The sequence below is a fragment of the Mesorhizobium newzealandense genome, from assembly GCF_042682145.1.
Classification (GTDB): Bacteria; Pseudomonadota; Alphaproteobacteria; order Rhizobiales; family Rhizobiaceae; genus Mesorhizobium; species Mesorhizobium newzealandense.
The window spans coordinates 1-54,848 of the sequence record NZ_JBHUGZ010000028.1 but is presented as its reverse complement, the minus strand read 5'-3'; the positions used below and the strand labels follow the sequence as shown (position 1 = coordinate 54,848).

At 63.1% G+C, this 54,848-nt stretch carries 55 protein-coding genes and 3 pseudogenes; 25 read left to right on the top strand and 33 right to left on the bottom strand.

What is annotated here, in order from left to right; translation table 11 throughout:
- Window positions 1-130: 130 nt before the first annotated feature.
- The gene (gene gcvA / locus ACFSOZ_RS32605; protein WP_379104980.1) at window positions 131-1,105 is read right to left on the bottom strand and encodes a transcriptional regulator GcvA; all 975 of its coding nucleotides are present in this window, start codon (window positions 1,103-1,105) and stop codon (window positions 131-133) included.
- Between the two features lie 267 nt (window positions 1,106-1,372).
- On the opposite strand from gcvA (ACFSOZ_RS32605), the gene speB reads away from it, so the two are divergent.
- The 8 genes from speB to ACFSOZ_RS32565 all read left to right on the top strand — a co-directional run bounded on the left by speB (window position 1,373) and on the right by ACFSOZ_RS32565 (window position 8,662).
- On the top strand, window positions 1,373-2,434 hold the full coding sequence (gene speB / locus ACFSOZ_RS32600; protein ID WP_379104979.1) for an agmatinase: 1,062 nt from the start codon (window positions 1,373-1,375) through the stop codon (window positions 2,432-2,434).
- An 81-nt stretch (window positions 2,435-2,515) separates the two neighbouring features.
- Window positions 2,516-3,322: a transporter substrate-binding domain-containing protein gene (locus ACFSOZ_RS32595; protein WP_379104978.1), complete on the top strand. Its 807-nt coding sequence runs from the start codon at window positions 2,516-2,518 to the stop codon at window positions 3,320-3,322.
- A 6-nt stretch (window positions 3,323-3,328) separates the two neighbouring features.
- Window positions 3,329-3,985 carry an amino acid ABC transporter permease gene (locus ACFSOZ_RS32590; protein ID WP_379104977.1) on the top strand — a complete coding sequence of 219 codons (657 nt, stop codon included), beginning with the start codon at window positions 3,329-3,331 and terminating at the stop codon, window positions 3,983-3,985.
- Window positions 3,982-4,629: an amino acid ABC transporter permease gene (locus ACFSOZ_RS32585; RefSeq protein ID WP_379104976.1), complete on the top strand. Its 648-nt coding sequence runs from the start codon at window positions 3,982-3,984 to the stop codon at window positions 4,627-4,629. Before ACFSOZ_RS32590 ends, ACFSOZ_RS32585 begins: the two co-directional genes overlap by 4 nt.
- A gap of 72 nt (window positions 4,630-4,701) precedes the next feature.
- Window positions 4,702-5,790 carry an ABC transporter substrate-binding protein gene (locus ACFSOZ_RS32580; protein ID WP_379104975.1) on the top strand — a complete coding sequence of 363 codons (1,089 nt, stop codon included), beginning with the start codon at window positions 4,702-4,704 and terminating at the stop codon, window positions 5,788-5,790.
- A gap of 183 nt (window positions 5,791-5,973) precedes the next feature.
- Complete coding sequence (locus ACFSOZ_RS32575) at window positions 5,974-7,011, top strand: ABC transporter ATP-binding protein (RefSeq protein ID WP_379104973.1); 1,038 nt, start codon at window positions 5,974-5,976, stop codon at window positions 7,009-7,011.
- Complete coding sequence (locus ACFSOZ_RS32570; protein WP_379104971.1) at window positions 7,008-7,862, top strand: ABC transporter permease; 855 nt, start codon at window positions 7,008-7,010, stop codon at window positions 7,860-7,862. The genes ACFSOZ_RS32575 and ACFSOZ_RS32570 overlap by 4 nt, the downstream gene beginning before the upstream one ends.
- On the top strand, window positions 7,859-8,662 hold the full coding sequence (locus tag ACFSOZ_RS32565; protein WP_379104969.1) for an ABC transporter permease: 804 nt from the start codon (window positions 7,859-7,861) through the stop codon (window positions 8,660-8,662). The genes ACFSOZ_RS32570 and ACFSOZ_RS32565 overlap by 4 nt, the downstream gene beginning before the upstream one ends.
- Before the next feature lie 75 nt (window positions 8,663-8,737).
- On the opposite strand, the gene ACFSOZ_RS32560 is transcribed toward ACFSOZ_RS32565, so the two are convergent.
- The 3 genes from ACFSOZ_RS32560 to ACFSOZ_RS32550 form a co-directional block, all read right to left on the bottom strand.
- Entirely contained in the window at window positions 8,738-9,553 is an 816-nt protein-coding gene (locus tag ACFSOZ_RS32560) for an oxidoreductase (protein WP_379104968.1), read from the bottom strand.
- Window positions 9,554-9,647: 94 nt separating this feature from the next.
- Window positions 9,648-10,925 (bottom strand): beta-ketoacyl-ACP synthase II, encoded by a 1,278-nt coding sequence (gene fabF, locus ACFSOZ_RS32555; RefSeq protein WP_379104966.1) that lies wholly within the window; start codon window positions 10,923-10,925, stop codon window positions 9,648-9,650.
- Window positions 10,926-10,971: 46 nt separating this feature from the next.
- On the bottom strand, window positions 10,972-11,550 hold the full coding sequence (locus tag ACFSOZ_RS32550; protein WP_379104964.1) for a TetR/AcrR family transcriptional regulator: 579 nt from the start codon (window positions 11,548-11,550) through the stop codon (window positions 10,972-10,974).
- Window positions 11,551-11,679: 129 nt separating this feature from the next.
- On the opposite strand from ACFSOZ_RS32550, the gene ACFSOZ_RS32545 reads away from it, so the two are divergent.
- The 3 genes and pseudogenes from ACFSOZ_RS32545 to ACFSOZ_RS32535 all read left to right on the top strand — a co-directional run.
- Window positions 11,680-12,744: an efflux RND transporter periplasmic adaptor subunit gene (locus tag ACFSOZ_RS32545; RefSeq protein WP_379105199.1), complete on the top strand. Its 1,065-nt coding sequence runs from the start codon at window positions 11,680-11,682 to the stop codon at window positions 12,742-12,744.
- Window positions 12,744-15,854, top strand: a complete 3,111-nt coding sequence (locus tag ACFSOZ_RS32540; RefSeq protein ID WP_379104962.1) for an efflux RND transporter permease subunit — start codon at window positions 12,744-12,746, stop codon at window positions 15,852-15,854. The genes ACFSOZ_RS32545 and ACFSOZ_RS32540 overlap by 1 nt, the downstream gene beginning before the upstream one ends.
- 44 nt (window positions 15,855-15,898) lie before the next feature.
- Window positions 15,899-15,976 (top strand): annotated as a pseudogene (locus tag ACFSOZ_RS32535) (amino acid ABC transporter permease); the annotation flags it as partial.
- A gap of 28 nt (window positions 15,977-16,004) precedes the next feature.
- Here ACFSOZ_RS32535 and ACFSOZ_RS32530 read toward each other — a convergent pair.
- Window positions 16,005-17,543: a winged helix-turn-helix domain-containing tetratricopeptide repeat protein gene (locus ACFSOZ_RS32530; protein WP_379104960.1), complete on the bottom strand. Its 1,539-nt coding sequence runs from the start codon at window positions 17,541-17,543 to the stop codon at window positions 16,005-16,007.
- Window positions 17,544-17,860: 317 nt separating this feature from the next.
- On the opposite strand from ACFSOZ_RS32530, the gene ACFSOZ_RS32525 reads away from it, so the two are divergent.
- Window positions 17,861-18,463: a DUF924 family protein gene (locus ACFSOZ_RS32525; RefSeq protein WP_379104958.1), complete on the top strand. Its 603-nt coding sequence runs from the start codon at window positions 17,861-17,863 to the stop codon at window positions 18,461-18,463.
- 347 nt (window positions 18,464-18,810) lie between these two features.
- A complete protein-coding gene (locus ACFSOZ_RS32520) occupies window positions 18,811-19,770 on the top strand; it encodes a DMT family transporter (RefSeq protein WP_379104956.1) in 960 nt (319 codons plus the stop codon).
- 84 nt (window positions 19,771-19,854) lie between these two features.
- Here the strand turns inward: ACFSOZ_RS32520 and ACFSOZ_RS32515 are convergent, their stop codons facing one another.
- Window positions 19,855-21,258 (bottom strand): MATE family efflux transporter, encoded by a 1,404-nt coding sequence (locus tag ACFSOZ_RS32515; RefSeq protein ID WP_379104954.1) that lies wholly within the window; start codon window positions 21,256-21,258, stop codon window positions 19,855-19,857.
- A gap of 273 nt (window positions 21,259-21,531) precedes the next feature.
- Between ACFSOZ_RS32515 and ACFSOZ_RS32510 the strand changes: the two genes are divergently transcribed.
- The 6 genes from ACFSOZ_RS32510 to ACFSOZ_RS32485 all read left to right on the top strand — a co-directional run bounded on the left by ACFSOZ_RS32510 (window position 21,532) and on the right by ACFSOZ_RS32485 (window position 27,966).
- Window positions 21,532-22,449 carry an AraC family transcriptional regulator gene (locus ACFSOZ_RS32510; RefSeq protein ID WP_379104952.1) on the top strand — a complete coding sequence of 306 codons (918 nt, stop codon included), beginning with the start codon at window positions 21,532-21,534 and terminating at the stop codon, window positions 22,447-22,449.
- A 242-nt stretch (window positions 22,450-22,691) separates the two neighbouring features.
- Entirely contained in the window at window positions 22,692-23,963 is a 1,272-nt protein-coding gene (locus ACFSOZ_RS32505; RefSeq protein WP_379104950.1) for an ABC transporter substrate-binding protein, read from the top strand.
- A 144-nt stretch (window positions 23,964-24,107) separates the two neighbouring features.
- On the top strand, window positions 24,108-24,974 hold the full coding sequence (locus ACFSOZ_RS32500) for a carbohydrate ABC transporter permease (RefSeq protein ID WP_379104948.1): 867 nt from the start codon (window positions 24,108-24,110) through the stop codon (window positions 24,972-24,974).
- Window positions 24,971-25,783: a carbohydrate ABC transporter permease gene (locus tag ACFSOZ_RS32495; protein WP_379104946.1), complete on the top strand. Its 813-nt coding sequence runs from the start codon at window positions 24,971-24,973 to the stop codon at window positions 25,781-25,783. The genes ACFSOZ_RS32500 and ACFSOZ_RS32495 overlap by 4 nt, the downstream gene beginning before the upstream one ends.
- Window positions 25,784-25,798: 15 nt before the next feature.
- Complete coding sequence (locus tag ACFSOZ_RS32490; RefSeq protein WP_379104944.1) at window positions 25,799-26,845, top strand: NAD(P)-dependent alcohol dehydrogenase; 1,047 nt, start codon at window positions 25,799-25,801, stop codon at window positions 26,843-26,845.
- 2 nt (window positions 26,846-26,847) lie between these two features.
- A complete protein-coding gene (locus tag ACFSOZ_RS32485) occupies window positions 26,848-27,966 on the top strand; it encodes an ABC transporter ATP-binding protein (RefSeq protein ID WP_379104942.1) in 1,119 nt (372 codons plus the stop codon).
- A gap of 7 nt (window positions 27,967-27,973) precedes the next feature.
- Here ACFSOZ_RS32485 and ACFSOZ_RS32480 read toward each other — a convergent pair whose 3' ends face one another.
- The 9 genes from ACFSOZ_RS32480 to gcvA (ACFSOZ_RS32440) form a co-directional block, all read right to left on the bottom strand.
- The gene (locus tag ACFSOZ_RS32480) at window positions 27,974-29,560 is read right to left on the bottom strand and encodes an FGGY-family carbohydrate kinase (RefSeq protein WP_379104940.1); all 1,587 of its coding nucleotides are present in this window, start codon (window positions 29,558-29,560) and stop codon (window positions 27,974-27,976) included.
- Window positions 29,557-30,240: an HAD family hydrolase gene (locus tag ACFSOZ_RS32475; RefSeq protein ID WP_379104938.1), complete on the bottom strand. Its 684-nt coding sequence runs from the start codon at window positions 30,238-30,240 to the stop codon at window positions 29,557-29,559. The genes ACFSOZ_RS32480 and ACFSOZ_RS32475 overlap by 4 nt, the downstream gene beginning before the upstream one ends.
- Window positions 30,241-30,255: 15 nt before the next feature.
- Window positions 30,256-31,734 carry a mannitol dehydrogenase family protein gene (locus ACFSOZ_RS32470; protein WP_379104936.1) on the bottom strand — a complete coding sequence of 493 codons (1,479 nt, stop codon included), beginning with the start codon at window positions 31,732-31,734 and terminating at the stop codon, window positions 30,256-30,258.
- 155 nt (window positions 31,735-31,889) lie between these two features.
- Window positions 31,890-32,660: an L-iditol 2-dehydrogenase gene (locus ACFSOZ_RS32465; RefSeq protein WP_379105197.1), complete on the bottom strand. Its 771-nt coding sequence runs from the start codon at window positions 32,658-32,660 to the stop codon at window positions 31,890-31,892.
- Window positions 32,661-32,662: 2 nt separating this feature from the next.
- On the bottom strand, window positions 32,663-33,661 hold the full coding sequence (locus ACFSOZ_RS32460; protein ID WP_379104934.1) for an ABC transporter ATP-binding protein: 999 nt from the start codon (window positions 33,659-33,661) through the stop codon (window positions 32,663-32,665).
- Between the two features lie 50 nt (window positions 33,662-33,711).
- A complete protein-coding gene (locus ACFSOZ_RS32455; protein ID WP_379104932.1) occupies window positions 33,712-34,536 on the bottom strand; it encodes a carbohydrate ABC transporter permease in 825 nt (274 codons plus the stop codon).
- Window positions 34,537-34,547: 11 nt separating this feature from the next.
- Window positions 34,548-35,420: a carbohydrate ABC transporter permease gene (locus ACFSOZ_RS32450; RefSeq protein ID WP_379104930.1), complete on the bottom strand. Its 873-nt coding sequence runs from the start codon at window positions 35,418-35,420 to the stop codon at window positions 34,548-34,550.
- Window positions 35,421-35,541: 121 nt separating this feature from the next.
- Entirely contained in the window at window positions 35,542-36,852 is a 1,311-nt protein-coding gene (locus tag ACFSOZ_RS32445; protein ID WP_379104928.1) for an ABC transporter substrate-binding protein, read from the bottom strand.
- A 223-nt stretch (window positions 36,853-37,075) separates the two neighbouring features.
- On the bottom strand, window positions 37,076-37,981 hold the full coding sequence (gcvA, locus tag ACFSOZ_RS32440) for a transcriptional regulator GcvA (RefSeq protein ID WP_379104926.1): 906 nt from the start codon (window positions 37,979-37,981) through the stop codon (window positions 37,076-37,078).
- A gap of 111 nt (window positions 37,982-38,092) precedes the next feature.
- On the opposite strand from gcvA (ACFSOZ_RS32440), the gene ACFSOZ_RS32435 reads away from it, so the two are divergent.
- On the top strand, window positions 38,093-38,278 hold the full coding sequence (locus ACFSOZ_RS32435; RefSeq protein ID WP_379105195.1) for a hypothetical protein: 186 nt from the start codon (window positions 38,093-38,095) through the stop codon (window positions 38,276-38,278).
- Window positions 38,279-38,322: 44 nt separating this feature from the next.
- Here ACFSOZ_RS32435 and ACFSOZ_RS32430 read toward each other — a convergent pair whose 3' ends face one another.
- Window positions 38,323-39,282, bottom strand: coding sequence for a sugar-binding transcriptional regulator (locus tag ACFSOZ_RS32430; RefSeq protein WP_379104924.1), 960 nt, complete (start codon window positions 39,280-39,282; stop codon window positions 38,323-38,325).
- A 254-nt stretch (window positions 39,283-39,536) separates the two neighbouring features.
- Here ACFSOZ_RS32430 and ACFSOZ_RS32425 point away from each other — a divergent pair.
- Window positions 39,537-40,167: pseudogene (locus ACFSOZ_RS32425) on the top strand (HAD family hydrolase).
- A 42-nt stretch (window positions 40,168-40,209) separates the two neighbouring features.
- Here the strand turns inward: ACFSOZ_RS32425 and ACFSOZ_RS32420 are convergent.
- Window positions 40,210-40,341, bottom strand: a pseudogene (locus ACFSOZ_RS32420) (Tn3 family transposase); the annotation flags it as partial.
- A 136-nt stretch (window positions 40,342-40,477) separates the two neighbouring features.
- Between ACFSOZ_RS32420 and ACFSOZ_RS32415 the strand changes: the two are divergent.
- Window positions 40,478-41,104, top strand: a complete 627-nt coding sequence (locus tag ACFSOZ_RS32415; RefSeq protein WP_379104922.1) for a TetR/AcrR family transcriptional regulator — start codon at window positions 40,478-40,480, stop codon at window positions 41,102-41,104.
- Here ACFSOZ_RS32415 and ACFSOZ_RS32410 read toward each other — a convergent pair.
- Window positions 41,098-41,949, bottom strand: coding sequence for an NmrA family NAD(P)-binding protein (locus tag ACFSOZ_RS32410; protein WP_379104920.1), 852 nt, complete (start codon window positions 41,947-41,949; stop codon window positions 41,098-41,100). The two genes, ACFSOZ_RS32415 and ACFSOZ_RS32410, sit on opposite strands and share 7 nt — an antisense overlap.
- Entirely contained in the window at window positions 41,946-42,779 is an 834-nt protein-coding gene (locus tag ACFSOZ_RS32405; protein WP_379104918.1) for an SGNH/GDSL hydrolase family protein, read from the bottom strand. Before ACFSOZ_RS32405 ends, ACFSOZ_RS32410 begins: the two co-directional genes overlap by 4 nt.
- Window positions 42,780-43,214: 435 nt before the next feature.
- Between ACFSOZ_RS32405 and ACFSOZ_RS32400 the strand changes: the two genes are divergently transcribed.
- Entirely contained in the window at window positions 43,215-44,363 is a 1,149-nt protein-coding gene (locus ACFSOZ_RS32400; protein ID WP_379104916.1) for a GyrI-like domain-containing protein, read from the top strand.
- Window positions 44,364-44,435: 72 nt separating this feature from the next.
- Here the strand turns inward: ACFSOZ_RS32400 and ACFSOZ_RS32395 are convergent, their stop codons facing one another.
- From ACFSOZ_RS32395 to ACFSOZ_RS32355, 9 genes are all read right to left on the bottom strand, one after another.
- Window positions 44,436-45,203: a class II aldolase and adducin N-terminal domain-containing protein gene (locus ACFSOZ_RS32395; protein ID WP_379104914.1), complete on the bottom strand. Its 768-nt coding sequence runs from the start codon at window positions 45,201-45,203 to the stop codon at window positions 44,436-44,438.
- Window positions 45,204-45,304: 101 nt separating this feature from the next.
- A complete protein-coding gene (gene ureG, locus ACFSOZ_RS32390; RefSeq protein ID WP_379104912.1) occupies window positions 45,305-45,946 on the bottom strand; it encodes an urease accessory protein UreG in 642 nt (213 codons plus the stop codon).
- On the bottom strand, window positions 45,943-46,383 hold the full coding sequence (locus ACFSOZ_RS32385; RefSeq protein WP_379104910.1) for a DUF3995 domain-containing protein: 441 nt from the start codon (window positions 46,381-46,383) through the stop codon (window positions 45,943-45,945). Before ACFSOZ_RS32385 ends, ureG begins: the two co-directional genes overlap by 4 nt.
- The gene (locus ACFSOZ_RS32380; protein WP_379104908.1) at window positions 46,380-47,051 is read right to left on the bottom strand and encodes an urease accessory protein UreF; all 672 of its coding nucleotides are present in this window, start codon (window positions 47,049-47,051) and stop codon (window positions 46,380-46,382) included. Before ACFSOZ_RS32380 ends, ACFSOZ_RS32385 begins: the two co-directional genes overlap by 4 nt.
- Window positions 47,044-47,646, bottom strand: coding sequence for an urease accessory protein UreE (locus ACFSOZ_RS32375; protein ID WP_379104906.1), 603 nt, complete (start codon window positions 47,644-47,646; stop codon window positions 47,044-47,046). Before ACFSOZ_RS32375 ends, ACFSOZ_RS32380 begins: the two co-directional genes overlap by 8 nt.
- A complete protein-coding gene (locus tag ACFSOZ_RS32370; protein WP_379104904.1) occupies window positions 47,643-48,248 on the bottom strand; it encodes a glutathione S-transferase family protein in 606 nt (201 codons plus the stop codon). Before ACFSOZ_RS32370 ends, ACFSOZ_RS32375 begins: the two co-directional genes overlap by 4 nt.
- A 56-nt stretch (window positions 48,249-48,304) precedes the next feature.
- Window positions 48,305-48,898 carry a hypothetical protein gene (locus ACFSOZ_RS32365; RefSeq protein ID WP_379104902.1) on the bottom strand — a complete coding sequence of 198 codons (594 nt, stop codon included), beginning with the start codon at window positions 48,896-48,898 and terminating at the stop codon, window positions 48,305-48,307.
- A 99-nt stretch (window positions 48,899-48,997) separates the two neighbouring features.
- Window positions 48,998-50,713, bottom strand: coding sequence for an urease subunit alpha (ureC, locus tag ACFSOZ_RS32360; RefSeq protein WP_379104901.1), 1,716 nt, complete (start codon window positions 50,711-50,713; stop codon window positions 48,998-49,000).
- 21 nt (window positions 50,714-50,734) lie between these two features.
- Window positions 50,735-51,151, bottom strand: coding sequence for a DUF6547 family protein (locus ACFSOZ_RS32355; protein ID WP_379104899.1), 417 nt, complete (start codon window positions 51,149-51,151; stop codon window positions 50,735-50,737).
- 167 nt (window positions 51,152-51,318) lie between these two features.
- On the opposite strand from ACFSOZ_RS32355, the gene ACFSOZ_RS32350 reads away from it, so the two are divergent.
- Window positions 51,319-51,684 (top strand): hypothetical protein, encoded by a 366-nt coding sequence (locus ACFSOZ_RS32350; RefSeq protein ID WP_379104898.1) that lies wholly within the window; start codon window positions 51,319-51,321, stop codon window positions 51,682-51,684.
- A 114-nt stretch (window positions 51,685-51,798) separates the two neighbouring features.
- Entirely contained in the window at window positions 51,799-52,293 is a 495-nt protein-coding gene (locus ACFSOZ_RS32345; RefSeq protein ID WP_379104896.1) for a hypothetical protein, read from the top strand.
- A gap of 176 nt (window positions 52,294-52,469) precedes the next feature.
- On the opposite strand, the gene ACFSOZ_RS32340 is transcribed toward ACFSOZ_RS32345, so the two are convergent.
- The 5 genes from ACFSOZ_RS32340 to ACFSOZ_RS32320 are packed head-to-tail and all read right to left on the bottom strand — an operon-like array spanning window position 52,470 to window position 54,838.
- Window positions 52,470-52,775, bottom strand: coding sequence for an urease subunit beta (locus tag ACFSOZ_RS32340; protein WP_379104670.1), 306 nt, complete (start codon window positions 52,773-52,775; stop codon window positions 52,470-52,472).
- A gap of 7 nt (window positions 52,776-52,782) precedes the next feature.
- The gene (locus ACFSOZ_RS32335) at window positions 52,783-53,370 is read right to left on the bottom strand and encodes a HupE/UreJ family protein (RefSeq protein ID WP_379104672.1); all 588 of its coding nucleotides are present in this window, start codon (window positions 53,368-53,370) and stop codon (window positions 52,783-52,785) included.
- A gap of 33 nt (window positions 53,371-53,403) precedes the next feature.
- Complete coding sequence (locus tag ACFSOZ_RS32330; protein ID WP_379104674.1) at window positions 53,404-53,658, bottom strand: DUF1272 domain-containing protein; 255 nt, start codon at window positions 53,656-53,658, stop codon at window positions 53,404-53,406.
- A gap of 15 nt (window positions 53,659-53,673) precedes the next feature.
- Complete coding sequence (locus tag ACFSOZ_RS32325) at window positions 53,674-53,976, bottom strand: urease subunit gamma (RefSeq protein ID WP_379104676.1); 303 nt, start codon at window positions 53,974-53,976, stop codon at window positions 53,674-53,676.
- 28 nt (window positions 53,977-54,004) lie between these two features.
- Window positions 54,005-54,838, bottom strand: a complete 834-nt coding sequence (locus ACFSOZ_RS32320) for an urease accessory protein UreD (protein ID WP_379104678.1) — start codon at window positions 54,836-54,838, stop codon at window positions 54,005-54,007.
- Window positions 54,839-54,848: the final 10 nt, after the last annotated feature.

Sequence of the window (54,848 nt, the reverse complement as noted above, 5' to 3'; positions counted from 1 at the left end):
TCACAACCGCGACAGGCCTCATAGCATCGAATTGGCCAAAACGCTGCCCGGTTTCAGGCTGGCCCGACAAAAAGAAAACCCTGCATGCGGCGGAACACGATCGGCCGTCGCCGCCAATGACAGGCCGATGTCAGTTCCCGGTTCTGCCGCCGATGACCCTGAGCGCCGGACGCTTGCGGCGGGTGACGACGCGGCCCGCCACCGGCGCATCGGCGCGGCCGTCATCCTGCGCCTTCTCGGCAAACAGCCAGTCGATGAACAGCTGCACGATCGGCGTCGACTTCATTTCGTTGCGGCAGACGACATAGAAATCGTCGACCGCCGGCACCGACAGGCTGAACGGCGCCACCAGCATGCCCCTGGCCAGCAGCGAGCTCGCCGTCACCGAATCGCCCAGCGCCACGCCGTGGCCGTGGACCGCGGCTTCAACCGCCATGCGTGCGTCGCCGAGATGATGGCGGCGGCCACGCTCCAGATCGAGCGCATCGGCGGCGGCCAGCCAGGTATGCCATTCGCGGCCGTCGTCGCCATGCAGGAAGACATGGTCGGCGAGGTCCCTGACGCTGCGGATCGGACGGTTGTTGATCAATGTCGGGCTGACGACGGGAAACAGTTCGAGCCCCGACCATTTGCGCATCCAGCAATCGGTCCAGCTGCCGTCGCCGTAATGCACGCAGACATCGATCTGCGGCGCGCGGATATCCTTGGCGTCGTTGGAAGGGATCAGCGTCAGCCTGATGTCAGGATACTGCGCCATGAAACTGCCGAGCCGCGGTGTCATCCACAGCAACAGCAGTGCCGGCACGCAGGAGACAGAGAGTGTGCCGCTGCTCGCTGGCCTTGTCATGCGCTGGGTGGCGGCGGCGATGCCGTCGAAGGCGGTCGATACCGCCGGCAGCAACTCGGCACCGTGCGGCGTCAGTTTCACCCGCTGGCCGGCGCGCTCGAAAAGCTTGACGCCGAGCGACAGCTCGAGCGCCTTGATCTGGTGGCTGATGGCGCCATGTGTGACATTCAGCTCACTCGCCGCCTTGGTCAGCGAGCCATGGCGGGCCGTTGCCTCGAAGGCGCGCAGCGGATTCAGCGGTGGCAGGCGCTTGGCCATGAGCATCCATTGAAGCACGATTCCGAAAAGTGGAGGCCGGTTTTCGGATGAGGTCGTGCTCAGAGTTGATTGTGAGGTTTTCTCACAGCAAACACCCTAACAATATCAATTGATTTTTCAATGCGGCTGCCAGACACTTTGGCCCGGAACAGCATCAAGACGTGAAATCTGCAGGCAGCCAGCGGGACAGCGACCCGGCCGGATGACGGCCGGTTCGCCTGAGGTCACCGACGGCCGCACTGCATCAGCCCGGCAGGAGGAGCGGACATGGGTTACGATCGTGGCAAGCTCGACGCGTTGCGTCGCAAATATGGCGAGAGCCATGGCGGCGAGATGTTCGACCCGAAATTCCGGCGCGTCGCCGACAAGATCTTTTCCAAGACCGGCACGCGGCTGGCGCCCTATTCCGGCATCCCCACCTTCCTTGCCGCGCCCTACCGCGAAATATCAGCCGACAATCCGGATTTCGGTGACCTGCAGGTGGCGATCATCGGCGTGCCGATGGACCTTGGTGTCACCAACCGGCCGGGCTCGCGTTTCGGGCCAAGGGCGCTGCGTGCCATTGAACGCATCGGCCCCTACAACCACGTGCTGGAATGCGCCCCGACGCACGAACTTCGGGTCGCCGACATCGGCGACACGCCGTTCCGCAGCCGCTACCGGCTCGAGATCAGCCATGAGGACATCGAGCGCCGCACCAACCAGATTGTCGATGCCGGCGTCATCCCGCTTTCGGTCGGCGGCGACCATTCGATCAGCCATCCGATCCTGAAGGCCGTCGGCAAGAAAGCTCCTGTCGGCCTGATCCACATCGACGCCCATTGCGACACCAGTGGCCTGTTCGACATGACCAAGTTCCACCACGGCGGACCGTTCCGCAACGCGGTGCTCGACGGCGTGCTCGACCCGACGCGCACCATCCAGATAGGCATTCGCGGCTCGGCCGAATATCTGTGGGAGTTCACCTACGAGTCCGGCATGACCGTGGTCCATGCCGAGGAAGTGACCGGTCTCGGCATTCCCGCCATCATCGAGAAGGCGCGCAAGATCGTTGGCGACGGCCCGACCTATGTCTCCTTCGACATCGACAGCGTCGATCCGGCCTTCGCACCCGGCACCGGCACGCCCGAAGTCGGCGGGCTCACCACGCGCGAAGTGCTCGAACTGCTGCGCGGCCTGAAGGGCCTCAACATCGTCGGCGGCGACGTCGTCGAAGTGGCGCCGCAATACGACGCGACCACCAACACCGCCCATGCCGCGGCACAGGTGCTGTTCGAGATCCTGAGCCTGATGGTGTTCAGCCCGGCGATCACTGGCAAGGGAGCCTGACGTCTAAAAGAGCAAAGGCGGCCGCCGCGCTGGAGCCGGCGGCCGACCCAAACAAACAAAGCTTCCAGAAGGGGAATACCAATGACAATCCGAAAGACACTTGCATCCATCGCCGCCATGCTGATGCTTGGCACCGCCGGTCTCGGCTTCGCCACACAGGCTGCCAACGCCGACGCGCTGGCAGACATCACCAAGGCGGGAACCATCAATGTCGGCGTCTTCGCCGATTTTCCGCCCTTCTCCTCGGCCAGCGCCGACATGAGCCTCAAGGGCTATGACATGGATGTCGCGCAATACATTGCCGACACGCTCAAGGTGAAGCTCAATCCCGTCGCCGTCACCGGCCAGAACCGTATCCCGTACCTGAACGACCATCGCGTCGACCTCCTGATGAGCGTCGGCTATTCGAAGGAACGCGAGCAGGTGATCGACTTCGCCGCTGCCTACGCGCCCTACTACATCGCCGTGATCGGTCCGGCGGCACTGGCGGTCAAGGGCAAGGAAGATCTTGCCGACAAGTCGATCGCCGTCAACCGCGGCACGCTCGAAGACACCTCGCTGACCGAAGCAGCCCCCGCATCGGCCGACATCAAGCGTTTCGACAACTACAATTCGGTGATTCAGGCCTTCATCTCCGGCCAGACGCAGTTGATGGTCGTCGGCAACGATGTCGGCGCGCAGGTGCTGGCCAAGCAGGACGCGCTGAAGCCGGAGCAGAAGTTCCAGCTTTTGACCTCGCCCTCGCATATCGGCCTCAACAAGAACGAAGACAGCCTGAAGAAGGCGGTCAACGACGCCATCGCCAAGATGCTGGCCGACGGCAAGCTGGACGCAAGTTCGCAAGCCTGGCTGAAGACGCCGCTCAATCCCGACAACCTCAAGGATTGAGTTTCCGTGGCCTTTGCCTGGCTTCCAGGTGCTGCGAGCGACATAGCGCGCGGAGCGGTCACGACGATCCTGTTGATCGCCGTGACCACGCTGGCGGGAACGTTCCTCAGCATCCTCGGCGCGGCAGGACGGCGCAACGGTCCCGTGCTGCTCAAGCGGGCCATCGCCGTCTATGTCGAGGTGATCCGCAACACGCCGTTCCTGGTGCAGCTGTTCTTCATCTTCTTCGGGCTGCCCAGTCTCGGCATCAGGCTCGATCCGGTGCTGGCCGCCATCCTGGCGATGACGCTCAACATGGCGGCCTATACGATCGAGATCGTCGGCGCCGGACTTGATGCGGTGCCGGGCGGACAGACGGAAGCAGCCCTGGCGCTGGGCTTGAGGCCACGCCAGGTTTTCATCAAGATCGTGCTGCCGCAGGCGCTCAAGGTGATCTTTCCGGCGCTGACCAGCCAGATCGTCATCATGATGCTGGAGTCCGCCGTCGTGTCGCAGATCGCGGTGCGCGAGCTTACCTACGAGGCCGACATGCTGCAGGCACGCACCTTCCGCTCCTTCGAGACCTATCTTGTCGTGACGATGGTCTATCTCGTCCTGTCGATGGCCTTGCGTAGGCTGCTGGTCACAGGCGGACGCCGCGTCCTGGGGGCTGGCGTGTCATGATCGAATTCACCTTCTGGGACATCGTGCGCAACCTGCTGCTCGCCGCCCGCTGGACGGTGCTCCTGTCGCTGGCCGCCTTTGTCGGCGGCGGCGTGGTCGGCATGGTTGTGCTGTTCTTCAGGATCGCCAAGAACAAATGGAGCCGGCGCATTGCCTCCGGCTATATCGCGCTGTTCCAGGGGACGCCGCTGCTGATGCAGCTGTTCCTGATGTTCTTCGGCCTGCCGATGCTCGGGCTGCGCATCGAGCCGTGGACGGCGGCGGTGCTCGGCCTCACCTTCTTCGCCAGTGCCTATCTCGCCGAAATCTGGCGCAGCGGCGTCGATGCGCTGCCGCGTGGCCAGTGGGATGCCGGCGCCAGTCTCGGCTTGCACTATCTGCAGGAGCTGAGACTGATCATCCTGCCGCAGGCGTTTTCGATCACCCGCGCGCCGACTGTCGGCTTCCTGGTGCAACTCATCAAGTCGACGGCGCTGACCTCGATCATCGGCTTCGAGGAGCTGGTGCGGACCTCCAACGCCATCAACAATGCCACCTTCGAACCCTTCAAGGTCTACGGGCTGGTGGCGCTGATCTTTTTCGTCATGTGTTTTCCGCTGACGCAATACGCGCGCACGCTCGAACGACGCGCGGCCGCTCACTGAGCCGCAAAGAGCGGCGAACAACGGAATCAAGGGAACCAGCCGGGGATCCGGCACAAACAGAGGAGAGACCAGATGAACAGATTGATCGCAACACCCGTCAGCCGGCGTCGCGTGCTTGGCGCCGGCCTGGCGACGGCTGGCGTGCTCGCCATGCCGTCGATCCTGCGGGCGCAGGACAAGTCGCTCAAGGTCGGCGTCTACGGCGGCTACTTCAAGAAATCCTTCGACGAGCACGTCTTCCCCGACTTCACCAAGGCGACCGGCATCGCGGTGGAATCGGTTGCCGAGCCGACAGGCGAGGCGTGGCTGGTGCAGCTCGAACAGGCGGCCAAGGCCGGCCAGGCCCCGGCCGATCTTTCGATGATGTCGCAGACCTCGACGCTGAAGGGCCAGTCGACCGAACTGTGGACGCCGCTCGACACCTCCAGGTTCAAGCATTACGGCGACCTCTTGCCCCGCTTCATCAACAAATATCCGGATGGCCGCGTCGCCGGCATTGGTGCCGTGGCCTGGTGGATCACGCTGGTCTCCAACACCGATGTCTACAAGGAAGCGCCGACCTCCTGGGCGGCATTCTGGGACAAGGCGAACGAGGACAAGCTCGGCCTGCTGGCGCTGGCCTCCAACTCGTTCCTGCTCGAGGTGACGGCCAAGACCTTCATGGGCGGCACCAACGCCCTCGACACCGAGGAAGGGCTGAACAAGGCGTTCGAGAAGCTGGCTGAGGTCAAGCCGAATGTGCGCCTGTGGTATCGCGACGAGGCGCAGTTTGAACAGGCGCTGAAGTCGGGCGAAATCCCGATGGGCCAGTATTATCACGACGTCACCGGCCTCGCGATCGCCGACGGTTTCCATGTCCGCACCACCTTCCCGAAGGAGGGCGGCATCCAGGATTCCGGCAATTGGGTTCTGTCGCGCGCTTCGACCAAGGTCGACGAGGCGCATGCCTTCATCGATTATATGAGCCAGCCGTCGATGCAGGGCGTGATGTCGCGCAAGGTCGGCACCACGCCGACGTTGAAGAAGGAAGTGCTCGACCTGACGCCGGCCGAGTTCGCGTCGGTGTCGTCGGAGATCGAGCCGATCATTCCGCGCTACGACCTCTATACGTCGAAGGCCGACTGGATCAACCAGAAGTGGACCGAACTCATCGTCGGCTGAGCCAAACCCGCATGCAGCCTAAAGCGCGTCGCGTTTGAACGGATTCAGGCGCCGCGCTTCAGGTCTTTGTCTTCATGCATGTCGTTCTCCCGAAACCGGGAGCACGTTTGGGCGACATGCATCAGCCGGCCGCCGGGCAGTATCCGGCGGCCCTTGCAGCGCAATGCCTGAGAGGGGTGACCCATGTCCGGACTTGATATCAACGCCATCACCAAGACCTTCGGCAATTTCCTGGCGGTCGACAATGTGCGGCTCAATGTACCGCATGGCACCTTCGTCTGCCTGCTTGGACCATCCGGCTGCGGCAAGACCACGCTGCTGCGCATGATCGCCGGGCTGGAGGAGCCGACCAGCGGCGCCATCGTGCTCGACGGCGAGGACATCACGCCGCTGCCGACCCACAAGCGTAATCTCGGCATGGTGTTCCAGTCGCTGGCGCTGTTTCCGCATCTTTCGGTCGGCGACAACATCGCCTATGCGCTGCGCATCCGCGGCGCTTCGAAGGAAGAGCAGAAGAAGCGCGTCGACGAGTTGCTGACGCTGATCCATCTGCCCGGTTTTGCCGACCGGCCGGTGGCGAAACTGTCGGGCGGCCAGCGGCAGCGCGTGGCGATCGCCCGTGCGCTGGCGCTGTCGCCGAAGCTGTTCCTGCTCGACGAGCCGCTTTCGGCGCTCGACGCCAAACTGCGCGAGGCCATGCAGGTGGAACTGCGCCAGTTGCAGCAGCGGCTGGGCATCACCACCATCGTCGTCACCCACGACCAGCGCGAGGCGATGACCATGGCCGACCTGGTCGTGGTCATGGGCAACGGCAGGATCCTGCAGGCAGCGCCGCCGATCGAGATCTACCGCAAGCCGGCCGACGCCTTCGTCGCCGATTTCATCGGCATCACCAACCTTCTGCCGGCGGAGGTCGACAGCGCCGGGCGCACCACCATCCTCGGCACCGCCATTCCGGGCCTCGCCATGCCGGCCGGCGTCAGCAAGGCCTCGGTGTCGATCCGTCCCGAGGACGTGCATCTGGGCGAACCCGGCAGCCGCGCCATCACCGGCCAGGTGACCTTCGTGCGCGATCTCGGCGGCACGATCGAAACCTTCGTCGAGGTCGGCGGCACCAGCATCATCGCTGTGGCGACGCCGCGTGAGAGACCAAACGTCTCGGTCGGCGCAAAGGTCGGCGTCACGCTGCCGCCCGAGAGCTGCGTGGTGCTCGGCTCATGAGACGCGAAGCGCCGAAATCACTCGCCGACTATTCGCCGCTGTTGTTCCCCGGGCTGATGCTCGTGGTGTTCTTCGTCGTGCCGTTCTCGACGATGATCGCGGTCAGCTTCTTCAAGCGCAATCCGGCCGGATTCTACACGCCCGATTTCGTCCTCGACAATTATGCCCGGTTCCTCACCACCTTCTTCGCCGGCGTGCTCGGTTTTTCGTTGATGCTGGCGGTTCTGGTCGCCGTCTGCTGCGTCTGCATCGCCTTTCCGTTCACTTATCTGCTGACCAAGCGCTCGCGCAGCGTGCAGACGCTGTGGCTGGTCGGCCTGTTGTCGGTGCTGTCGCTGTCGGAAGTCATCATCGGCTTTGCCTGGTCGACGCTGTTTTCGCAGACCGCCGGCATCACCAATCTTTTCGTCGCGCTCGGGCTGATGGACAAGCCGGTGGCGCTGCTGCCGACCTTCGGCGCGGTGCTGGCCGGCATGGTCTATCAGGCACTGCCCTACACCATCCTGGTGCTCTATCCGGCCCTGGTGCGTCTCGACCCGACGCTGCTCGAGGCCGCCCGCACGCTTGGCGCCTCGCCGGTCAAGGCCTTCTTCAACGTGGTCACCCCGGCGCTGCGCAACACCATCGTCGCGACGCTGATCATGGTCTTCGTCTTCGCGCTCGGCTCCTATCTGTTGCCGCAGATTCTCGGGCGGCCACGCCACTGGACATTGTCGGTGCTGATCACCGACCAGGCGATCTACCAGTCCAACATGCCGTTCGCCGCGGCCATGGCTGTCTTCCTGGTGCTGATCTCGCTGGCGCTGGTCGGGCTGATGCTGCTTGTCGGCCGCAAGGAGAATGCACTATGACCGCTACCTTCCTTCGCCGGCTCTATTTCACGGTCGTAGCTTTGTTCCTGGCCGCGCCGCTGATCGTCGTCGCCGGCGTCTCGGTCAACGCGCGGCAGGAATTGACCTTCCCGCCGAAAGGCTTCTCGCTCGCCTGGTATGGTCAGATCTTCGCCGATCCGGAATGGCGGCTGGCGCTGATCCATTCGGTGACGCTCGCCGTCTGCTCGGCGGCGATCGCGGTCGCCGTCGCACTGCCGCTCGCCTGGTTCCTGTGGCGGCGCATCGCGCCCTGGGCAAACATCTTCCAGGTGCTGGGGCTCGCCCCCTTCATCCTGCCGCCGGTCATCACCGCGCTCGGCTTCCTTACCTTCTGGGCGACGGTCGGGCTGTTCGGCCAGTTCTTCACCGCCATCATTAGCCACGCCATTTTCTTCGTGACGCTGCCGCTGGTGACGCTGTCGCTCGGCTTCGCGTCGATCGACCGCTCGCTGGTCGAGGCGGCCGCGACGATGGGCGCCGACGACCGCACCGTGCTGAAGACGGTGGTGCTGCCGCTGATCCTGCCCTATCTCGTCTCCGGCTACGCCTTCGCCTTCGTGCTGTCGCTCAACGAATACATCGTCGCCTACATGACGATCGGCTTCACCACCGAAACGCTGCCGATCAAGATCTTCAACGCGCTGCGCTACGGCTACACGCCGACCATGGCGTCGGTGTCGGTGTTCTTCGTCGCGGTGGCAGCACTGGTGTTCGGGTCGATCGCCAGGTTCGGCGACATCCGCAGGCTGCTCGGCGCGATGTCGTCCGACGGCAATTGATCGAGAAGGAAAAACGGCCGCCGGGCACCGGCGGCGCGCCAGCAGCAGCGCCGCCAGATGTCGTTGATGCCGACGTCAGGCCGGCAGCCCAAGCTGCTTCCGCAAGCTCTTGTCGAATGTGGACGCGGGGACGAAACGGCGCAGGAGACTGACCTGGCGCGCCATTTTTCCCGCCGCATAGCGTTTCTTCGGAGCGGGATCGATCGCAGCGGCCAAAATGGTCTTGGCTACCACTTCGGGCGCATCGCCTTTTTCCATCGATTTCCGAACGGTCATAGTCATGCCAGCGCGCGCAGAGTCGTAGATATCAAGCAACTGATCGGGGGCGGCGAGATTGTCCTCGAATGACGTACGGGTATAGGCGGGCTCGACTAGCGAAACGCGAATGCCGAACGGGCGCAATTCGTGATCGAGCGATTCGGAATAACCCTCGACGGCGTGTTTGGTCGACGAATAAAGCGCGAAATAGGGGGCCGGGATAAACCCCTGTACCGAACTCAAATTAACGATTCTGCCCTTTCCTTGGCGTCGCATTGTCGGCAACACCGCGTTGGTCACGCGCAAAACGCCGAAGACGTTCACATCGAACAGTGCCTGGGCCTGGGCGGTCGAGGACTCCTCCGCGCCGCCAAACAGACCCATGCCGGCATTGTTGACAAGCAGGTCGATGCGTCCGGCCTTGGCCAGAACGTCATCGACCATTTTCGCAACGGACGCGTCGTCGGTCACGTCGCAGGTCAGCATGGTAACGCCGTCGGATTGCTTGGAGGTCGTGCGACGGCTGGTTCCGAATACGTCAAAGCCCGCGTTCCGTAGGGTGTTGGCGGTTGCGCGCCCGATGCCGGAGGATGCCCCTGTGACGAGGGCGACGCCAGGATTGGTCTTGTTCATGGAAATCATTTCTTTCTTTGCGTTGGATTGGAGTTGGAGAAGCATGAAAGGTCCGAGCGAATGGCGTCAGTCCTGACTGCCTCTAGCGCTCGCGTCAGGCCACCGGGGCGATCCAGCGCCTGAACAAGGCGCTGGCATTCACGCCGCCAAAGCCGAAGCCATTGGAGATCGCGTACTCCATCTCCATTGGCCGGGGCTCGTTTGCGACGAAGTCGATGCCATCGGCGGCCGGATCGGAAGCGCTCAGGTTGAGGGTCGGTGGGGCGACCTGATCCCTGATCGCCAGGATCGCGAAGATGGCACCAAGCCCGCCGGCCGCACCCAGCAGGTGTCCGGTCGCCGATTTCGTTGCACTGACAGCAATCGCGAAATCGTGTCCGAACACGCTCTTGATCGCCTCGATCTCACCCCGGTCGCCTATCGGCGTGGAGGTCGCATGCGCATTGAGATGACGAACCTCGCGTGGCGAAATCTCAGCCTGGGCAATCGCGATCTGCATGGCCCGGCGCGCGCCGTCGCCGTCCTCAGGCCCAGAGGTGACGTGGTGGGCATCCGCCGTCGTGCCGTAGCCGACGAGCTCAGCCAACGGCTTTGCGCCGCGCGCCAACGCGTGGCTCAGCGCCTCGATGACCAGCACGCCGGCTCCTTCGCCCATGACGAAGCCGTCCCGCAATGTGTCGAAAGGGCGCGAGGCTTGAGCGGGTGCCTCATTGAAGCCCGTGGAAAGAGAGCGAGCCGCGGCGAAACCGCCGAGACTGACGGTGTTCATGCACGCTTCCGTTCCGCCGCACACCGCGATGTCGGCTTCGTTCGCGCGGATAAGGCGAGCGGCGTCGCCGATCGCCTGGATGCCCGCCGCGCACGCCGTCACCGGTGCGCCCAATGGACCTTTGAAGCCATGACGGATTGAGATCTGGCCCGCTGCGAGGTTCACCAGGAAGGATGGCACCGTAAAGGGCGACAGGCGGCGGGCGCCACGCAGGTCGACCGTGCGCACCGCCTCGGTGATGGCGGGGAACCCGCCGACCCCTGAAGCGATGATCGTTGCTGTGCGCAGGCGATCCGTTTCCGAGGCAGGCTTCCATTTCGCTTGCGCAAGCGCCTCTTCTGCCGCAGCCAGTGCAAAGAGAATGAACCGATCTACCTTGCGCTGATCCTTCGCAGACAGGACGACATCGGGATCGAGACCAGCGTCCGGATCTTCATCCAAGGAGGGAACCACGCCGCCAATCTTCGCCGGCAGGTCCCCCACCACATCGTCCGGAAGCCTACGGACGCCCGAACGACCGGCCAGCAGGCGCGACCATGACGTTTCGACATTGGCAGCAAGGGGCGTGACCGCCCCCATGCCTGTAACAACAATCCGTCGCATCTATTCTCCTATCATTTGGGTGCGCCGGCAGCGCTGCCCACGCTGTTCAAGCGGCGACTGCATCGCGAACCTGATCGGTCGCCGCATCCAGAAAAGCCTGCGCAAGGTCGGGGTCGTTGACGATCCGCGAGAGCAGCACCGCGCCGACCATTGTCGCCAGAATGGCCTTGGCCTTGCCGCCAGCCTTCTCGCCGTCGGCCTTGCCAACCCAACTGGCGAGCATCTCAAGGTATTCCTTGATCCCGGCTTCGAATGACGCCTTCACCTCGGCGCCCTGCCTGGCAGCATCCGAACCGAGCGCAACGACTGGGCAGCCGTCCATCTTTTCTCCGCGATGGCCCATACTGAGGTAGAACGCGATCACCCCGCCAAGCGGATCCTCAGGGTTCGCCGCGGTCGCGGCCGACCATCGGTGGGTGGCGCTCTCCATCGCCCGCCTGGACGCCTGCGCTGCCAAGTCCTCCTTTGACGCAAATTGCTTGTAAAAGGCGCCCTGGGTCAGCCCCGCACCCTTCATCAGATCCTTGAGGCCGATGCCGTCAAAGCCGCGCTCGCGAAAAAGGCGGCTTGCCACATTGATGACGGTCTCGCGGTTTTCTGCGGCTTGAATTCGGCTCACTCGCATCGTCGGTCTCCTTTTTGATTGCGTTCGTAATCTATAATGGATATAGAAGTCGGATGCAATCTATTTTGAGATGAGGCGACGAGCGTGAAAAAGAGAACCGTTATCGTATTGGGATCGACCCTGACGGCGATGTCATGGGTGGCGGCATTCGCCACGTTTGCTACTCCCGCGCAGGAAGCTCCTTTGGTGACCGACCCAAGGCAGGAGGCACCATTCGTCAGACTTGTGTCGGCAGCGCCGATCACCGAATTAGAACGTGGCTTCACCGGCATCATCGGGGCGAGGGTTCAGAGCAATCTCGGCTTTCGGGTTCCCGGTAAGATCGTGGAACGGTTGGTGGACGTTGGTCAGCAGGTCAAAGCCGGTCAGCCGCTAATGCGGATTGATGATAGCGATCTGCGCCTTGCGCTTTCGGCGAAGCGCAATGCCGTTGCGGCAGCGCGAGCAACAGTCGCTCAGACACAGCCGGATGAACGGCGATACGCCAGTTTGCTTGGCAGTGGGTGGGTTACACCGCAGCGCTACGAACAGGCGAAGGCTGCGATGGATACCGCCCAAGCGCAACTTGCCGCCGCCGAGGCCGACGCGCGGGTTGCCGAGAATGAGGCGGCCTATGCAGTCCTGTTGGCGGACGCGGATGGAACGGTGGTCGAAACGCTTAGCGAGCCGGGGCAGGTCGTCGCAGCCGGCCAGCCAGTGATCCGGACCGCCAAGGCCGGCCCGCGCGAAGCGGTTGTCGCGCTTCCCGAAACGATCCGGCCGGCGATCGGCTCGGCAGCCGAGGCCAGCGTGTATGGTGGCGATGAGCGTCGTTATCCAGCACATCTGCGACAGCTGTCGGACTCTGCCGATGCCCAGACCCGCACGTATGAGGCGCGCTACGTGCTCGACGGCGAGGCTGCCGCAGCACCGCTTGGCGCGACGGTAACCATTCGGCTCGCAAGCCAGGTGAAACAGCTGGAGGTCCAGGTGCCGCTGGGGGCCGTGCTTGATGACGGCCGGAAGACCGGCGTTTGGGTGTTGGACGGCGCGAGCTCAACCGTACACTTTCAGCCCGTCCAGCTTGTTCGTGTAACCAGCGAAACCGCTGTGATCTCAGGATTGAACTCCAACGTTCCCATTGTGTCGCTTGGCGCCCACCTGCTGCAGGAGGGCGCTCGCGTCCGGACTGAGTCCGAAAGCGGGAGCAACTGATGACCTTCAATCTTTCCGCGATCGCCGTTCGCGAACGCGCCGTCACCCTGTTCTTCATCCTATTGCTGGTGGCTGCCGGCGCCTACGCCTTCCTCATGCTCGGGCGGGCCGAGGACCCTAGCTTCACCATCAAGACCATGACAGTCACGACGGCGTGGCCGGGCGCGACGGCGCGCGAGATGCAGGACCTCGTCGCCGAACCGTTGGAGAAGCGGCTTCAGGAGCTGACCTGGTACGACCGGGTCGAGACGACCACACGGCCAGGTTATGCGTATATGACGGTCACGCTCAAGGACAGCACACCGTCATCCGTCGTGCAGGAGGAGTTCTACCAGGCTCGCAAGAAACTCGGGGATGAAGCCCGCAACCTGCCGCCCGGCGTCTTCGGCCCCTTCGTCAACGACGAATATTCGGATGTGAGCTTCGCCCTTTATGCGCTGAAGGCCAAAGGCATGCCGATGCGGGAGCTCGCGAGGCAGGCCGAGGTGATCCGCCAGGACCTCCTGCACGTGCCCGGCGTCAAGAAGATCAACATCCTTGGTGAACGTCCCGAACAGATATTCGTCGAGTTTTCCTACCCCAAACTGGCAAACCTCGGCGTGTCAGCACAGGACATCGTCGCTGCCTTGCAGCGGCAGAACACCGTCACGCCAGCAGGCTCGATCGACACCCTGGGGCCGCGCCTCTTCATTCGGGTCGACGGCGCCTATGACAGCGTTCAGGCGATCGCCGACACCCCGATTGTCGCTGGGGGGCGGACGCTGAAGCTATCCGACATCGCCGAAGTCAGCCGCGGCTATGAGGACCCTCCCACATACCTCATCCGACGCCAGGGCGAGCCCACCATCATGCTTGCAGCGGTTATGCAGGAGGGCTGGGATGGTCGCGCGCTCGGCAAGGCTCTGGAAGACAGGACTGCCGCGATCACACAGACACTGCCGCTTGGCATGACGCTCGACAAGGTGTCCGACCAGGCCGTCAACATCACCTCGGCGGTCGACGAATTCATGTTGAAGTTCGCGATGGCGCTCGGCGTCGTGCTGCTCATCAGCCTGCTCAGCATGGGCTGGCGCGTCGGCATCGTCGTGGCGGCTGCCGTCCCTCTGACGCTCGCCGTGGTCTTCCTCATCATGCTGGAAACCGGCCGGTTCTTCGATCGCATCACGCTCGGCGCCCTCATTCTTGCGCTTGGTCTTCTCGTGGACGACGCCATTATTGCTATCGAGGTGATGGTGGTGAAGATGGAAGAGGGTATGGACCGCATTAAGGCGGCGGCTTATGCATGGAGCCACACTGCGGCGCCGATGCTATCGGGAACTCTGGTGACGATCGCAGGCTTCGTGCCGGTGGGTTTTGCGCGCTCGACGGCTGGCGAATACGCCGGCAACATCTTCTGGGTCGTGGGGTTCGCCCTCATCGTCTCCTGGATCGTCGCGGTGGTCTTTACGCCCTATCTCGGTGTCAAGATGCTGCCCGCGATCAAACCGGTCGAAGGCGGTCACCACGCTATTTACGACACGCGTAACTATCGACGTTTGCGGCGGGTCATCACGTTTGCTGTGCGCCATAAGTTCGTAACCTGCGGTATCGTTGGCATCGCCTTCGCGCTTTCCGTCGTCGGTATGGCCGGCATCAAACAGCAGTTCTTCCCGACATCCGACCGCCCTGAAGTGTTGGTGGAGGTTCGCCTGCCGGAAGGTGGCAGCATCGAGACAACGACCGCCGCGGTCGAGAAGCTCGAAAATTGGCTGGACAGCCAGCCCGAGGCCAAGATCGTCACGAGCTACGTCGGCCAGGGCGCTCCGCGCTTCTTCTTTGCGATGGCTCCGGAACTGCCTGATCCTGCTTTCGCCAAGATCGTCGTGCTGACCCCCGACGCCGAGGCGCGTGAGGCGTTGAAGCACCGGCTCCGAGAGGCAGTGGCGCAAGGGCTTGCGCCGGAGGCGAATGTCCGCGTTACGCAGCTCGTGTTCGGCCCCTACACGCCGTTCCCCGTCGAGTTCCGGGTGATGGGACCCGATGCCACGCAACTCTACAACATTTCCGAAAAGGCCCTCGACATCATGCGGGGCGTCCCGGATGTGCGGCAGGCCAACCGCGACTGGGGCAATCGCACCCCCGTGCTTCGCTTTGTCCCGGATCAGGATCGACTGAACCTCATCGGCCTCTCGCCGGCGGAGGTGGCCCAGCAACTGCAATTCCTTCTCACCGGCATCCCCGTTACGCAGGTTCGCGAGGACATTCGCAATGTCCCCATCGTGGCACGCAGCGCCGGCGGCGAGCGGCTGGATCCGGCGCGTCTGGCGGATTTCTCGCTGACAAGCCGGGACGGCCGCTCGATTCCGCTCGACCAGATCGGGCATTCGGAAATCCGCCAGGAAGAGCCAATCCTGAAGCGCCGCGATCGCACGCCCGTTGTCACAATCCGCGCGGACATCAATGAGGCGACGCAGCCTCCGGAGGTCTCCAAGCAGATCATGAAGGCCCTTCAGCCGTTGATCGCGTCCCTTCCGGCCGGCTATCGCATCGAAATGGGCGGATCGATCGAAGAGGCTGAAAAGGCCAACACCGCGTTGGGCAAGGTCTTCCCGGCTATGATAGCCGCCATGTTGATCGTCATCATGCTGCAGGTGCGATCCTTCTCGACGATGTTCATGGTCGTGCTGACGGCGCCGCTTGGCCTTGTCGGCGTCGTGCCGATGCTGCTCACCTTCCACCAACCCTTCGGGTTTAACGCCATTCTGGGCATGATAGGACTGGCCGGCATCCTGATGCGCAACACGCTTATCCTGACGGAACAGATCAAGGAGAACCGTGCTGCAGGCATTGACGACTATCACGCGGTCATCGAGGCCACGGTGCAACGCACACGGCCCGTCATTTTGACCGCACTAGCTGCTGTGCTCGCCTTCATCCCCCTCACGCACTCCGTCTTCTGGGGTTCAATGGCCTATACGCTGATCGGCGGAACGGCGGCCGGCACGGTGTTGATTCTGCTCTTCCTTCCCGCGCTCTACACTGCGTGGTTCCGGATCAAGCCGACAGCGGATGATATCCAGGAGGTTTCGACGGAGGAACCGGAACAGCGACTAGCAATGGCTGCCGAGTAGAAGGACATAACGGCCGCCGAACCGGCGGCCGTTTTGCTTTCCGTGACGCGCTGCCGCGTGGCCAGTGGGATGCCGGCGCCAGCCTCGGCCTGCACTATCTGCAGGAGCTGAGGCGGATCATATCCAAGGATCCACTACCGGAATGGTGCGCTAGATCGGCAAACCTGCTTTGGCGACACCTTCAACAATTCGCTCCGGATCGGACGGACTGGCGAACCAGAAGTTCGAAAGGCGTTCCCGAAGTGAATAGGCCGGGTTGATGGCAGTTAGATCGTTCCAGACTCGGCGTGCCTCCTCCACTTGACCCAGATGACCAAGCGCCGAGCACAAGTAGCCGCGCGAAATATCGGTTTCTGGGACCAGCAGGATGCGCGCCCGGAGCAGCGATGCTGCCGTTTCGTAACGTGCTCCGAAGAGGTATGCCGTTGCAAGGTGGTGCAGGTTCTGGTGAGTCAGCGCCGGGTCGAGCCGGATGGCCTCCTCAAAATAGGGGATAGCTTCCAGTGGCCGGCCGCCATGCGTGAACGCATTGCCGCGTCCCACTTGAACGAGGGTATGGTTGGGGTTGATTTCGAAGGCCTTGAGGGAGTCGGTCTCGACGCGGGTGCCGTCCTTTTCCATCAAGGCCACAATCGAGGAGATGCCGTAGCCCAGTGCAAAGTCCGGATCGATTTTGACGGCGGCATCGGCGCATCGGCGTGCTTCAGCGACCCCGGCGGTGACGTCCGGCAGCCAACGGTTCACGGCCATGGTCAAGAACGCTATTGAAAGGGCGACGTAGGGCCCGGGCAGGGTGGGATCGACGGCAAGCGCACGGCGCATGAGTTCGATGCCGGCGCGCGCCCGGTCCGGAGATGGACTCTCCGCAAACAGTATCGCTCTGCCTCTAAGGGATAGGTCCAACGCTTCGAGGTTCGCCGACTTCCCTTCGAGCTCGGCGAGAGTGGTGCGCGGAGATATCGAAAGGCGAAGCGCGTCCGCGACCTCGCGAGCAACCTCATCCTGGATCGCGAAGATGTCGGTAAGATCGCGATCGAACCGCGTCGACCAGACCTGCGAGCCATTTGCGGCGTCGGCCAGCTCTACATACATGCGCAGCCTCTGGCCGGAACGCTGCACGCTTCCGGTCAGCACGAACCGGACCTCGAGCTCGGCGCCGACTTTTCTCACGTCAATGTTCCGGTCGCGATAAGCAAAGCTCGAGTTGCGCGCGATGACCGACAGTCCCGGAACCTTGCCCAAGACACCGATGATTTCTTCCGCCAGGCCGTCGGCGAAGTAGGCTTGCTCCTGGTCTTCGCTCAGGTTGAAGAAGGGAAGTACCGCCACCGACGGCCTTTCGCTGAGCGGCGAGGCAGGACGGCCAGAGACGTCGGGTAATGCAAGGCGATATCCGATGCGGGGCACCGTAACGATGATGTCGCCGTGAGATCCCTTGCCGAGGATCTTCCTTAGCGAGGCAACCTGTACCGAAAGGTTGCTCTCCTCTACGGCTCGCCCTTCCCATGCAGCATCCATCAGCTCCGATTTGGTGAGAATGTCGCCGCGGCGCCTCAGCAGGGCTGCAAGGAGACGGGAGCCTCGAGAACCGAGCGACCATGTTTGGCCGTTACGGCGGACCGATTCCGTCGCCGGATCAAATTCCAGATCGCCGATATTCAAGCGCGGGTGCATGTCGCCGGTCGACATTGCTGGCTCACTTTTCGGAAGTATTTCGGACCCTTTTCGATACTCGATCCACGCCCTCAGGCCAATCTCCCATAATCATCGATCAATACGAGAGGAGGCCCTGATGTTTCCCTACGTTTGGCATGACTCCTTCGCCGAGCTTGCACTGCTCCGTGACCAGAGTCCGCTGCAAAGAAGGACAATAGAAGCCCAGCACGAGGCAGCCAGGGGCCCATCGACATGCTTGGTGCTGGCGATCCTCTTCAACTTGGCAACGGTTGCGCTGGTGGTGGCGCACTGGATCTTCCAACCCGCATCAATCGAGAGGAGCTCATCGGATGGACAAAGCGGATCTCAGCCACATCTACCAGTTCTGGTTCGCAGGACAGCCATGCACTGAGGCCATTGCAGGCGAGCGCGTCCGGTTCTGGATGGAACAATCCGACGAGACCGACAAGGTCATACGTCGAAGGTTCGGTCACTTGATCGCTGCAGCCGCCGGACAAACGTGGGCCCCGGAGCAACTAAGCCCTCAGGAAGCGATAGCGCTGGTCGTTCTTTTCGACCAGTTTCCACGCAATATCTACCGCGCCAGTGCCGAGGCATATGCCTACGATCCGCTCGCCCGAGATCTCGCGAGGACAATGGTTGCGGAGGGATGGGAGGCTTATGAGACGCTCGAGCAATTCACGCTGGGCCTTCCTTTCGTGCATCACGAGGACCTGGACGACCAGAACTACATCCTGGGCCTAGCCGAAGGCAGGCTGGTGGCGGCGTCCGCCGAATCTCGGCCCCTCTGGCAGCCGACCGTCGACCAAATCCGGAAGCATCGCGATATCATTGCGCGCTTCGGTCGCTTTCCACATCGCAACGATGTCCTCGGGCGCCAGTCCACGGTCGAGGAAAGGGCGTTCTTGTCGAGGTGCGGGAGAGGCTTCTGACCAGTCCGCTGTCGCCGAGCCAGGATAGCTTCCCCGGCCACTCAGGCTGCATTGGGACCCGAAGCGGGCATTTGATTAGCCGGCACGACACAGCCGCACGGCAGCGTCGACGAGGCGACAGGTTCAAGGAGAGCAAGCAGCAGCATCGAGAAGAAAATCGGCAGCTGGCCACCCTCGAAGTCATGACGCATCTCGACTCAGGGAAAGAATCTCCACCCTCCATCGAGAGTAGGCCGCCGGGCACGGGTTCCCCCTTTCGACCTCATCACTTCAAAACCAGATGCAGGATTCAAGGACGAGGGATATATTGCGTCCTTGGACTGACATTCACTAGGGGAGGTCATGACATGCAGGCAATGCCTATAGCTCATCAAGGGGTGCAACCTGCCGCGGGGTCCTTGTCCTCCTTGACCGGCTATCCGGCCGCCGTCCTGTGCTGGCTGCTTTCGGCCGGTGTCTATATCGCGGCCAAATGGGTGGCGCCTGAAATGCCTCCCTGGGGCCTCTGCTTCTGGCGGCTGGCGCTCGCTTGCGCAATCCTGCTGCCGATCGTGCACCATCATCACGACGCGATGATCGGGCTTTTGCGAACTCGCGCCGTGGAGGTCGTCGCCGTGGGAGCGATCGGCCTCACGCTGTGCCAGGGTATGATCTATCATGGCCTCAACGACACCGACGCCACCACGGCCGGCATCATCATGGCGCTGTCGCCTGTCATGACGATGGTGCTCGCCCGTTTCGTGCTTGGCGAGCCGCTCGGCCTGTGGCAGTCGCTTGGCGCGCTGGTTGCGCTTGCCGGGATGATTTTCATCGTTGCCCATGGGAACCTGACGGCGCTCCTTCAACTCAAGTTCAACGCTGGCGAGCTGTGGATCGTCGGCAGCGCGTTCTGCTGGGGCCTGTACACCGTGCTTTTGCGCCGTGCCAAATTCGGCATCGAACTCTTGCCGATGGTCGTGCTGCTGCTCGGCGCCGGTGCGCTGGTCGCCCTGCCTTTCCATCTATGGGAATTGTTCAACGACGAACGCTCCACCATGGATGTCGACAGCATTCTCGCGCTCGCCTATCTGGCAGGCCCCGGCGGCGCCTTGATGTACTATCTCTACAACAAAAGCGTGGAAACGCTTGGCGCGAGCCGGGCGAGCATGCTGCTCTATCTGCAGACGGTGTTCGTCGCCATACTCGCCTATTTGTTGCTCGGCGAGGGCTTGCACGATTACGATCTGGTCGGTGCTGCCTTCATCGTCGCCGGAATTGTGCTCGCCACCGTGCTCAAACCCAGGACGACTCAACCACGCGTCGCGTAGAAATCGTGGGCCGATCTCAAAGCGTCAATCAGCCACAATGTTAGGGACACAACGACCGCCGGGCACCGGCGGCCGTTTCTGCCTTCAATGACCGAAGGCGAGCTGCGGCGCCAGGCGATCCCGGCGCAGCCAACGCGCCAGCAGCAGCGCCGCCACCACGGCCAGACCCGACGACAGGCCGATCCAGATGCCGACGCCATGGAAGCCGAAATGGAAGGCGAGCAGTACGCCGAGCGGCAGGCCGACGCCCCAATAGCCGATCGCAGCGTAGATCATCGGCACCTTGGTGTCGTGCAGGCCGCGCAGCATGCCGGCGGCAACCGCCTGCGCGCCGTCGAAGATCTGGAACAGGGCAGCAAAGACCAGGAACGACACGGCAAGCGCAATCACCCTGGCATTGGCCGGGTTGCTCAGATCGATGAAGGCGCTGATCAGCAGATGCGGCCACAGGATCATCACCAGCCCCATCAGCGCCATGAACGAGACGCCGATGACGAAGGCGGTCCAGCCTGCGCGGGAAACGCCCTCCGGATTGCCGGCGCCATGCGCCAGGCCGACGCGCACCGTCACCGCCTGGTTGAGGCCAAGCGGCACCATGAAGCTGATCGAGGCGATCTGGATGGCGATTGCATGCGCGGCCAGCGAATCCGCGTCGATCAGGCCCATCAGCAGCGCCGCCGCGTTGAAGATGGTCACCTCGAAGGCAAGGAGGCCGGCAATCGGCAGGCCGAGCCGCAGCAGGCCCCCGAAGCGCGGCCAGTCGGCGCGCCAGAAGCGCCCGAACAGATGGTAGCGCCGGAACTTCTTCTCCAGCATCACAACGACAGCCATGCCGACGAACATCAGCGTGCTCGACAGCGAGGTGGCGAGGCCGGAACCGGCAATGCCCATCGAGTGGACGCCGAGATTGCCGAACATGAACACCCAGTTGAAGAAGACGTTGCAGGCGACGGCGACGAAGACGATGACCAGCGCCCAGCCCGGCCGCTCCAGCGCCGAGATGAACGAGCGCAGCACGATATAGCCATAGAACGGCAGCACCGCCCATTCGAGCCAGCGCAGATAGATGCCGGCCTGATGTGCGAGCACGGGGTCCTGACCCATCGCCAGCAGGATGGCCTCGCCATGCCAAAGCACCAGCCAGATCGGGATTGAGATCAAGATTGCCAGCCACAGGCCCTGGCGCACGGTGCGGCGCAGGTCACGCACCGAATGGCGGCGGCGGCCAAGCTCGGTGGCGATCATCGGCGATGTCGCTAGCATCAGCCCGAGCCCGAAGATCAGCGGCATGAAATAGAGGTTGGCGCCAAGCGCACCGCTGGCCAGCGTATCCGGTCCGAGCCGACCCATCATCATGACGTCGGTGGCCGTCATCGCGGTCTGGCCGAGATTGGTCAGCACCATCGGCCAGGCGAGCGCCAGCGTCGCCCTGATTTCCTGACGCCAAAGATTTTCCGGCGCGTGAGCGCCGGCTTCGATCGCAGACATTGTTCCGCTCTTTCCAAGTGCGGCACGTCGGGATCGAGCCGGAAGCCGCTTTTCAAACGGCAAAACCTTCGGTTTCGCGGCGTTTGCGCCAGCTTTTGGACGAAACGCGACATGAAGGCAAGAGACGAGGGGCGGGAACAGATTGAGCCAGCCGGATCGCCGGGATCAACCTGTGCCTGCCGTCGAGGTCCATTTCACATCAGGGCAATGGGCTGCTACGGATTGTCCGGACGACGAGGCGCACGACAGATCCCGGGTTTTCCAGGAGGCAGGATGCAGTTCAGGCGCAGAAAAAACACGGCTGCAATCCCGCGGACGGCGCCGTCCTTCGAACACATCGTCACCGAGGCGAGCGACAGTTTCCTGTGGCGGCTCGACGACTACCCGTGGGAGCGCAATGTCTGGAACTTTCATCCGGAGTACGAGATCCACCTGCTGCGAAAATCTTCCGGCGTGGTGCTGGTCGGCGATCACATCGGCGAGTTCGGGCCGGGCTACCTCTCCATCGTCGGCGGCGGCCTGCCGCACGATTGGGTCACCGCGGTGCAGCCGGGCGAACTGATCGAAGGCCGCGACATCGTCCTGCAATTCGATGCGCAGAGGCTGCGCGGATCGGCGGGCCTGCTGCCGGAACTGCGCGAACTGGAACCGTTCCTGGAACGGTCGCTGCGCGGAATGGTCTTTCATGGCCAGACGGCGCTGGAAGGCGCAGAACTGATGGAGCGGATGGGTGAGGTTAGCGGGCTAAGCAGGCTCTGTCTTTTCCTGCGCCTCGTCGATCTTCTCGCCAGGACCGACGAATACGAATTGTTGTCGTCACCCGATTTTTCACCGGTTCTCGATGCCGCCTCGCTGGACATCATCCAACGCACGCTGACCTACCTGTTCCAGCATTTCGCCGAAGACCTGAAACTGCCGGAAGTGGCGGAACTCGCCGGAATGACGGAGAGCACATTCTCGCGTTTCTTCCAGAAAAACACCGGCAACAGCTTCAGCGATCACCTTGCCAAGCTCAGGCTCTGGCAGGCCTGCAAGCTCTTGGCGGACACCGACATTCCGATCACCGACATCTGTTTCCAGGTCGGCTACATGAACATCTCGAACTTCAACCGGGCCTTCATGCGCAAGCATCGGATGACACCGTCGTCCTATCGCCGGCTGTCACGGCAGCGGCTGACATTGCGCGCATAAGCGCACCACAAGATCGCGGCTTCAAACCCGATCGATACTCATGTGACAGGCTCCGCAAGCGGATGCCGGTTTTTGCAGCGCACAATGCATAAAAGTACAGGTCTGCTGCAACGGGGCTTCTAGCATGGACCGCTGCAACTCCGCATTTTGGCGATGGGTGGCATGTCACTCGGGCGATGGTGAGGATCGCGCAACCCGAAGACGTCGGCTTCCTGCGAAGTGTCCCTGGAGGAGAAAAGATCATGAAACCAGTTCGGCTTGCTGCCAGCCTTGGCGCAGCTTTTATGCTTTCCACTGCCGTTTCCACCATTGCTCTGGCGCAGGCGCCGGTCTGCTCGGCGCCGGTCAAGGTACTGGCGCAGCCGCAGGACGGCCTGACGCTTCTGGAGGACTCCAAGGACGAGTTCCAGAAGCTTGCCGGCGCCAGCTTCCAGATCGACTATCTGAACGAGAATGACCGCCGGGCGAAATCGCGCGCCGATGCATCCACCGTCGGCAACTACAATGTCTACTATGTCGACGAGGCCAACGTCGCCCTGTTTGCGTCGTCGAAATGGATCGTGCCGCTCACCGATTATTATCCGGCGGACTACGACTACGCCGATTTCGACCCGGGCCGGCAGAAGGTCGCGACCTATGACGGCAAGGTCTGGTTCGCGCCGCTGACTGGCGGCGGTGACCTGATGGTCTACCGCAAGGATGTCCTGGAAGCGGCCGGACTCCAGCCACCCAAGACGCTGGACGAGCTGATCGCCGACGTGCCGAAGCTGACCAATCCGGACAAGGGCATGTACGGCATTGCCTTGCGCGGCGCCCGCGGTTCGGGCGCCAATGTCTGGCGCTGGATGCCCTTCTTCAAGGCCTATGGCGGTCAGTGGTTCGACGGCGACAAGCCGGCCTTCAATTCGGACGCCGCCGTCAAGGCGACCGAGACCTATCTGAAGCTGTTCAAGGATTCGGCACCCGGCACGCAGACCGGCAGCTGGGATGAATCGACCGGCGCCTTCCTGTCGGGCCAGGTCGCCATCCTCGTCGAATCGACGCCGCTGTCGGGCATGGCGGTCGATCCCAAGACCTCGCAGGTGGTCGGCAAGATCGGCTTCCTGCCGCCGCCGGCGCCGCTCACCGGTGGTGGTTACGGCCATGGCCTCGCCATCGCCGCGAAGGCCAATGCCGACGACGCCTCGAAGAAATGCGCCGGCCTGTTCATCGCCTGGGCAACATCGAAGGAAAACGAGAAACGCCGGCTCGATGCCCACCAGTTCGGTGAGCTGAACCGCACCAGCATCCTGTCCAGCAAGGAATTCGCCGATATCTACGGCGCCGATCTTGGCCAGGCACTGGCCGACACAGGCAAGGTCACGGCGGTCAACTTCTGGCAGGACCCGCGCTGGCCGGACCTCGGCGACCGCTGGGGCATCATCCTCGAGGAACTGGTCACTGGCACCCGCACCGACATCAAGGGTGGCCTCAACGAGCTTGAAGCCTATGCCAACGAGTTGGTGAAGAAGTAGCAACCTCCCTCTTGCGGCGCACGGCCCCATGGCATTCGAGCGAATGCCGGGACCTGTGCGTCGCAGGAAGGCCTGCCGCTTGAAGCATCTCCGCGCGAGGGTTCAGCCATGTTCAAACATTCGAGACGCAGCGAGGCCTGACCGATGGCGCGACGCTCATCCCTGCCGGTCACCTTCATCGTGCCGACGCTCGTCATTCTTTTGATCCTGTCGATGGTGCCGACGCTCTACGCGATCGTCATCGCCCTGCAGAACCGCGAACTGAGTTCCACGACCTATTCCTATGTCTGGTTGTCGAATTTCGTCGATCTGTTCTTCGACCGCCGCTTTCTCAATGCCGTCTGGGTGTCGGTGAAATGGGAGATCGTCACTGTCGTCGCGACGATGGCCGTGGCCATCGGCCTGGGCGTGCTGATGTTCGAGGTCGCGTCGCCGCGCCTGCGCAACATCTACTGCCTGCTGTTCATCATCCCGGTCCTGCTGCCGCGTGTCTCGGCGGCCTTCGTCTGGAAGTTCGCCTACCATCCGCTCTACGGCATCGCCACCTACCCCTATCGGCTGCTGACCGGCGGGTTGATCTTCGACCCGCTGTCCAAGCCGGCGACGGCGTTGTTCGCCGTCGCCTCCGTCGATGTCTGGCAGTGGGGTCTGTTCTTCGCCGTCATCGTGCTGAAGCTCCTCGAAACGCTGCCGCCGCAGCCGATCGAGGCGGCGCGGCTCGACCATGCCAAGCGCTGGCAGATCCACGCCTATGTCACCTTGCCGATGCTGAAGGCGCCGCTGGTCAGCCTGATGTTCGTCAAGATGATCGAGTCGCTGCGCTCCTTCGACCTGATCTATGTGATGACCCGCGGCGGACCGGGTGTCGCGACCGAAACGCTCGACATGTATGCGTTTTCGCAAGGCTTCATCGAGTCCGGCAAGGTGTCCTATGCCTCAGCGATGGCCGTGTTGATGATGATCGCCACCGTTATCACCTTCACCATGCTGTGGAAGCGGGTGCAGGCATGAGACCCGGCCGCCTGATCGGCAAGACCGTGCTGGCAGTTGCCGGCTTCATGGCGGTGTTCCCGCTGCTGTGGACGGCGCTCAATTCGCTGAAGAACAATGTCGACATCATCACCCGCGTGCCGCGCCTGGTGTTCACGCCGACACTTGCCAACATCAGCTACATCATCGGCCGCGAAAGCGTCATGACCGGCCTCTACAACTCGGTCATCGCCTGTGGCGTGGCGGTGCTGATCGGCGTGGTGCTCGGCCTGCCCGCCGCCTATTCGGTTGCCCGCTACCCCAACCGCTGGGCCGGCGACATCCAGTTCTTCGTGCTGTCGCTGCGCTTCCTGCCGCCGGTGGCGGTGGCGATTCCGCTGATGGTGATCTGGCTGCAGCTCGGGCTCTACGACACGCTTGCGGCACTGATCGTCACCTATTCGCTGCTCACCATCTCGGTGATCATGTGGCTGGCCATCCCCGCCTTCCAGAGCGTGCCGAAGGAGGTCGAGGAAGCCGCCTTCGTCGACGGCTACGGCGCCTATTCGGTGTTCTGGAGGATCGCATTGCCGGTCGCGGCCCGTTCGCTGATCGGGGCGGTCGCCTTCAGCTTCGTGCTGGTCTGGAACGAGTTCCTGATCGCGCTGATGCTGTCCAGCTCCAACGCCAAGACCTTGCCGATCGTCGCCTCGGAATTGTCCCAGCAAGGCATGAACGTGCCGTGGGGGATCCTGAACGCTTCGGTCGTGCTTTTGTCGCTGCCGCCGTTGCTGTTCCTCGGTGTGCTCAGCGGCTTCCTGAATTCCGTTTTTCGGCAAAAAAAGACTTGAAGCGAGGACGACACGATGCGGGCACTAGTGCTTGAGAAAAAGGGCGAGCTGGCCCTGCGCGAGATTGCGCTGCCGCTCGATGTCGGGCCGGACGATGTCAGGATCGCCATCCACACGGTCGGCGTCTGCGGCAGCGACGTGCACTATTACACCCATGGCGCCATCGGCAGCTACGTCGTGCGCGCGCCGATGGTGCTTGGCCATGAAGCTTCGGGGACGATCGTCGAGGTCGGCGCCAATGTCAGGACACTGAAGGTCGGCGACCGCGTCTGCATGGAGCCGGGCGTGCCGAACCTGTCGTCGCGGGCGACAAAACTCGGCATCTACAATGTCGATCCGGACGTGTCTTTCTGGGCGACGCCGCCGGTGCATGGCATTCTGGCGCCTCAAGCCGTCCATCCGGCCGCGTTCACCTACAGGCTGCCGGACAATGTCTCCTTCGCCGAAGGCGCGATGGTCGAACCCTTTGCCATCGGCATGCAGGCGGCTGCCCGCGCCCGCATCGTTCCGGGCGACGTGGCGGTTGTCGTCGGCTGCGGCCCGATCGGCATCATGATCGCGTTGGCTGCCCTTGCCGGCGGTTGCTCGAAGGTGCTGATTTCCGACTTTTCCGCCCCCAAGCTGGAGATCGCGGCGCGCTATCCGGGCATCGTCCCGGTCAACATCGGCGAGCAGTCACTGATCGATGCGGTTGCCGCAGCGACCGACAATTGGGGAGCCGACCTCGTGTTCGAGGCCAGCGGCAGCCCGAAGGCGTTCGCCAACCTGTTCGATGTCGTGCGCCCCGGCGGCGCGGTCGTCCTTGTCGGGCTGCCGGTGGAGCCAGTGGCACTCAACGTGCCGGCGGCCATCTCGAAGGAAGTGCGCATCGAGACGGTATTCCGCTACGCCAACATCTTCGACCGAGCCTTGCAAATGATCGCATCCGGCAAGGTGGACCTCAATCCGCTGATTACCGGCACATACCCCTTCAGCGACAGCATCGAGGCATTCGAGCGCGCGGCGGCGGCACACCCGGAAGACGTCAAGCTGCAAATCCTGATTTCCGACGAGAAGGGCTGACCATGTCCGCGATCACCTGCTCCCATGTCGAGAAATCCTATGGCGCCACCTCCGTCATTCGAGACCTCAACCTGAGCATCGAGGAACACGAGTTTGTCGTGTTCCTCGGTCCTTCCGGCTGCGGCAAGTCGACCTTGCTGCGCATGCTGGCCGGGCTGGAGGACATCAGCGGCGGTGAGGTCTCGATCGGCGGCAAGGTGGTCAACGACCTCGACCCGGGCGACCGCGGCATCGCCATGGTGTTCCAGAACTACGCGCTCTATCCGCACATGACGATCTTCGACAACATCGCTTTCGGCCTGAAGCGCCAGAAGGTGCCGAAGGCCGAGATACAACAGCGCGTCGAAGCGGTGTCGAAGACGCTGGGCCTCGATCCCTATCTCGGCCGCAAGCCGGCCGAACTGTCCGGCGGCCAGCAGCAGCGCGTGGCGATTGCGCGCGCCATGATCAAGACGCCGAAGGTCTTCCTGTTCGACGAGCCGCTGTCCAATCTCGATGCCAAGCTGCGCAACCATATGCGTGTTGAGATCGCCCGGCTGCATCAGTCGTTGAAGACGACCACCGTCTACGTCACCCACGACCAGTTGGAGGCGATGACGCTCGCCGACCGGATCGTGCTGCTGCGCGACGGCAAGATCGAGCAGATCGGCTCACCAGCGGAAATCTACGAGCGGCCAGGCAATCTCTTTGTCGCCGGATTCATTGGAACGCCGAACATGAACTTCCTCGACGTGGCCGTCGGGCGGAACGAAAACCGCTGGACGCTGACAAGTGCCGGGGCGGTCTTTTCCATCGAAGGGTCCCGCTTCGATCTGCGGGGCGCCGAGCGCGCGGTGCTGGGAATCCGCCCTCCAGATTTGAAGACCGCGGGTCCTGATGCCGGCCAGGGCCTGCTGGAGGGCAGAGCCGATCTGATCGAGTTTCATGGCAACGATGCGCTGGTGATCTTCGGTTCGGGCGGCAAGGAAATCAGCGCGCTGGTTCCCACCCGCGAATGTCCTGCCGTCAACAGCCATGTCCGCTACAGGGTCGACGAAACGAGCATTCATTTGTTCGATGCCAAATCCGGCGTGTCTCTGCTGAGACACGCCAAATCCGGCGTGTCTCTGCTGAGACAATAGGCCTGCCCTACCGGATCGCGTCCAGCATCTGCCGCTGTCGGTGCATCTCGAGGAAAACCCGGTAATCGCGGTCGAAACGGCCCGCCGATTTCGGGTTCGAGGCGCGCGTCCTGCCGCCTTGCTGCATGGCAAGACAGGCGGCATTGAGGTCGGGGAAAAGCCCGGCGGCTGTGGCTGCGACCATGCCGGTGCCGAGCAGTACCGCCTCGTCGGCCAGCGGCTCGATCACCGTGCAGCCGGTGGCGTCGGCATAGAGCTCCATCAACAGCGGGTTCTTGGTGTGGCCGCCGGTGACGTGCAGCGTGTCGATGAGATAGCCATTCTCGTTCAGCGCCTCCAGCACATGGCGTACGCCGAGCGCGATGCCGACGGCGGTGCGCCAGTAGAGCTTGCACAGGCTGTCGAAGGAGGAATCCAGCGTCAGCCCGCTGACCACGCCGACGGCATGCGGATCGGCAAGCGGCGAGCGGTTGCCGTGGAAGTCAGGCAGCACATGCAGTCTTGCGGCAAGGCTCTCACCTTCGGTGGTGCGCAGTTCGGCGACACGCTTGGCGATCCTGGCATGCATGGCGGCATCCGGCTCGCCGCCGGCGCCGTGCCAGCGGATGATGTGGTCGAGCAGCGCGCCGGTGGCGGATTGACCACCTTCCGACAGCCACAGCTTCGGCAGTGCGGCGCCGTAATAGGGACCCCAGACGCCGGCGAAGGGCTGTGGATCGGGCGACATCGCCATGACGCAGCTCGACGTGCCGGCGATCAGCGCCAGGTGCCGGCCGATGTCCTGTTCGTTGCCGGCAAAACCGCCAAGCACGCCAAGCGCGCCTGCATAGGCATCGATGACGCCGGCGCCGACCCGGCATTTTTCGCTCAGGCCAAGCTCTGCCGCCGCTTGCGCCGTGAGCGGGCCAATATCGGTGCCGACCGGGCTGGCTCTCTCCGGCAGGTTGCCATGCTCGAAAAGATCGTCGAGGCCGACGAGCTCGAAGAAGTCGCGTCGCCAACCAGTCTCCTCATGCGCTAGATAGGTCCATTTGGCGGTCAGCGTGCATTGCGAACGGGCCAGCGAGCCAGTCGCCTGCCAGGTCAGGAAATCGGTGAGGTCGAATAGATAGCCGGCGTCATTCCAGGTTTCCGGCAGGTTCCGTTTCAGCCACATCAGCTTTGGCGTCGCCATTTCCGGTGACATGACGCCGCCGACATAGTCGAGCACCGCGTGGCCGCTTGCCGTGCATTCGTCGGCCTCGGCAATGGCGCGGTGGTCGAGCCAGACGACGGTGTCCCAGCGCCTGTCGCCTGACACAGAGACGCTGATCTGGCCGCCTTGCCGGTCGCGCACCACCAGCGAGCAGGTGGCGTCGAAGGAGATGCCGACGACATCCTCGGCGGCGACGCCGGCTTTTTCCCGCGCGGCACGCACGGCGGTGCAGACAGCCGACCAGATATCGCGCGAATCATGCTCGGCGTGATCGGGCTTCGGCTGGTTCATGGCGATCGGCCGTTCGGCGCGGCCGAGCAAGGTGCCCGTGGTGTCGAGAATGCCCGCACGAGCGCTCCCGGTGCCGACATCGACCGCGCAAACGAACTGTTTCGTCAAGATGCTCTTACTCTCGCTCCCAGGCCTGCAATCAGATTGGGCAATTGCAGCATGTCAGCGAATATAAAGTCCGGTTCACTCGACGCAAGCCGCGCTTTCAAGGTCGGGTTGCCGGCATGCGAGCCACCGGTGAAGGCAAAGACGCGCATACCCGCCGCTCGCGCAGCAGTGATGCCGGCCGGGCTATCCTCGACGACGAGGCATTTGCGCGGATGGGCCCGCATGCTGGCGGCGGCATGGAGGAACAGGTCCGGCGCGGGCTTTCCCATTTTCACCATGGCGGCACTGAACAGATGCGGCTCCATCAGCCCAAGCAATCCGGTGACGTCGAGCGCGTAGCGGATGCGGTCGAGCGTGCCCGAGGACGCGACACAGAACGGCAGCCCGAGCCTCGGCAGCATCTCCTTGACGCCGGGGATCGGCTTCAGCTCCTCGCGGAATTTGCGCATCAGCTCGACGCGCATGTCGGTCAGCTGGCTGTCGGTGATATCAAGCCCGAAGTCGCGGCCGAGGATCTCGCGCACGCTTTTCATGCTCTTGCCGAGGAAATGCTCGTAGGCGGTGTCCTCGCTGACGCCGCCACCGGCAAGCCTGATCATGCCAAGCAGCGCCGAGACGGAAAGCGCTTCGCTGTCGACCAGCACGCCGTCGCAGTCGAAGATGACCAGTTCCGGCGTCATGGCGTCGAATGGGTCTCAGAGCTTGCCGGCGAGGTAGCGCGTCAGCGTGGCGCGCGTGCCGTTCGTCCACAGCACGTTGAGCGCATGGGCAAAGGCCTCGACAAACGCCGTGGCGCGGCCGACATCCCCGTAGATGTCCTCCATGGCAAGCCAGGCGGCGGGCGCGTCCTTTGCCGCTCTTGCCGTCGCCTGCAGCCGGTCCCAGCTCGGGTCGTTGGGCTCAATGACAGCGTCGCTGTCGGTCGTGCCGAAGCAGTAGCGGCACCAAAGGGCCGATTCCAGCGCCAGGCCGGCGACGCCCTTTCCGGCCTTCAGCCGGTCGGCGATGGTCGGGATGATGAATTTCGGCTGGCGGTTGGAGCCGTCGAGGCAGAGCCGGCGCACCGTGTCGCCGATCTTGGGATTGGAGAAGCGGCTCTCGATGAGCTGGTAATATTCCTCCAGAACCGTGTCCGGCACCGGCGGCACGGTCGGAATGATCTCGTCGTGCTCGAGTTTCGCCAGAAAACCGGCAACCAAGGGTTCCTGCATCGCCTCATGGACGAAATGGATGTCCATGAGACCGGCCGGATAAGCGATGGTGGCATGGCCGCCGTTGAGGATGCGGATCTTCATCAGCTCATAGGGCGCAACGTCTTTGACGAACTGCACGCCGACCTTTTCCAGCGGCGGGCGGCCGCCGGTGAAATGGTCTTCCAGCACCCATTGCCGGAACGGTTCGCAAAACACCGGCCAGTTGTCCTCCAACCCGAAATCGCTGGCCAGAATGCCGCGTTCGCGATCCGTGGTCGCTGGGGTGATGCGATCGACCATGCCGTTGGGAAAAGCGACATGCTCGCCGACCCAGTTTGCCAGATCCTCGTCGATCAGCCGGGCAAGGCCGATGACGCCGTCTGAGGTGACATGGCCATTGTGAGGAATGTTGTCGCAGGACATGACGGTGAACGGCACGGTGCCCTCGTCACGGCGGCGGACCAACCCGGCGAGAATGATGCCGAACACCGTCTTCGGCGTGGCGCTCGGCTGCGCGTCGGCGACGATGTCGGGATGGGTCGGATTGAAGACGCCGGAGGCCGGGTCGATGAAGTAGCCGCCTTCGGTGATGGTCAGCGAAACGATCTTGATGGCCGGATCGGCAAGCCGTTCGATGATGCCGGCCGCATCGCCCGGCATCAGGAAGTCGATCATCGCGCCGGTGACGCGGGCGCTCATATGGCCGCTGTCCTGTTCGACGACAGTGGTCAGCCAGTCCTGCTCTTCCAGCTTGCCGCGGCCGATCTTCTCGCCTTCGAACACGCCGGCACCGACCAGCGCCCAGTCATGGCCGATGCCCGAATTGAACAGGTCGTCGAGATAGACGGCCTGGTGCGAGCGGTGGAAATTGCCGACGCCGAAATGCACGATGCCGGGTTTGAGTACCGCGCGGTCATATTTCGGACCGGCGACCTTGGCGGGCAGCTTGGAGAGGTTTGAAGACGAGAGTTTCACGGTCATCTGTTTTACCCTTTGGCCGGGCTTCGGCCTTCGTTACTTCCCCTCTCCCCGTAACGGGGAGGGCAAGGGGCGGCACATCTTCCGAGGTCGATGCGGCCTCTGATGTCGGCCTCTTCTCCCCGCGGAGGGACGAGGAGAAGAGGCCGTTCCCCGCCTCAACTCATCCACTGGCCGCCATCGACATTGTAGGTCTGGGCGACGATGTATTCGGCCTCACTGCTGGCCAGGAACACGGCCATGCCGGCGAGGTCTTCCAGCTTGCCCATGCGACCGTAGGGCACGCCTTCGCCGACCAGTCTCTTCTTCTCGCCCTTCGGTCGGTTCTCGTATTTGGCGAACAGCGCATCGACCTGATCCCACATGTCGCTGTCGACGACGCCGGGTGCGATGGCGTTGACGTTGATGCGATGCTTGATCAGGTCGAGCCCCGCCGACTGGGTCAGCGAGATGACGGCTGCCTTGGTGGCGCAATAGACGCCGACCAGCGCCTCGCCGCGCCGTCCGGCCTGGCTCGCCATGTTGATGATCCTGCCGCCCTTGCCCCGCGCGATCATCGAGCGGGCGGCCGCCTGCAGCATGAACAGCGTGCCGGCGACATTGACGGCAAACAGTTTGTCGTAGCTTGCCCGGGTGATCTCGACGATCGGTGCCAGATCGAACAGGGCAGCATTGTTGATCAGAATGTCGAGCCCGCCAGTCCTGGTCTCCACCGCCTTTACCGCTGCGTCGATCGATGCCTGATCCGAGATATCGAGTTTCACGGCATAGGCCTTGCCGCCGATCTGGGCGGCTGTCTTTTCGGCAGCCTCAAGGTCGATATCGGCAATCGCCACCGTGGCGCCTTCGCCGGCATAGGCTTCGGCGAAGGCCCTGCCGATGCCACGGGCCGAACCCGTGATCAGCGCGGATTTGCCGGCCAGGCGCATGCTCACATTGCCTTCCCGTCGGCGCCGAAGCGATGCAGCTTGGCCTTGTCGGGCGTCAGGTAGATGGTGTCGCCGTGACGGACGGCGAGTTCGCCGTCGGCGCGCACGGTCAGCGGACCGACGCCATCGGCCTGGACATGCAGGAAAGTGTCGGAGCCGAGATGCTCGGCAACGCCGACGATGGCTTTCCATTCGCCCGCCGTGGTCGAAATCTCCATATGCTCGGGACGGATGCCGATGGTCTTGGCGCTGTATTTGGCAGCCGGTGCGCCTTCGATCAGGTTCATCTTCGGCGAGCCGATGAAGCCGGCGACGAACAGGTTCTTCGGCGTCTTGTAGAGCTCCATTGGCGAGCCGACCTGTTCGATGTTGCCGGCGTTCAGCACGACGATCTTGTCGGCCATGGTCATGGCTTCGACCTGGTCGTGGGTGACGTAGACCATCGTCGTCTTGAGCTGATGATGCAGCTCGCTGATCTCCAGCCGCATCGTGCCGCGCAGTGCGGCATCGAGGTTGGACAGCGGTTCGTCGAACAGGAAGGCCGAGGGCTGGCGCACGATGGCGCGGCCGATGGCGACGCGCTGGCGCTGGCCGCCGGAGAGCTGGCCGGGCTTGCGTTCAAGATAGTTGGTGAGATTAAGGATGCGCGCGGCGTCCTTCACCTTCCTGTCGATGGTCGCCTGATCCTCGCCCGCCATCTTCAGCGGGAACGCGATGTTCTTTCCCACCGTCATGTGCGGGTAAAGCGCGTAGGACTGGAACACCATGGCCAGCTTGCGCTTGGCCGGCGCCTCACCGGTGACGTCGCGGCCATCGATGTTGATGGTGCCGCCGCTGGTGTCCTCCAGCCCGGCGATCAGCCGCAGCAGCGTTGACTTGCCGCAACCCGACGGGCCGACGAAGACGACGAACTCGCCATTTTCGATCACCAGGTCGAGGCCGGGGATGATGGACGTCGATCCAAAGGATTTGGAGACGTTCTTGAGCGTGATGTTTCCCATGGTTTCCTCCCCGAGGGGTTACTTCTGCCGATTGCTTCAGGCAATTTCCGTTACTTCACCGCACCAAATGTCAGGCCGCGCACCAGCTGCTTCTGGCTGAACCAGCCCATGATCAGGATCGGCGCGATGGCCAGTGTCGAGGCAGCCGAAAGCTTGGCCCAGAACAGGCCTTGCGGGCTGGAGAAGGAACTGATGAAGGCGGTCAGGGGTGCTGCTTCGGTGGTGGTCAGCCGGATCGTCCAGAACGCTTCGTTCCAGGCCAGGATGATGTTCAAGAGCATGGTCGAGGCGATGCCCGGCACCGCCATCGGCGTCAGCACATAGACGATCTCGTTCCACAGCGATGCGCCGTCCATGCGTGCAGCTTCCAGGATCTCGCCCGGGATTTCGCGGAAGTAGGTGTAGAGCATCCACACCACGATCGGCAGGTTGATCAGCATCAGCATGACCATCAGGCCGATGCGGCTGTCGAGCAGCCCGAGGTTGCGGAAGATCAGGTAGATCGGGAACAGCACGGCAACCGCCGGCATCATCTTGGTGGAGAGCATCCACATCAGGATGTCCTTGGTCCGCTTGGTTGGCGAGAACGCCATCGACCATGCCGCCGGTATGGCAACCAGCAGTGCCAGGATGGTCGAACCGACCGACAGGAACACCGAGTTCAGGAAGAACTTGAAGTAGCCGCTCTGCGCCTGAACCTCGGTGTAACTCTCAAACGTCCCCGACGGGATCAGGTTGAAGCCCTGGATGGCTTCCTGCTCCGACTTGAACGAGGTGATGATCGTATAGAGGATCGGGAAGAAGATCAGCAGCGCGACGATCCAGGCGGCAACGGTCGCGATTGTCTTGTGCTGGGTGGTGACTGAGCGTGCCATCGTATCCTCCCTTACTTGTCCAGGTTCTTGCCGACGGCGCGCATGGCGAAGAAGGCAACGATGTTGGCGAGAATGACAGCGATGATGCCGCCGGCGGATGCCTGGCCGATTTTGAACTCCAGCAAGGCCTTCTGGTAGACGAGGAAGGGCAGGTTGGTGGAGGCGTATCCAGGGCCACCATTTGTGGTGACGAGGATCTCGGCATAGACCGACAAAAGGAAGATCGTCTGGATCAGGATGACGACGGTGATGGCGCGCGACATGTGCGGCAGCGTCAGATAGATGAAGCGGCTGATGAAGCCGGCGCCGTCCATCTCGGCGGCCTCCTTCTGCTCACCATCGAGCGACTGCAGTGCCGTCAGCAGGATCAGCGTCGCGAAAGGCAGCCATTGCCAGGCGACGATGATGATGATCGCCAGCATCGGATGCTGCCCGAACCAGTCGATCGGCTGGGCGCCGAAGAAGCGCGCGATGTCGGCAAAGACCCCGTATTGCGGGTGCATGATCATGTTCTTCCAGACCAATGCGGCCACCGGTGGCATGACGAAGAACGGCGAGATGACGAGGATGCGGACGATGCCTTGTCCCCACATCGGCTGATCGATCAGCAGCGCCAGCAGGATGCCGCCGATCACCGTGATCAGAAGCACACTGACCACAAGGGTGAGGGTGTTGAGGATCGATTGCAGGAAGGCCGGGTTGGAATAGAACAGCGCGTAGTTCGAGAAGCCGACGAACCCGTCGCGGATAGGATTGAGCGGGTTGTACTGCTGGAAGGAGAACCACAGCGTGAGCGCCAGTGGAATAACCATCCAGACCAGCAGCAGGACGACAGATGGCGCCATCATGAAACGGGCAAGCGAACGGGTCTGCTGAGTAGCCATGACGGTCACCCTTCAATGGTCAGACTGAATTTTCAGAGGCGTTAAAGGCGGCCGCCCGAACTGGGACTCGGGCGGCCGTTGCCGGTCAAGGAGGCGACCGGCATTCGGCACCGGGAGGAGCCTACTTGATATACCCGCCTTCGGTCATTGTCGCGGTGGCAGCGTCCTGGGCCTGCTTCAAGGCATCGTCAACGCTCGACTGGCCGGCAAGCGCCGCCGAGAAGAGCTGGCCGACAGTGGTGCCAAGACCCTGGAACTCAGGGATGGCGACGAACTGGACGCCGACATAGGGCACCGGCTTGACGGTCGGATGCGTCGGGTCGGCGGCATTGATCGAGTCCAGCGTCATCTTGGCGAACGGAGCCGCCTTCTGGTACTCGGCATTGGCGTAGAGCGAGGTGCGCGTGCCCGGAGGAGCGCTGGCCCAGCCTTCTTTCGAAGCGACCAGTTCAGCGTAGTGCTTGCTGGTTGCCCAGGACACGAACTTCTGAGCCGCATCCGCCTTCTGCGTGCCGGCCGGAATGGCCAGCGACCATGCCCACAGCCAGTTGCCGCGCTTGCCGAGACCGTTGTCAGGCGCCAGCGCATAGGCAACCTTGTCGGCGACCTTCGAGCTCTTCGGGTCGGAGACCATGGATGCGGCGACCGTGGCATCGATCCACATGCCGCACTTGCCCTGCTGGAACAGCGCCAGGTTTTCGTTGAAGCCGTTGGACGATGCACCCTCGGGGCCGTCGGCCTTCATCAGGTCGACATAGAACTGCAGCGTGTTCTTCCATTCGGGCTGGTCGAACTGCGGCTTCCAGTTCTCATCGAACCAGCGGGCGCCGAAGGAGTTCGACATGGCGGTCAGGAAGGCCATGTTCTCGCCCCAGCCGGCCTTGCCGCGCAGGCAGACGCCGTTCACGCCATTGGCGCGGTCGGTCATCTTGTCGGCGGCCTGCTTGATGAAGTCCCAGGTCGGCGCGTCGGGCATCTTCAGCCCGGCCTTGTCCATCAGGTCCTTGCGGTACATGACGAAGGAGCTCTCGCCGTAGAAGGGCGCGGCATAGAGCTTGCCGTCGACCGAAAGACCACCGGCAATGGCCGGCAGGATGTCCTTGGCGTCGTAGTCGTCGCCGAGCTTGTCGAGCGGCAGAAGCCAGCTCTGCTTGGCCCAGATCGGAACTTCATAGGTGCCGATGGTCATCACGTCATACTGGCCGCCCTTGGTGGCGATGTCGGTGGTGACGCGCTCGCGCAGCACGTTTTCCTCGAGCGTGACCCAGTTGAGCGTGATGTCGGGGTTTGCCTTGGTGAAGTCTTCCGTCAGCGTCTGCATGCGGACCATATCGGCATTGTTGACGGTGGCGATGGTGATGGATTCGGCATGTGCGGCGAACGCGATTGCGCTGGTCGAGCACAAGCCCAGGATGAGCGTGCGAAGTTTCATCAAATTCCTCCCATAAACCAAGATGAGCATTTGCCTTGGCTATGAGCAATTACTCACTTGGCGTTAATTATGTCAAGCCGGATTCGATGCTGCAGCGCAGCACATCGGTGATGGCGACGGACAATGGGTGCGTGGAAATTGCCAAGACAATTTCGCCGGCCGCCGGGCGTTCAGGCGGCAGGACAGAAGGTCGGCAGGATCGGGTTGCCGGAGGGCTCGTCTGTCAGCAGGCGATCTCGGTCAGCAGCCAGTCGCGGAAGGCGCGGATCTTCGGCACGTTGCGGCGCGCTTCCGGATAGACCAGCCAATAGGCGTGGCCATCGTCGTCGACCAGATCGAAAGGCTGGATCAGGCGCCCGTCGGCCAGTTCCGCCTTGAACAGCGCCCTGGTCAGGATCGCCACGCCATGACCGGCGATTGCCGCATTGGCCTCGTAGGCCTGCGCGCCCATGCTGCTGCCAGGCCGTTTGGCAAGGTCGTGCGAGTGCACGCCGGCGGCCGAAAACCACTCCGTCCACCAGATGTCGCCGGGATCGAGGATCGGCAGCCGCAAGAGGTCGGCCGGCTCTTTGACGCCGCCGATGCTCGCCGCGAGCTTGGGGCTCAGCATCGGCGTGAAATCGGCATCGAGCAGCTTGAAGGCTTCCAGGCCCGGCCATTTGCCGCCGCCGGAGCGGATGGCAAGATCGACATCCTCGCGGGCGAAGTCGGTCAGCCGGCTCGACGTTTCGAGCCGCACGGCAAGGGAGGGATGAGCGATCTGGAACGAGCCCAGATGGTGCGCCAGCCAGTTCGAGGCAAAGGTCAGCACCGTGGTGACGCACAGCAACCCGTCGGCGCCGGCGCGCGCCGCGGCATAGGCCTGGCCAAGAATGGCGAAGGCCTCGCCGACAGCCGGCGCCAGACGCTGTCCGGCCTCGGTCAGCACGATCTGTCGCGGCCGGCGCAGGAACAGCGCGGCGCCGACGCGCTCCTCCAGCACCTTGATCTGATAGCTCACCGCGGCCTGTGTCATGGCCAGTTCCTCGGCGGCCTTGGTGAAGGAAAGATGTCGCGCCACCGCGTCGAACACCCTGATCGCTTGCAGCGGCGGGAGCTGGGAAACCTGTCGCGAGCTGAGGTCAGGCATAAGGCCTCCTTATGGGCCATGATCGATGTTCGATTGGCAAAGGCGGCCGGCAAGACCGACATTCAGTGTCAACCCGTCATTGGGGTTTCAGGATAGCGAAGGTTGACGATCATGACCATGGCGCAGCAAAAGTGCACTCCCGCTCCGGATCACCGCTGGATTTCGTGGCTGACGGATGGATTCGGCTGGTTCTCGATAAAAAAGAGGGCGCATCTCGACATCAGGGACCTGTCGCCGCATCTGCAGCGCGACCTCGGTTTCCTCGATGGCAACGACCCTTTCGGGCGGAGCAAATAGCCCGGCTGACTTTATCCCAAATCGGTCGTGGCGTCGGGTTCGGGTTACAGGCTGGCCAGCAGGGCGGCGGCGGTCCGCTCATCGGTGATGAGGCCGTTGATCAGCCGGCGGTTGGCCGCCGCCAGGATGCCCGGCAGTTTTCGTTCACCCATCGCCAGTGCAATGACCAGCGATTTTTCGCGCGATGGCAGCGAAGCCGACGACACCCGATCATTGGTGATGCCTTCGATCATGCGGCCTTCGCGATCGAACACCCAGCCGACGATTTCGGCGATGCCGCCGGCCTTCTGCAGCGCCTTCAGTTCACTTTCCGAAATGAAGCCGTCCTCGTAGAGCGGCGCCTTGGGACCGAGATCGCCAATGCCGATGAAGGTGACGTCGGCCTCGGCGGCCAGCGCCAGAGTCGGCTGGATCATCGGCTGGTTGAGCAGCATCTCGCGCTCCTCCGGCGACGAGGCGATGACCGGCAGCGGCATCGGGAAGGACCGCGCCTTGACCCTGTCGGCCATGGTGAAGATGACGTTGTAGAAGGCGGCCGAGCCGTCCGGCGAGATGTTGCCGGTCAAGGACACCACCTTGTGCTGCGGGCATTCCATCGGCGGCAGCTGTTCGATCGCCGCTTTCAGCGTGCGCCCGGTGCCGATCGCCATGACGATCGGCGTCGGCGAGCGCAGCCGCCGCTCGATCTCGGCGGCGGCCGCCTCGGCGATGCCGATGGTGGTGGAGGATGAATTGGGATCGCTCGGCACCACCTCGACCAGATCGAGCGCGAAGCGGGATTTCAGCCGCGCCGCCAGATCGAGGCAATTGGCGATCGGATGGTCGACGCGGACCTTGATCAAGCCTTCCGACACCGCCAGCGACACCAGCCGCTGCGCCGTCTGCCGCGAAATGCCGAGCGTGGCGGCGATCTGGTCCTGCGTGTTGCCGGCAACATAATAAAGCCAGCCGGCGCGCGCCGCGTCGTCCAGCCTGTTGCTGCCGCCATCCTGCCGGGTACTCACGTCCTGCCTCCCAAACCGCCGGTCATGAGGCGGTCCGCTCCTACTCTTGCAGGGAACGGCCTGCTGCGCAATTGTCAATCGCCAGGGCAATTGCTTGCGCCCGTCGGCACATATGCGGCTAGGATTTTCTCCGTCCACGATATCTGCGTCGGGAATGAAGCGCCGTTGCGGTCCCGCAAGGCGGCACGTTCTGCGGTCCTGAAGGTTTATCTCCCGGCGCAAACCCTTTAAGGGATCGCAAAAAGGAGCGCTGCATGACATCGAAAGCGGTTTTTCTGGGATATGGACGGCACGCTGGTCGACAGCGAACCGCTGCACGAGGCCGCCCTGGTGTCGGCGATGCGCAATGCCGGCCTCGTACCGCCGGCCGACCTGCATGAGCGGGTGCTCGGTGTCGCCGCCTGGCCGGTCTATGAGATGATGCGCGACGAGTTCGGCCTGGATCTGCCGTTCGACGACTGGATCATCCGCAAATACGAGCATTATCTGCCGCTGGTCGAGAGCTTGCAGCCGCGTCCCGGCGCGATTGAGATCTTCAACGAGCTGCGGGCAAGGGGCGTGGCGCAAGCCGTGGTGTCGAATTCGGACCGGATGATCGTCGACGCCAATCTGCGCATGGTCGGCCTGACCTTTCCCGGCATGAAGACGATCAGCCGCAACGACGTGCGCGAGGGCAAGCCGCACGCCGAACCGTTCCTGCGCGCCGCGTATCTCGCCGGCGTCGATCCCGCGCAGGCGATAGCGATCGACGACAGCTGGCCGGGCGCCATGGCGGGGCTGGCGGCGGGCATGAAGACGATCTTCTGGCCGGAAAAGCCGATGCAGGGACCGCCCGGTGCTATCGTCGTCAACAGCGCCGAGGAATTGCGGGCCGAGCTGATCTAGCTCGCCCGGGGTCGTTTGCGGAACGCTACGCTAAGGTTTGGCCAACGATATTCTCCGGTGAGATTGACGTACTCCCACCCGGTCGCGGATTTCGCCTCTGGGGTGGAAGCTGGTGGCCCGTTTCAGCGCGTGATGGGCCTCGCCCTTGTTGAGCCCAATCTGGGCGCGGCGTTGCGTGGACTGCACGTGCCATCACAAGGTATCGTTTCACCAACCCCGCTTAGCAGTCGTTGGCACGTTGTTCGGAGGTGTTGGAATTGTTATGGTCTGCCCCGAGACTCGGCCCAGCGACCACCCACAGCAAGGCAGCATGCAGACCGCCGAAAGAACCCTTACGCGGCGCAAGCCGAAGCAGCAACGCTCGCGCCAGACTGTCGACTTCGTGCTCAGCGCGGTCCAGCTTGTGGCCAAGCGCCACGGGACCCAGGCCATTACCACCAATCGCATTGCGGAGGCCGCCGGCGTCAGCGTCGGGTCGCTGTATCAGTATTTCCCCGACAAGCGCGCGATCTTCACAGCCCTTCACGACCGACACGTCGACGAGGTGCGGCGGGTCATCAAGCAGACGACGACTGACTGCGCCTCCGCTCCGCTGGAGGAATTCGCGCGCGAACTCGTCTTGGGCCTAGTGGACGCGCACACGGAACTTGCCGAACTGCACGACGTTGTCGCGGCCGCTGTTCCGCAGAGCGCTCTCAGCTTCAGGAACGCGCTGCATCAGACCTTCGGACAAGTCTTATCACGCGCCGACGACCCGGAGCGGTACAGCAGCGACGAGGCGGAGCGGATGCTTTTTGTCCTGCCCGGCATGGTGGAATCGCTCGTGCACGGAGGAGCGCGCGCGCCCCTCTCGCGCGCTGGCGCAAAGAGCGAGGCAATCCGTACCGTACTGGTCTACGTGAATTCCTTTCAGGGCGGCGCACCGAAGCATTACTGAAACGACGACGCATTCTCGACGGCCCACTGATCGAACGGGATTGGCTCCCGCCCGGTTATCTGCTTGACGCCATCCGTCACCGTATCAAGTCGGCTCTCGCGCACCGCTCGCCAGATGTCCACAAGAGCATCTGCATAGGCGCCTTTCCCGGCCCATTCGACCGTGCGGGCGTATGCCTGTCCGTCCGTTATTTCCTCGAAGCGAACGGGTTTGCCGATGGCTCTGCCTATCGCCACCGCCATCTCCCCATACGACAGCGCCTCAGGGCCGGTAATCGCAAGCGCCTGACCGTCGTAGTCGCGCGTAGTTAGCGAGGCTGTGGCGACGGCGGCGATGTCGTCTGGATGGATGAATGCGATCTTGCCCCCACCCGTCGACGAGCGCAGCACGCCCTCTCGGCGGATTGACTCCGACCAGCTGAGCGCATTGGACATGAATCCGGCTGCCTGAATAAACGTGAACGCCACCCCGCTCTCCCGAATGGCATCCTCGCCCTGTGCGTGCCAAGGACCGGTGCCGATCGCGGTTCGCACGTCTAGCGTAGAGAGCTTGACCACATGGCCGACGCCTGCGTGGCTGGCAGCGAATGAGACCGCGCGATCTCGCTTTTCAAGATCCGATCCATCAGTGACAAGGAGTATCCCATCGACTCCAACCAACGCCTTAGCCAACGAAGGGCCTGGGTTTTCGAGGTCTCCGATATGGATGTCGACCTGGTCACCGAAGAGGGCTTTGGCTCTCTTCGCGCTGCGAACGAAAACGGACGGGCGCGCCCCAGAGTCGATGAGGCGTTGAGCTACCCTCGAGCCGATGTTGCCCGTTGCTCCGAAGACGAGGTATTTCACTTGAGTGCGCTCCAACCACGGATCACTTCGAGCGCCATTCGCTTCTGGCCTGCCAGAGTGAGATGCAATCCGTCGTCCATGAGGAGATCGGAAGGAGGCGGGCTGCCCAGCGAAGCGAAGGCGTCGATGACCGGCGCATCGCCGTCGCGGACGATCTCGGCTACTCGTCCCAGGTCTTCGTTGCGGAACCGAACCCCGAATCTGGAAAGGCCCCAATGCGCTGCAACCTGCGCCTCATTGGCCGCCGGCGGAGTGATCCAAATGGTGCGGGCCTTGGTTTCTGTGGCAACGCGTTGACGCAGCTCCGCAATGTTGCGCGCGGTCTCCTCATGATGGACGAGTGTCTTGGTGGGGTGCGGACCCTGCGTGCGCGCGTCGTTGGTGCCGACCAGGAAGATGACCCAGTCCGGCTGGGCATTGGCAATCTCTCCGAACCGGACGAGACCGTGGGTGGTCGTCTCAGCTGCCACAGCGCTGATGGTCATCGAAATCTTATCGGCGCCCCGGCGCATCTTCAGCATCTCCCGCAGAATTGCCGCCCAGGACTGTGGGTCAGACGTCAGGCTGTCGCCGAACGTCACGATGTTGGCTCCGTTCCGAAGGGGTAGACAATCGATCATCAATCCAACAGCCTGGTTGGCTAGCAGGACGCTGGCCGCTTCCGAGGCCTCCCCCTGCAAGCGGCCAAGTTCGGCCGCATAGACCTCGGCTGGAAGGCCGAGTAGCGCGGCATGAGCGTCCTGGTCGAAATTGGCGCCTCCGGGGAGGGATGCCAGGCTCCGCTCGGGTTGGATGAGCTTCAAGAGCCAGTTCACCTGTTCGTTCGACATCGATTCACCTCGCACCCGGTTGCGTCTGCGTAAGATAACCGCGCCTCAGGTACGCTGGTACTCGCGTTTCCGGGTCGCTAAAGGTATGAAAGTGCTCATAAAATTTGCAAAGTCCGGAGTCTTCATCAGGTTCCGGCCTGTACGGACACCGCTGGCCCTCCTCTCCAATTAGCCGAGAACACGCCTTCCATAGTCTGACGTAGCGATAGAGGGTGACGCGCTCGATCCTGTCGCCCGATCTGCTGACCCATGTCTCGCCGCTCGGGTGGGAGGCACATCAATCTCACCGGAGAATATCGTTGGCCAATGCCTTAGCGTAGGATTCCGCCTCCCTCCTGCAAACGACCCCCACCCTGGCGGCCCACTCGATCTCACCGCGATGCTTTTCGAAAAGGGCCCTTGCCGGCTGCAAGCGGGATATTCTAGTACTAGAATATGCTGACCAACGCCGAGTTCGCCCTCATATCCCTGCTCGCCGAAAGACCGCTGCACGGCTACGCCATAGAGCAGATGGTCGAACAGCGCGGGATGCGTCACTGGACGGAGATCGGCTTTTCATCGATCTATTTTCTGCTGAAGAAGCTTGAGGCGCGTGGCCTGGTCGAGACTTTGGAAGCCGCACCATCCAGCCGCCGAACGCCAAGGACCTTCCGGCCCACGGAAGAAGGCGAGCGGGCGCATCGCGAAGAGGCGCGCAGGGCCCTCGCCGAACCCGATCGGCCGTTCTCGGCGCTTCCCCTGGGACTTGCAAATTGGCCGGCGCTGCCGCCGGAAGAGGCCGTTGCGGCCTTACATGCGCGGCGTGATGCCCTCGACATCCGGCTTAACGACCTCAACGCCAGAAGGCAGGCACAGGAGCCGCTGCCGCCCTTCGTGCGGGCCATGTTCGACTACAGCACCACGATGATCGCGGCCGAACGCAACTGGCTGGCTGAAACCATCCCCCTGCTCGCGGAGACATCCATGGAAAAGATCGATCTCAAGAAACGGTACAAAGTGCTCTACAGCGGCTCTGTCGGAGAGTTCACCGTCATCGACGTGCCTCCGCTCAACTATTTCATGATCGACGGCTTCGGCGATCCCAATGTGGAGCCGCAATACAAGGAGGCCGTCGAGGCGCTTTACGCGGCCTCCTATACACTCAAGTTCATGAGCAGGGATGCCCTGGGCAATGACTATGTCGTGCCGCCATTGGAAGGATTGTGGTGGGCCGAAGACTACGGCCACTTCCTGTCAGGCCGGAAGGATCAGTGGTCGTGGACGATGATGATCATGGTGCCGGATTTCATTGAACAGGCGATGGCGGGGGAGGCCGTCATCCAGGCCCGGGAAAAGAAGGGACTGCCCGCATTGTCGAAACTGCGCTTCGCTCGGCTCGAGGAAGGACGGGCCGTACAGACCCTGCATATTGGTTCCTATGCCGACGAAGGCCCAGTTCTCCAACGGCTGCACGAGGAGTTCATCCCGGCAAACGGCTTGGTCGAAGCCGGGCTTCACCACGAGATCTACCTCGGCGACCCGCGCAAGACACCGGCCGAAAAGCTCAAGACCCTGCTTCGTCAGCCTGTGCGGCCTGCCACCTGACAGAGAGTGAGATGGTCTGCGAAGCAAACCGGCAAGGGCTGATGTAGCTGGGCGAAAGTCTCTACCGGAAAATCAGTTGCGGTAGACCGGCTCCTGCTCGTCGAGGATCGCCTTCAGCTCGCTGAGATGACGTTCGGCCTGGCCGGGATAGTCGTCCATCTCGCTTGCCGCCTTCTCGGCGATCGCATCGGAAAGCGTGCGCAGCGGGCGGCCGGTCCACAGCGCCTTGATGTAGGTCTCGGCGGCGCGCTCGAAATAGAACATGCGGTTGAAGGCGTCGGCGACGCTATCGCCGATGACCAGCACGCCGTGATTGCCCATCACCATCACCTTGACCTTGGGATCGACGAGAAGCTGCGAGCAGCGTTCGCCCTCCTCCTCGAAGGCCAGCCCGCCATAATGGGCGTCGACGACATGGCGGTTGAAGAACATCGCCGAATTCTGGTCGATAGGCGGCAAGGTCGAGTCGGCCAGCGAGGCCAGCACCGTGGCATGGACCGAATGGACATGCATGACGCAGCGCGCGTGGCGGACATTGCGATGGATGGCGCCGTGCAGCCCCCACGCCGTCGGGTCGGGCGCGTCGGGGCCGGAAAGCGTGTCGGGATCGTTGGCGTCGATCATCAGCAGGTCGCTCGCCTTGATGCGCGAGAAATGCACCTGGTTGGGGTTCATCAGGAACCGCGTGCCGTCGTCGTTGACCGCCAGCGAGAAATGGTTGGCCACCGCCTCGTGCATGTTGAGCCGCGCCGTCCAGCGAAAGGCACAAGCGAGATCGACGCGCTCCTCGTAGAAGGGCAGGTTGGTCAGCATTTCCTTTTGCAGGCGGGCGATGCTCATCGAGGACACTCCGTGAAAGCGCTGAGAATGCCGCGCCCGGCTTGGGCTCGCAACCGCTTTCGCTTGGTGCAGAGACCGACGCCGGACACGAACGTTATTGGCTACGCCGCCGTGCTGGCGGCGGCATCGGCCCGCAAACCGCCATGCTCGACGATGAAATCGATCACCTCCTGCAGCCCCTTGCCGCGCGACAGGTCGGTGAAGCCGAACGGCCGCTTGCCGCGCATGCGGCCGGCGTCGCTCTCCATCACATCGAGATTGACGTTCACATAGGGCGCCAGATCGCTCTTGTTGATGACCAGGAAATCGGAGCGGGTGATCGCCGGGCCGCCCTTGCGCGGGATCTCCTCGCCCTGGCAGACCGAGATGACATAGAGCGTCAGGTCGGCAAGATCCGGCGAGAAGGTGGCAGCGAGGTTGTCGCCGCCGGATTCGATGAAGACGATGTCGAGATCCGGGAATTTCTTGTTCATCTCGGCGATCGCCTGCAGATTGATCGAGGCATCCTCGCGGATGGCGGTGTGCGGACAGCCACCGGTCTCGACACCCATGATGCGATCCTCGGGCAGCGCCTGCAGCCTCGCCAGCATCATGGCGTCTTCCTTGGTGTAGATGTCGTTGGTGACCACGGCGATCGAGAACTCGTCGCGCAGCGCCTTGCACAGCTTTTCGGTCAGCGTCGTCTTGCCGGAACCGACCGGGCCGCCAATGCCGACGCGCAGCGGGCCATTTGTCTGTGTCATGCGGGGAACTCCGTGATGGCGAGGATGGCAAAGCCGAGCCCGATCAGCAGGCACAGCGGCGAGTAATAGCTGAGGTCGAGCCGCGCGAAAGGCTGTTCCGGCGCCAGCCGGCGCCACCATGGCGTGAAGCCGGCAATGCCGCGCCCCAGGAACACCAGCCCGATGAGCAGCGAGGTGGCAGCGAGGCCTTGCCTGGGAAAGGGCGAGGCAAAGACGCCTTCCAGCGCCAGCGGCCACAGCGTCGCCAGGCACAGGCACGCCGCAACCGCGAAACTGGCAAACGGCGCCGGCATTTCATCGACGCCGCGAAAGCCGACGACGGCGCGTGCACAGGAGGCCGCATCCTTGCCCGGCCAGATGCCGCCGATGCCCCAATAGACATGCAGCGCGGTGATCAGCAGCAGGACGGTCGAAAGCGCAAAGGCGAGAAAAATCATGAACGGAACAATCGCGAATACTGGGTTTCGTGCTTCATCGCCATGACGTCGGAGACAAGGGCGCAGCCGCCGAGATCATCCAATGCCGAGCGCGCGGCGCGGTCGGCGGTCGACAACGCCAGCGGCTCGAAGCCGGCAAGCAGCGCGGTGGCTCCGCTCTGGCCGACGACGCCGAGCCGGATCGCCGCCTGGACGAGGTTGGAGAAGAAGGCTTGCAGGAAGGCGGACAGCGCGTCCTGAAGCGCGATACCGTTGCCGCCGGCAATGGCGCCGACGGCGACGCAATAGGCGCATTCGGCCGGCAAGCGCTCCAGCACAGGGTTGGGCCAGGCCGCTGTCGCCTTCAGGAAGGCCGCACCTTGCAGCATGGTTTCCGTATGGCGTTCGCGCGAACCGGCAAGCGCTTCGGCAAGTGCTGCAATCTCGTCGAGATCGCCAGCTTGGCGCGCGCGGCGCCAGCTCTCGGCGAACAGCACGGCATCGTTCCAGCCCGAGCCCATCTCGACCAGCGTTTCCAGCCAGTCGGCGAGGGTTTTCGCATCGGCAATCAGCCCGTCATGCACCGCGCGTTCGAGACCATGGCTGTAGGAAAAGCCGCCGACCGGAAAGGCCGGCGACAGCCAGGCCATCAGCCGCAAGAGCGCGATGTTCGAAGGCTGGTCAATCATGATCGTGGTGGTGGCCAGCGCGACTGTGCGAATGGGAATGCGACTCGCTATGGCTGTGCGCTTCACCGTGGCTGTGTGCGTGCGCCTCGGCATGGGCGTGACCATGATCGTGGCCGTGCCCACCGCCATGGCCAGAGTATGCGCCGCGCACCGGCTTGAACGGCTCGGAGACGTCGGTCACCGTGGCGCCGAGCCCCTCCAGCATCGCCTTGATGACATGATCGCGCAGGATGAGGATGCGCCCGGCCTCGATGCTTGCCGCGAGATGGCGGTTGCCGATGTGCCAGGCGAGCTCGGCCAGATGCACGCCATCGCGGGCCCGGATATCATAGACGTCTTCCGGCGCCGCGATGATCTCGATATGGCCGCCATCCTCCAGCACCAGCCGGTCGCCATCGTTCAGGGAGACAGGCTCGGGCAGATCGACCAGAACCTTGCTGCCGTCGGCAAGCTCGATGGCCCGGCGGCGCAGATGCCGCTCGTCATGGGCGAGAACGGCACGACTGGACGGCGCGGTGGCTCCCGCATCGCCGGCGCTCAGCACCGAGACGGCGCGCGGGAATTTGGTGAAGTCGGTGCGGATGTCGAGTTTCATTTCATGGATCCCCCATTGGCTTGCGCCCTTGCGCGGGCGGCCCGCGCCAGCACGCGGTCGAAATAGGCGCTGACGCGCTCGGATTCGATTGGAAACCGCCCGGCGCGGGCCCAGCCGCCCATGTCGCCGAGCAGCACGTCGACCGCGGAAAACCGATCGCCCAGCGCGAACGGCCGGTCGCCCAGCCGTCGGTCCAGCGCCTCGAGCTCCGAGGCGAAGTCGTAAGCCGCCGCGGGGCCGACATCGACCCGCACCTCCTTCGGCAGCAGGAAGCGATGGCGCAATTTGTTCCACAATGGCGCCTCAAACTCGCTCTGGGCAAAATGCATCCAGGAATCCATCTCGGCGCGACCGGCGAGACCCGGATCGGCGCCCATGCCCTTGTCCGCATGCTTGTCGGCGAGATAGACGCAGATCGCCGCGGAATCCGTCACCGTCAGCTCGCCGTCGATGAGGATTGGCACCTTGCCCGACGGGTTGAGCGCATAGGCTTCCGGTGAGCGCAGCTTGACCTCGACGAATTCATAGGGCTGCCCGAGTTCCTCGAGCATCCAGAGAACGCGACTGACGCGGGATCCACGCGATCCGACGGCCTTGTACATGCAAACCTGCCTTTCCCCGGAAGCCTAGACCATCCCTCACATCATCCCAATGCCGCTCATACGATCGTGTCGAAGAGCCGCAGGATGAACGATATCTGATAGACGAGCGCCGCCGCGACAAAGGCGATGTGGAAGCGGCGGTCGCGCACCAGGATCGCGACGATGCACAGCGCGACGAAGACCGGCGTACGGAACAGGTATTCGTTGCCGAAGCGGGCAAAATGCTCCGGCCCTTTCAGCAGCGTGTCGACCACGTCGAGCAGGTAGGTCGCCGCCAGCAGGCCGAAGAACCACGCCCGGCGCGAATAGAAGAAATCCTCGTAGCTGGTGTAGTCCAGCATCGAATCCGGAAACAACAGCGCGCAGAGCAGGAACAGCGTGATCGCGTAGAAGATGATGAACAGGTACTTGCCGAAGGTCCACGTCTCGATGGCATAGAGGCCGAATTCCCACCACCAGAAATGCACCGGCATCAAAAGCACCGAAGCGACCCAGGCCAGATGCACCGGATAGAGCCGGTACTGGCCGGGATGCTGGACAATGCGCGCCAGGCCCGACAGCAGGCGGGTGACGCCAAGCCCGATCACCATGCCCATGACGATGCGGATATGCGGGAAGATGTCGTGGGCGGAGGCGATCTCGGTGGCCATGCTTGATCACAACCGAGCTGTTCGTCGGCCGCATATTGCTGCGTCCCCCCGGGGGCCGCAAAGGATATCGCGCCGGTCGGCCGGCCAGCCAAATTCGCATCAGAACAGAAAATACCTCTGCGCCATCGGCAGCACAGTTGCCGGCTCGCAGGTCAACAACTCGCCATCGGCGCGGACCTCGTAGGTTTCGGGATCGATCTCGACATGCGGCGTGGCGTCGTTGAGCACCATCGAATGCTTGCCGATGCCGCCACGGGTGTTTTCGACGGCGACGAACTGCTTGTCGACGCCGAGCCTGCCATGCAGCCCCGACTCGAGCGCCGCCTTGGAGACGAAGGTCACCGACGAGTTGGTCCTGGCCTTGCCATAGGCGCCGAACATCGGCCGGTAGTGCATTGGCTGTGGCGTTGGGATCGAGGCGTTGGGGTCGCCCATCGGGGCTGCGGCGATCATGCCGCCGATCAGCACCATATCCGGCTTGACGCCGAAGAAGGCCGGGTTCCACAGCACCAGGTCGGCTCGTTTTCCCACCGCGATCGAGCCGATGTCCTTCGACAGCCCATGCGCGATGGCCGGATTGATGGTGTATTTGGCGATGTAGCGGCGGACGCGGAAATTGTCGTTGTTGCCGGTTTCCTGCGGCAGCGCGCCGCGCTGGCGCTTCATCTTGTCGGCGGTCTGCCAGGTCCGGATCGCCACCTCGCCGACGCGGCCCATGGCCTGGCTGTCCGACGAGATGATCGAAAAGGCGCCGATATCGTGCAGGATGTCTTCCGCCGCGATGGTCTCCTTGCGGATGCGGCTTTCGGCAAAGGCGATGTCCTCGGGGATCGACGGCGACAGGTGATGGCAGACCATCAGCATGTCGAGATGTTCCGACAGCGTGTTGACCGTGTAGGGCCGTGTCGGATTGGTCGAGGACGGAATGACGTTGGGCAGGCCGCAGACCTTGATGATATCAGGCGCATGGCCGCCGCCAGCGCCCTCGGTGTGGAAGGCGTGAATGGTGCGGCCCTTGATGGCGGCGACGGTGTTCTCGACGAAGCCGGATTCGTTCAGCGTGTCGGTGTGGATCATCACCTGCACGTCGTAGTCGTCGGCGACCGACAGGCAGCAGTCGATGGCCGCCGGTGTCGTGCCCCAGTCCTCGTGCAGCTTCAGCGAACAGGCGCCGCCCAGCACCATTTCCTCAAGTGCTGCAGGCAAGGATGCATTGCCCTTGCCCGACAGGCCGATGTTCATCGGGAAGGCATCAAAGGACTGGATCATGCGGGCCATGTGCCATGGTCCCGGCGTGCAGGTGGTCGCCAGCGTGCCATGCGCCGGGCCGGTGCCGCCGCCGAGCATGGTGGTGATGCCGCTCATCAGCGCCTCCTCGATCTGCTGTGGGCAGATGAAATGGATATGCGCGTCGAAGCCGCCGGCGGTCAGGATCTTGCCTTCGCCGGCGATGATCTCGGTGCCGGGGCCGATGATGATGGTGACGCCATCCTGCGTGTCCGGATTGCCGGCCTTGCCTATTGCCACAATGCGGCCGTCGCTCAGGCCGATATCGGCCTTGAAGATGCCGGCGCTGGCATCGATTACCAGCGCGTTGGTGATGACGGTATCGACCGCGCCTTGCGCGCGTGACGCCTGGCTCTGGCCCATGCCGTCGCGGATCACCTTGCCACCGCCGAATTTCACCTCTTCGCCATGGGTGGTGAGATCTTTCTCGACCTCGATGAACAATTCGGTGTCGGCAAGCCGCACCCTGTCGCCGACCGTCGGGCCATACATCTGTGCATAGGCGGCTCGGGAGATTCTGGCGGGCATAGGATGTTCCCCATTTCTTGGCTATTCGGTCTCGGATTCTTCTTCGGGCCACGGATCGCCGGCACGCCGGCATATGTAGTCCATATGCATGCTGCCCCAGAACGGATCCTTCGGCAGTCGATAGCCATCGACAATCAAGTCGAGCCCTCCACGTGTGTGCATCTCCTCGATCTTGGAAAGAAGATCGTGGACTGCACTGCTCCGAGCCTCTTCAATCAGTTGCGCGACAATTTCCCGATTTGAGTCCGTAAGCGATAGGAGAAAGGCCTTTCTTGTTTCCTCCCGCAAATCCAAGGGCAGATCATCCGGATTCGTATGTTCGGAGTGCCCATTTTTTCTGATCCGGCCTGCGATGACCTCGGAGCCCGCAAGCTCGACAAATTCGTCGATGAACTTCTGGTAGCGCAAACCGCCTTCTGAGTAGCCTGAAGAGTTCACCGTTACCTCCACAGCAATCGGGCCTGGTCGCTGGCCGACCCCCACATTGCCGCCATCCTATGGTCACGCAATGACCCGCTGGGCGACACCTTCTGATCCGATTTAGCGGTTGAGGTTAGGGGGTCACCCCAACACGACCGTTTGCCAAATCGATGGAAGGAAAATCCATGCGCAAAACAATATTGATTACCGCCGCCGCCACACTGATGCTGGCGGGCGCCGCCAGTGCCCAGCAGCAGCCCGCTCCGGCCACGCCTGCTCCAGCCGCGCCCCAGGCTCAGCCGGCCGTGCCGACGATCCAGAGCGTCAAGATCGTCGACATCACGGAGCTGCCGAAGGACACCCAGACGCAGGTCAACCAGGTGATCGCCCAGCGCGGCGATGACGGCCTGCAGAAACTGCGCAGCTCGATCGACGCCACGCCCAAGGTCAAGTCGGCGCTCGAAGCCAAGGGGCTCAGCTCGGCGCAGGTCATCGCCGCCAGCATGGAGCCCAATGGCTCGCTGACCCTGATCACCAAGAAGGCGAGCTGACAAGGCGCTGCGGCGGGCCGGCACTCGGTCCGCCCGCCGCATCGGCAAGGGAACCGTGGCAGGGCTGGATTCGTTTGGCTGCGTGAGTGCTGAAACGAATCTTGAAAGTGAGCGATGACCATCACCACCTTGCCCGAAGCCCGATGGCTGCATGCCGTCGCGGCGACTGCGTTTCTCGCGGCGAGCCTTCCCCAGGCGGCGCTGAATGCGCAGGGACTTGAAAGCCCGGAGACCGTCAACCGCATCGTCGGCTCGCAGGTCAAGCAGGAAGAGGCCAACGCCACCGTCGAAGCCGGCAACGTCAACACCGCAATCGACCGGACGCGCGAAAACATCGGCACGGTGCGCAAGACGTCCAAGCTCGACAAGGTCGATATCGTGTTCCTCACCGATGCCGCGCGCAGCGAAGGCGGCCCGCCGCCAGTGATCGAGAGCAAGGTCAAACAGCATCAGGACGACATCGCGGAACTGCGCAAGGAGATCGAGGCCAACGCCTTGCTGTTTAACGCCATCGAGTCGCGGCGTGTGCTTGCGCAGGATATTCTTGCCGTCGAATTCGACACTCCTGGAAAGATCGTCATCTACGCCGCGGCCAAGCCGTCGAACTAGAGCAGTTCCAGGAAAAGCGTGAAACGGTTTTCCGTCCGGAATTGCGTCAAAACAGAGAGATAAAGCGGCTCGACGTTTCCGTGAAACGGTGACCCGCCCTGGGCCAAAAGCGCCGCTTGTCGTTGCCTCAAAACCGCTCGACACTTTTAGGCGACAGGCATGAGACACCATCGATCTCACAGCTTGCCCATCACCTTCTGCTGAAATCCATAGACCTCGCGCTTGCCGCCGAGCGGCACCAGCGTCACGTCGCGCTCCTGGCCGGGCTCGAAGCGCATGGCCGTGCCGGCGGCGATGTCGAGGCGCATGCCGCGCGCACGGTCGCGGTCGAATTTCAGCCCTTCATTGGTCTCGAAGAAATGGTAGTGGCTGCCGACCTGGATCGGCCGGTCGCCGCTGTTGGCCACTTTCAAGGTGACGGTCGGCAGGCCCTTGTTGAGCTCGATGTCGCCGTCCTTGGGGATGATTTCGCCCGGGATCATCGTGCCCTCACACGACGCCGAAGGCGAGGCCGACGCCGATCGCCGCGCAGGCAGCACCGGCGGCGCGGGCCAGGCCACGGAACCTGATGCCAAGACCGAGCCCGGCCGCGATGCCGACGGCATGCAGCAGCACGGTGGCGATGGCAAAGCCGGCCATGTATTCGAGCCCGCCGGCGTTTTCCGGCACCTCGGTGCCATGGGCGTGGCCGTGGAACAGCGCGAACAGGCCGATGATGGCGACGCCGGCCGATACAGGCAGATCGACTGCCAGCGCCACCAGCAGGCCGAGCGCCACGGCCGACGCCAGTATGCCGGGTTCAACGAAGGGTAGGGGCATATGCAGCATGCCGAGCCCGCCGCCAACCAGCATGACGCCGACGAAGGCCGCCGGCCACGCCCAGATTGCCTTGCCGCCCTTGAGCGCCGCCCACAGGCCGACCGCGATCATCACCGTCATATGATCGAGGCCGGAGAGCGGGTGCATGAAGCCGGCCATGAAAGAGGAGGTCGTGCCGATGCCGACATGGGCATAGGCCGGCATGGCGGCGGCCAGCAGCAGGATCGCCGACAGGCATAAGCGCTTGGCTGACGTCATTCTAAGTGCCTTTCATTTGCTGTGTCGTGGTGTTCACGCGGCCTTGCGCGGGCCACACCCTTCGGCTTTGAGAACACGCTTGGTCGAAGCGGGATATTTCTTCAGCATCGCCGCCGGGCGGATCGGCCGCGCCGAAAAATTGCCGCCGCAATTGGGGCAGGTGCCGCCCAACACTTGTTCCACGCAGTCGGCGCAAAAGGTGCACTCGAAGGTACAGATCAGCGCGTCGGCCGCCTCGGGTGGCAGGTCCTTGTCGCAGCATTCGCAATTGGGGCGCAGCTCGAGCATTTTGGTCTCCTCACCTCACCGGACAGGTTCGTGCACGGTCACCAGCTTGGTGCCGTCGGGGAATGTCGCTTCGACCTGCACGTCATGGATCATCTCGGCGATGCCTTCCATCACCTGCGCGCGGGTGACGACATGGGCGCCGGCCTCCATCAGTTCGGCGACCGGGCGGCCATCGCGGGCGCCCTCGACGACGAAATCGGTGATCAGCGCGATCGCTTCCGGATGATTGAGCTTGACGCCGCGTTCGAGCCGCTTGCGCGCCACGACCGCCGCCATGGCGATCAGCAGCTTGTCCTTTTCCCTCGGCGTCAGGTTCATGCGCTTCCCTGGATTGGCATAGACAGACTCACAGTGACCATAATTTGGGCAGTCCCGCCCTTCCGTTGAGCAATTCGACGAGTGGAACCAGCCGCTGGCGCAGCTGATAGCCGTCCCCGGCGTAGAGCCTCGCAAGAAGCTTGCCAGATTTCTTCACGCTCCAGACGCTGGCGCTGCCCTGGCCGCCGACGATCGCCAGAACCGGATCGAGCAGCGCCTCGGCCCGCGGCGACACCAGCAGCAGCGTCGCCATCGCGATCGCGCCTCCGGCAACCGCCGGACGGTCGAGCGTTGCCGCGATATCGGGTCCGATGCGAAAATCCTCGGCATGAATGAGTTCGCCATCCCTGCGGACACGCCAGCGGTCATGGAAATGGCCCTGTGTGGCGCGCTCGCCCATCGCCAGGCGGCCGAAGACGGTGGCCTCCAGCACCAGCGCCTCGGCGCCGACGGCAAGCTCGACGTCGAGCGTGCGGGCAAACGCTGCCCGGTCGAAGACGATGGTTTCCTGCGGCAGCCAGGCGATGCGGCCGTTTTCGCCGACCGACAAATTGACCCGCACTTCGGCCCGGTCGGATGCGGCCTTGTAGATCTTCTCGCAAGCCTGGGTCGTGATCGACGCCGAAGCAGCCGCGCCGACGTCCACCTCCCAGCCGAGCCGGTCGCCGCCGGTCATCCCGCCGGCGGTGTTGATCAGCACGGCCTCGAGCGGATCGGCCGAGACAGTCGGCATCCTTATTTTGGCGGCACCATCCTGATAGAGGCGCCGCAGGCGCGTGCGACCCTCGCCGACAGCACAGGAAAGCCGCGCCACGCCCGCAACCCGCTGCGTCGAAATCCTGCCATCTTCGATCGTATCCATGCCAGCACGT

Coding starts and splice junctions, on each gene's coding strand:
- ACFSOZ_RS32445 (WP_379104928.1), bottom strand. CDS start 36,852: ATGAAACTTCGCACGCTCATCCTGGGCTTGTGCTCGACCAGCGCAATC.
- ACFSOZ_RS32500 (WP_379104948.1), top strand. CDS start 24,108: ATGGCGCGACGCTCATCCCTGCCGGTCACCTTCATCGTGCCGACGCTC.
- ACFSOZ_RS32415 (WP_379104922.1), top strand. CDS start 40,478: ATGCAGACCGCCGAAAGAACCCTTACGCGGCGCAAGCCGAAGCAGCAA.
- ACFSOZ_RS32530 (WP_379104960.1), bottom strand. CDS start 17,543: ATGTCGACCGGCGACATGCACCCGCGCTTGAATATCGGCGATCTGGAA.
- ACFSOZ_RS32485 (WP_379104942.1), top strand. CDS start 26,848: ATGTCCGCGATCACCTGCTCCCATGTCGAGAAATCCTATGGCGCCACC.
- ACFSOZ_RS32515 (WP_379104954.1), bottom strand. CDS start 21,258: ATGTCTGCGATCGAAGCCGGCGCTCACGCGCCGGAAAATCTTTGGCGT.
- ACFSOZ_RS32545 (WP_379105199.1), top strand. CDS start 11,680: ATGTCATGGGTGGCGGCATTCGCCACGTTTGCTACTCCCGCGCAGGAA.
- ACFSOZ_RS32330 (WP_379104674.1), bottom strand. CDS start 53,658: ATGCTCGAGCTGCGCCCCAATTGCGAATGCTGCGACAAGGACCTGCCA.
- ACFSOZ_RS32380 (WP_379104908.1), bottom strand. CDS start 47,051: ATGATTGACCAGCCTTCGAACATCGCGCTCTTGCGGCTGATGGCCTGG.
- ACFSOZ_RS32570 (WP_379104971.1), top strand. CDS start 7,008: ATGAGACGCGAAGCGCCGAAATCACTCGCCGACTATTCGCCGCTGTTG.
- ACFSOZ_RS32510 (WP_379104952.1), top strand. CDS start 21,532: ATGCAGTTCAGGCGCAGAAAAAACACGGCTGCAATCCCGCGGACGGCG.
- ACFSOZ_RS32375 (WP_379104906.1), bottom strand. CDS start 47,646: ATGAAACTCGACATCCGCACCGACTTCACCAAATTCCCGCGCGCCGTC.
- speB (WP_379104979.1), top strand. CDS start 1,373: ATGGGTTACGATCGTGGCAAGCTCGACGCGTTGCGTCGCAAATATGGC.
- ACFSOZ_RS32320 (WP_379104678.1), bottom strand. CDS start 54,838: ATGGATACGATCGAAGATGGCAGGATTTCGACGCAGCGGGTTGCGGGC.
- ACFSOZ_RS32350 (WP_379104898.1), top strand. CDS start 51,319: ATGCGCAAAACAATATTGATTACCGCCGCCGCCACACTGATGCTGGCG.
- ACFSOZ_RS32370 (WP_379104904.1), bottom strand. CDS start 48,248: ATGTACAAGGCCGTCGGATCGCGTGGATCCCGCGTCAGTCGCGTTCTC.
- ACFSOZ_RS32435 (WP_379105195.1), top strand. CDS start 38,093: ATGACCATGGCGCAGCAAAAGTGCACTCCCGCTCCGGATCACCGCTGG.
- fabF (WP_379104966.1), bottom strand. CDS start 10,925: ATGCGACGGATTGTTGTTACAGGCATGGGGGCGGTCACGCCCCTTGCT.
- ACFSOZ_RS32540 (WP_379104962.1), top strand. CDS start 12,744: ATGACCTTCAATCTTTCCGCGATCGCCGTTCGCGAACGCGCCGTCACC.
- ACFSOZ_RS32450 (WP_379104930.1), bottom strand. CDS start 35,420: ATGGCTACTCAGCAGACCCGTTCGCTTGCCCGTTTCATGATGGCGCCA.
- gcvA (WP_379104926.1), bottom strand. CDS start 37,981: ATGCCTGACCTCAGCTCGCGACAGGTTTCCCAGCTCCCGCCGCTGCAA.
- ACFSOZ_RS32460 (WP_379104934.1), bottom strand. CDS start 33,661: ATGGGAAACATCACGCTCAAGAACGTCTCCAAATCCTTTGGATCGACG.
- ACFSOZ_RS32400 (WP_379104916.1), top strand. CDS start 43,215: ATGCTGACCAACGCCGAGTTCGCCCTCATATCCCTGCTCGCCGAAAGA.
- ACFSOZ_RS32340 (WP_379104670.1), bottom strand. CDS start 52,775: ATGATCCCGGGCGAAATCATCCCCAAGGACGGCGACATCGAGCTCAAC.
- ACFSOZ_RS32470 (WP_379104936.1), bottom strand. CDS start 31,734: ATGACCGTGAAACTCTCGTCTTCAAACCTCTCCAAGCTGCCCGCCAAG.
- ureG (WP_379104912.1), bottom strand. CDS start 45,946: ATGACACAGACAAATGGCCCGCTGCGCGTCGGCATTGGCGGCCCGGTC.
- ACFSOZ_RS32405 (WP_379104918.1), bottom strand. CDS start 42,779: ATGTCGAACGAACAGGTGAACTGGCTCTTGAAGCTCATCCAACCCGAG.
- ACFSOZ_RS32585 (WP_379104976.1), top strand. CDS start 3,982: ATGATCGAATTCACCTTCTGGGACATCGTGCGCAACCTGCTGCTCGCC.
- ACFSOZ_RS32565 (WP_379104969.1), top strand. CDS start 7,859: ATGACCGCTACCTTCCTTCGCCGGCTCTATTTCACGGTCGTAGCTTTG.
- ACFSOZ_RS32455 (WP_379104932.1), bottom strand. CDS start 34,536: ATGGCACGCTCAGTCACCACCCAGCACAAGACAATCGCGACCGTTGCC.
- ACFSOZ_RS32505 (WP_379104950.1), top strand. CDS start 22,692: ATGAAACCAGTTCGGCTTGCTGCCAGCCTTGGCGCAGCTTTTATGCTT.
- ACFSOZ_RS32345 (WP_379104896.1), top strand. CDS start 51,799: ATGACCATCACCACCTTGCCCGAAGCCCGATGGCTGCATGCCGTCGCG.
- ACFSOZ_RS32365 (WP_379104902.1), bottom strand. CDS start 48,898: ATGGCCACCGAGATCGCCTCCGCCCACGACATCTTCCCGCATATCCGC.
- ACFSOZ_RS32490 (WP_379104944.1), top strand. CDS start 25,799: ATGCGGGCACTAGTGCTTGAGAAAAAGGGCGAGCTGGCCCTGCGCGAG.
- ACFSOZ_RS32550 (WP_379104964.1), bottom strand. CDS start 11,550: ATGCGAGTGAGCCGAATTCAAGCCGCAGAAAACCGCGAGACCGTCATC.
- gcvA (WP_379104980.1), bottom strand. CDS start 1,105: ATGGCCAAGCGCCTGCCACCGCTGAATCCGCTGCGCGCCTTCGAGGCA.
- ACFSOZ_RS32575 (WP_379104973.1), top strand. CDS start 5,974: ATGTCCGGACTTGATATCAACGCCATCACCAAGACCTTCGGCAATTTC.
- ACFSOZ_RS32395 (WP_379104914.1), bottom strand. CDS start 45,203: ATGAGCATCGCCCGCCTGCAAAAGGAAATGCTGACCAACCTGCCCTTC.
- ACFSOZ_RS32385 (WP_379104910.1), bottom strand. CDS start 46,383: ATGATTTTTCTCGCCTTTGCGCTTTCGACCGTCCTGCTGCTGATCACC.
- ACFSOZ_RS32595 (WP_379104978.1), top strand. CDS start 2,516: ATGACAATCCGAAAGACACTTGCATCCATCGCCGCCATGCTGATGCTT.
- ACFSOZ_RS32325 (WP_379104676.1), bottom strand. CDS start 53,976: ATGAACCTGACGCCGAGGGAAAAGGACAAGCTGCTGATCGCCATGGCG.
- ACFSOZ_RS32560 (WP_379104968.1), bottom strand. CDS start 9,553: ATGAACAAGACCAATCCTGGCGTCGCCCTCGTCACAGGGGCATCCTCC.
- ACFSOZ_RS32495 (WP_379104946.1), top strand. CDS start 24,971: ATGAGACCCGGCCGCCTGATCGGCAAGACCGTGCTGGCAGTTGCCGGC.
- ACFSOZ_RS32465 (WP_379105197.1), bottom strand. CDS start 32,660: ATGCGCCTGGCCGGCAAATCCGCGCTGATCACGGGTTCGGCCCGTGGC.
- ACFSOZ_RS32520 (WP_379104956.1), top strand. CDS start 18,811: ATGCAGGCAATGCCTATAGCTCATCAAGGGGTGCAACCTGCCGCGGGG.
- ACFSOZ_RS32580 (WP_379104975.1), top strand. CDS start 4,702: ATGAACAGATTGATCGCAACACCCGTCAGCCGGCGTCGCGTGCTTGGC.
- ACFSOZ_RS32525 (WP_379104958.1), top strand. CDS start 17,861: ATGGACAAAGCGGATCTCAGCCACATCTACCAGTTCTGGTTCGCAGGA.
- ureC (WP_379104901.1), bottom strand. CDS start 50,713: ATGCCCGCCAGAATCTCCCGAGCCGCCTATGCACAGATGTATGGCCCG.
- ACFSOZ_RS32335 (WP_379104672.1), bottom strand. CDS start 53,370: ATGACGTCAGCCAAGCGCTTATGCCTGTCGGCGATCCTGCTGCTGGCC.
- ACFSOZ_RS32475 (WP_379104938.1), bottom strand. CDS start 30,240: ATGACGCCGGAACTGGTCATCTTCGACTGCGACGGCGTGCTGGTCGAC.